We start from the raw sequence: 56,918 nt of genomic DNA, 5'->3' as shown, positions 1-56,918 counted from the left end.
CGGTTCAGCATCGATTGGTGGAGTGGGAATCGGTTTTGCAAAAATCGGAAAAGTAAGTGGAAATTCCCTACTATCCACATATTCGAGCTGTCGCTGAACAGCAAGTGCTCGCGCAGAAAGACGAATTTCTTGGCTATCCCCAATTTGTACAACGGAACTAAAGGAGACAGCGTTTGCTCGCAGAAAGTGGACGACGGAAAGGCGACTCATCGCTTTTCCTCATTTTTTTTATTGCTTTGTTTTTGTGGAAACGGACCGATAATTAACGATTCCGGCGGCGTATCAAATGCGGAAGCTAATTGAATCGTTTCGCTGTCGCCGATTAATACGAGCGATGAACTTGCAACCCCACCAATCGAAATATGACCGACGGAAAGATGATGGTTGACAACCGTCATATTCATTCGTTCATCCCCTCTCGAGGTAAATGTTTTAAAAACGTTTCAATGGAATACTCGATATCTCGCTTTAAATATGCGATAATGTTTTGTTGTCGCTCATCGTTTTCTTGTTCGTTTTCTCCATGTTGGCGTAAATAAAAATGAATGCGGTCATCAATTTGTCGAGCAATATCTTCCAATATAAATTGGCGATACGTTGGATCGAGCGAACGGTTATACGTTTGTTCCATACGGGCGATAATATTTTCGCCTTCTTCTTGTAAATATGAATGAACAGCCGTTTGAATGCTACGAAAAAGTGGTGTTGGTTGCGGAATGATTGTTTGACTTTGGGGAACGGCGAAATTTTCGATCGTATCTTCTCCAAACGTGGCAGGATTTAAACCGATATTTAACGTTCCTTCTAACGTTTCCACTTTTAATTGATCAAAATGATATTCAATTTTTTCGATCGTTGTATGCGGCTTTTTTTTTAATTGTTCATATTGCTGTTGTAAAGCGTTTACTGCTTGTTCAAGCGATTGCATTTTTTGTTGTTGCCATTTTAAATACGTTTCGAGCTGTTTAAAGTAATCATGCCACATGTATGATGCCTCCTTCTTTGCCGACCTTTTTACTTTCTAATGTATGGCCGAGCAAAAAGAAGTATCACAGTTTTATACAGGAGACTGAAGTGGAACGAGCGGTCCTCCTTGAATATTCATTTTTGATTCCGGAGCAGGTTGTGTAAATTGACCGGTATTGCTTAATGTGGCGAGCGGTTGTACTTTTCCAGTTGTTCCGATTTGCAGTACAGATGAGTTAGTAAGCGAACCGATTTTTAATTGATGAATAGAAATCGTTTGTTGAACGTACACATTCATCGTCCCACCTCGCTAGACGTTTCCAACGACATTGCTATCGGCAATATCGCGGTCGTTTGTATTTGTGTTGCTATATTGATTGTAAATATGCAAGCCGTCCCCCGTATTAAATGAACCAGCACCAGCAAACGTTTTAGCAACGCTATACGGAGAGATGGCAAATACATCGCCGATATGAAACACACCGCCACCTCCGATGCTGTTAATTTGGACCGCTCCAACAATGGCTGGCATCGGCTATCCCTTGCTTTTTACGTTGCCATCGACGATGTCGGGGTCGATTGTATTTGTAAAGCTAATGAATGTATTTGTTTGTAAAAAATCTCCTGTATTTCCACCACCAGCACCTGCGAGCGATTTTGATGAACTTTTTGGTGCAATTTGCAACGTATCACCGAAATTCACTGTCCCGTCGCTGCTGACGTTCGTAATTTTTATTGGACCAGCGATATAAGAAGGCATGGCCATCGTCCTTTCTTTCGTTCTTTCCCCTACACAATCATATGAAAACAATGAAAGAAATGTGCTCTACAAAAAGAAAGATATGTTATAATATTTCTGAAAAATAATAATTTTTAGATATAAAAGTGGGGGATGGGAATCATACCCGTCAAGTTAGCGGTATAAAATTTTTTAGGATGATACGCATGTTCGAAAAATCAATGTTTTTGGCGCTGAAAAAAGATCAAATTCTTAACTTGATGGCTATGGGGTGTCCGGAAGCGAAGCATGTGGTCGATTATTTTCATGTGATTCAATTGTTTACAGAAGCGTTGGATCGATGCCGCCAATCCTTCGGAAAAGTGAACAAGAAACACGGGCATGTTCGGTATGTTTGCCGCTGATTGACCCAGTGTCCCGAGAAGCTCACCGAGGAGGAGCGCCAAACGGTGCGAAAGTGGCAGAAAGAGAGCGATTCCTTGCAGGCTGTCTATCAATCCCTTCAACATTTTCGTTATGTATCCAAAAGCCAAAGCGAGCGACAAGCGAAACGTCGTTTGAATGCCTGGGTTCATGACAGGTGCAAGTACAACTTTTGGTGATGAACCTTTCTATAAATATTTATTGAATTTACGAAAAAAAATAATAGAGAATATTGAATTTACAAAAAAAATGATAGAATATTATCTAAATATTATATATAGTCTAAAATTTATTAATACTAACAAAAGGGAGAAGGACACATTGGCAAAGCAAACGTTACTGGAAATTGAGGGGCTGCGAGTCTCTTTCCGCATCGGTGATGACTATTATGCGGCGGTCGACGACGTTTCGCTGGCGATCGGAGAGAACGAAGTCGTCGCTCTCGTCGGGGAGTCGGGTTGCGGCAAAAGCGCACTCGCTTTGTCGATCATGGGTCTCCACCCGCCCGAAAAGACAAAAATTGAGGGGCGCCTGCACTTTAAAGGGACAAATTTGCTGTCGCTCTCCGTTGCCGAACTCAATCGCATCCGCGGCAAAGAAATCGGGATGATCTTTCAGGATCCGTTAACGGCGCTCAATCCGCTCATGACGGTCGGCCGGCAGATCGAAGAAAGCATGGATTACCATCTGCGGCTGTCAGCAGCCGAAAAAAAGAAGCGAACGATCGTCTTGCTTCGCAAAGTCGGCATTCCGGAGCCGGAAAAGGTGTACCACCGTTATCCGCACGAGTTGTCCGGGGGGATGCGGCAGCGGGTCGTCATCGCGATCGCCATCGCCTGCGAGCCCGCCCTGCTCATCGCCGATGAACCGACAACGGCGCTTGATGTGACGATTCAGGCGCAGATCATAGGGCTGCTCAAAGAGTTGCAGCGGCAAATGAAAACGAGCATTATTTTAATCACGCATGATTTGGGGGTGGTGGCGGAAATGGCGGACCGTGTGGCGGTCATGTATGCTGGGGAAATCGTTGAGTTAGCGGACGTCGATACCATTTTTCACCGTCCGCTTCATCCATACACCCGCTCATTGTTGCAGTCGATCCCGTCTGCGCAGACGAAAAAGGAACGACTCCACGTCATCCAAGGGATCGTTCCGCCGCTGCATAAACTGCCGCGGCGCGGCTGCCGCTTCCAGCCGCGCATCAGCTGGATTGGGGCGGATAAGCACGAATCGGATCCGAAGTTGCGGGAAGTGGAGCCGGGGCACTGGGTGCGTTGCACATGTTACCAACATTTTTATTTTCCCGATGATCAAAAGGTAGGTGGAATCGGCCATGGCGCTTCTTAACGTCAACCATTTGAAAGTATACTATCCGGTGCGCGGCGGTTTTTTTCGCCGGGTGGTCGACCATGTCCGCGCGGTGGACGATGTCAGTTTCACGCTGAACAAAGGGGAAACGTACGGGCTCGTCGGCGAGTCCGGCTGCGGCAAGACGACGACAGGGCGCACGATTATCGGTTTGATCCGCGCCACGGCCGGGGAAGTGCTGTTTGAAGGGACGGATTTGACAAAGCTTCGCCGCCGCGAGTTTCATCCGTATCGGAAAGACATCCAGATGATTTTCCAAGATCCGTATTCTTCGCTCAATCCGCGCAAACGTGTGCTCGACATTGTCGCCGAGCCGCTCCGCAATTTTGAACGCCTGTCCCCGCAAGAGGAGCGGCAGAAGGTGCAATACGTTTTAGAGCGGGTCGGCTTGAGCGCGGAGTCGATTTACAAATATCCGCATGAATTTTCCGGCGGACAGCGCCAACGCATCGGCATTGCGCGGGCGCTCACGCTCAATCCGAAGCTCATCATCGCCGATGAGCCGGTGTCGGCGCTTGATGTGTCGGTGCAGGCGCAAGTGTTGAATTTCATGAAAGAAATCCAGCAGGAGTACGGGCTGACGTATTTGTTCATCAGCCATGATTTAGGGATCATTCGGCATATGTGCGACCGCATCGGCATTATGTACCGCGGCCGGCTCGTGGAGGAAGGGACGAGCGAGGAGATTTTTACGAATCCTCAACATATTTATACGAAACGTCTGCTCTCCGCCATTCCGAACGCCGATCCGCGCGAACGCGGCCGGCAGGAGGCGCTTCGCCGCGAAGTGGAAAAAGAGTATGAGCAGTCGTATTCCCGCTATTTTGATGCAAACGGCCGGGCTCACCCGCTCAAGCCGATTTCGCCGACGCACTCGGTGGCCATTCCGTAAAGAGGGGAGGACGGGAAGATGCTGAAATTTATTTTACGGCGAATCCTCATTATGATTCCACAATTGTTTTTGCTGAGCGTCCTCATTTTCTTGCTGGCGAAGGCGATGCCGGGCGATGCGCTGACGGGGCAGCTGGCGGCCAACCCGAAAATGGATCCGCAGACGCTTGAGGAAATGCGGGAAAAACTTGGCTTGAATGATCCGGTGCATATTCAATACATACGTTGGGTGAAAAACATGCTGCAAGGGGATCTCGGCCTTTCCTATACCCACCAGCAGCCGGTCACTGATCTGCTGGCCGGACGGATCGGGAATACGGTGTTGCTGTCGGCGGCGATTTTAATTTTGACGTACCTGATTGCCATTCCGCTTGGCATCGTGTCGGGGCGATGGACAGATACATGGGCTGATAAGCTAGTCGTCGGCTACAGCTATCTCGGGTTTGCCACGCCGCTGTTCATTTTTGCTTTGGTCATGCTGTTTATTTTCGGCTTTCACCTTGGCTGGTTTCCAACCGGCGGCAGCGTGGACGTTCAGGTCGAGGAAGGGACGCTCGCTTACTATTTAAGCAAATTGAACCATCTCATGCTTCCGGCGTTGTCGGGAGCGCTCATCAACACGGTCGTTACGATTCAATATTTGCGCAGCGAAATCGTCGATACGAAAGTGAAAGATTTCGTGAAAACGGCGCGGGCGAAAGGCGTGCCGGAGCGGCACATCTATTGGCGCCATATTTTGCGCAATGCGTTTTTGCCGATCGCGGCGTTTTTAGGGTATGAGATCACCGGGCTTGTCGGCGGTTCCGTGTTTTTGGAGTCGATCTACAGCTATCCGGGGGTTGGCCAGCTGTTTTTGCAGTCGATTATGCAGCGGGATTACAGCGTCGTGACGGCGCTCGTCATGATTTCCGGCCTGGCGACGCTGGTGGGCACGCTGTTGTCGGACATCATTTTGAGTGCGGTCGACCCGCGCATCCGGATTGAGTAGGGAAGGAGGAAGGTAGCTGACATGAAAGCGGAAATCAGCGGCCCAACGCCGGCCGGAGCGAACATCGAGAAAAGCCCTTCCGCCTTTTCGATCATGTGGCGGGAGGTGGCTCGGGATCGGCTCGCGCTTGGTTCGCTCATCGTTTTAGGAATCCTTTTGTCGATCGTCTATGGCGTGTCGCTCTTTTTGGATCAAGAGGAAATCGTGAAAGTGGATTTTCTTTCCATCTATTCTCCGCCGTCAGCGGAACACTGGCTTGGCACAGACTACGGAGGGCGCGACGTGTTTGGCCAGCTCATCATCGGCGCCCGCAATTCGTTTACGATCGGGCTGGCCATTACGCTCATTACTGGGGCGATCGGCCTCATTGTCGGATTGGTGGCCGGCTATTTCGGCGGCTGGATTGACAATGTCATTATGCGCATCATCGATTTTATTCTCGTTCTGCCGTTTTTGATGCTCATTATTGTTTTTGTCGCCATTGTGCCTAAATATAATGTATTGACGTTCATTTTGATCATGAGCGCGTTTTTGTGGATGGGCAAAGCCCGGCTGATCCGCGCCAAAACGCTGGCCGAGCGCGAGCTGGATTATGTCAGCGCGTCAAAAACGCTCGGCACGCCAGATTGGAAAATCATTATTTTTCAAATTTTGCCCAACCTCAGCTCAATCATTATCGTCAATTTGACGTTAAATTTGGCGGGCAACATCGGCATCGAGTCCGGGCTCACGTATCTTGGCTTCGGGCTGCCGGAGAGCACGCCGAGCTTAGGGACGTTGGTCAGCTATGCGACCAACCCGGATGTTTTGCAAAACAAATGGTGGGTTTGGTTGCCTGCGTCATTGCTTATTTTAGTGATGATGCTGTGCATAAATTTCATCGGCCAAGCGCTGAAACGTGCGGCTGATGCAAGACAACGACTAGGATAAGGGGGAAGAAAATGTGAAGAGAAAATGGCTGGCGGCTCTCGCCGCGCTCTTGCTCGTGCTCGCCGGGTGCACGGGCAAATCCGACACAACGAGCGGAAAGGGCAACAATAACGAAAAACCGGCGGCTCAGAAGGAAGACATCAGCAAATTCCCGATGACGGTGAAAAACGACAGGAAAATCATCGATGGCGGCGTGTTGAAATACGGCCTTGTGTCCGATACGCCGTTTGAAGGGACGCTCAGCTATGCATTCTACACCGGAGCGCCCGACGCAGAGATTTTGCAATTTTTTGACGAGTCGCTTTTCCGGACGAACGGTGACTATGAAATTACAAATGATGGGGCTGCCACGTATGAGTTGTCGGATGATAAAAAGACGATGACAATCCGTATTAAAGACAATGTGAATTGGCATGACGGCCAGCCGGTGACCGCTGAAGACTTGGAGTATGCGTATTTGGTCATCGGCCATAAAGATTACACCGGCGTCCGTTATGGCGATCCGCTCATCCAAGGGATCGTCGGGATGGAAGAATATCACAGCGGCAAAGCGGATAAAATTTCCGGCATTAAAGTCATCGACAAAAAGACGTTGACGATCACATGGAAACAGGCCAATCCGTCGGTGTTGACTGGCATTTGGGCGTATCCGCTGCCGAAGCATTACTTGAAAGACATTCCGATCAAAGACTTGGCGAAATCGGATAAAATCCGGAAAAACCCGATCGGGTTCGGTCCGTTTAAAGTGAAGAAAATCGTTCCGGGCGAGTCGGTAGAGTTTGTTCGCAATGATGACTACTGGGCTGGCAAACCGAACTTGGAAGGCGTCATTTTGAAAGTCGTCAGCCCGCAAGTCGTCCTGCAAGCGCTGAAAAAAGGCGAAATTGACGTCGCTGGGTTCCCGACTGACCAATATTTGAACGCGAAAGGGACGAAAAACATTCAGTTTATCGGTAAAGTGGATTTGGCGTACAACTATATCGGCTTTAAACTCGGCCATTGGGATGCGAAAAAGCAGGAAAACGTAATGGACAATCCGAAATTCCAAAACAAAAAACTGCGCCAAGCCATGGCGTACGCCATCAACAACCAAGAGGTGGCCGACCGCCTGTATCATGGTTTGCGCTTCCCGGCGAACACGCTCATTCCGCCGTCGTTCCCGGGCTATCATGACAGTTCCATCAAAGGGTATACGTACAATCCGGAAAAAGCGAAACAATTGCTGGATGAAGCGGGATATAAAGATGTGGATGGCGATGGCCTCCGCGAAGATCCAAACGGCAAAAAATTCAAGGTCAACTTCTTGGCGATGAGCGGTGGGGACATCGCTGAACCGCTGGCCAAATTTTATATGCAATGCTGGAAAGATGTGGGTCTCGATGTTCAGCTTGTAGACGGACGCTTGGCGGAGTTCAACTCCTTCTACGATATGATCGAAAAAGACGATCCGAAAGTGGATGTCTACGCCGCCGCTTGGGGAACTGGAACGAACGTCGACCCGTACGGATTGTACGGCCGCGACGCCATGTTCAACTACTCGCGCTGGGTGAATGAGAAAAACGATGAACTGTTGGAAAAAGGCCATTCCGAACAGGCGTTTGACAAGGAGTATCGCCGGAAAATTTACAGCGAGTGGCAAAAGCTAATGAACGAAGAAGTGCCGGTCATCCCAACGTTGTATCGTTCCGCCATCTATGCGGTCAACAACCGTGTCGCCAACTTTACGGTTGACCCGAGCTCGAAGCTGACGTGGAAAGATGTCGGCGTCACGTCCGAGCAACCGGAAGTCGAACAATGACGATTGTTGCCTTTGATGATGTATGATAAGATAGAAGATAAATTGCATACGTCTTATCAAGAGTGGGCGAGAGAACGGGCTTGATGACCCCACAGCAACCTGCCGCAGGCAAGGTGCTAACACCCGCAAAGCGGTTTCGCTTTGGATGATAAGAACGGCTCATGGCCCCTTTCGCATCATTCCGAGGCGAAAGGGGTTTTTTTGTCGATGGGAGGTGAAGGAGAAACAGTGGAGGAGGCGGTTTCGCTCCGCGCTTGCATGGCCGCTCATCTCCGTGCCGCAGCGTTCGCCGTTTGTGTCATGCGCTGTGTGCAGGCGGAGCTCATCCGGTTTGACTCTAAGGCGGCGGTGCATGTCGACCGTCCGGATTTGCCGACGGAAGGAAAAGTGCACCATGTGGCGAGCGGTTGTACTTTTCCAGTTGTTCCGATTTACAGTACAGATGAGTTAGTAAGCGAGCCGATTTTTAATTGGTGAATAGAAATCGTTTGTTGAACGTACACATTAATCGTCCCACCTCGCTAGACGTTTCCAACGACATTGCTATCGGCAACATCGTGGTCGTTTGTATTTGTGCTGCTATATTGATTGTAAATATTCAGGCCGTCCCCCGTATTAAATGAACCAGCACCAGCAAACGTTTTAGCAACGCTGTACGGAGAGATGGCAAATACATCGCCGATATGAAACACACCGCCACCTCCGATACTGTTAATTTGGACCGCTCCAACAATGGCTGGCATCGGCTATCCCTTGCTTTTTATGTTGCTATCGGCGGTGTCTGGATCGAGTGTATTTGTAAAGCTAATAAACGTATTCGTTTGTAAAAAATCTCCTGTATTTCCACCACCGGCACCTGCAAGCGACCTCGATGAACTTTTTGGCGCGATTTGCAACGTATCGCCGAAATTGACGGTTGCATCGCTACTGACGTTCGTAATTTTAATTGGACCTGCAATATAGGAAGGCATGGCCATCGTCCTTTCCTTCATTCTTTCCCTTACCCAATCATATGAAAACAATGAAAGAAATGTGCTCCATAAAAAGAAAGATGTGTTATAATATTTCTGAAAAATAATAATTTTTAGACATAAAAATAAGGGGGATTGGGGATGGACGTTCCATTAGTATTAACTCATTTTTTAGATCGTGCCGTGTCGCTTTACGGAGACAAAATCGGCGTCATTAGCGAAGGAAGATCGTTTACATATCGTGAGCTCAATGAGCGCGTCAATCAATTGTCTCACGGGTTAAGTGCTTTAGGGGGAAAAAAGGGGACCGTGTCGCTTATTTAGCGCCAAATACGTTAGAAATGCTCGAAGGATTTTACGGCGTATTTCAAACAGGAGCGATCATGGTGCCGCTTAATATTCGCAAAGGTGTTTGCCCATGAAAGTCTTGTGGAATTAGAGTCAGTATCCATGCGAAGGTATGGAAGAAGCTCTATAGTACACAAGAACCCCGTGGCTTTAGCCATCGGGAGGTTCAGGATGAAATGGAAAAGGAGGGAAAAGATGCGTATTTCGACGATTGATGCGGTGCGCGGTTTTGCGTTGTTTGGCATTTTGCTTGTAAACGTTCTTGATTTTTCGCTTCCGATGTTATATGTTGATGCGTCGGTATTTGCGAAAGATGGGGTTGATCGTTTTCTGCTCGCATTTGTAGATATATTTGCGCAAGCGAGCTTTTATCCGCTTTTTTCGTTGTTGTTCGGCTGGGGAGCATGGGTGATGTTTGAAAAAGGGGGCGAACGGTTTCGAGTGACTTTTTTGCGCCGTTTGCTTGCGTTGTTGTTATTTGGCGTCATTCATGCATTTTTCATTTGGCATGGCGATATTTTAATCGGGTATGCGATCGTCGGGTTGTTTCTTTTTCCGTTTTTTCAAGCGAGCGCAAAAACGTTACGTAACTGGGCGCTTTCGCTTTGGAGCAGTTGGGCTTTCGGTTCAACGATACTCATGTGGCTCATGTGGAAAGTAAGTGGCGATGTCGATTTTTCAGAGCCAGAGCTGGCAAGGCAGGCGATCGCAAATTATCAACAAGGCACGTGGGAACAAATTTTTATGCAACGGGTAGCCGATTGGCTATACGTCAATTCGTTTACACAAACATTCATTTTTATTTTAACGATTTTGCCATTTCTTTTATTTGGAGCATATATCGCAAAAGAAAAATGGTTTCATCATGTGGCACAACATCGCGAAACGATTCAAAAATGGTGCATCGGTTCATTCGTCGTCGGCATGGCGTTTAAATTATTGCCATATATCGAAAAAAATATCGTAACCGAGTATGCCCAAGATATGATCGGGGGTCCTGCGCTCGCTTTGTTTTATTTGACCGCGTTTTCGTTTGCGACGGCGAACGTCATTCGTTTTTTTTCCCCTGTTGGTCAAATGGCGTTCACGAACTATCTCATGCAATCCGTCATTTGTACGACCATTTTTTATTCATATGGCTTCGGATTGTATGGAAAAGTAACACCAAAACAAGCGTTAGCTGTTGCGCTCGTTGTATATGTCATGCAAATATGTTGGAGCCATTGGTGGCTAAAAAAATATCGCATCGGACCGATGGAGCGCGTATGGCGATGGATGACGTACGGAAAAAAGAAAACGACATGAATGAATCATGTCGCACACGGCTTGTCCTCTTTTTCTTTATGGAAAAGCACGGCTTCTTTCAAATGTTTATTTAACAATTCATCGAGCTCTTGACTGCATTGGATCGTTTCTTTCGCCGAAAAACCGTACATTTGCGCCAATTCAATTAATTGTCTTCTTTTCTTTTCGATGAGGGAAAGAGACATAAGATTCACCAACATTTCTCACTTTAGTTAACAAGCTGTAAACAACTGTATGTATAAACTATTATACATATTCTGAAGAAAAAGGAAATAGGATAATGTGTTGGAAAATGATTTTTTTCAAAGGAGTTTAGTTATAAAAAAGAGAACATAATGATGTTCGATCATACGAAAAAGGGGATGAGAACATGAAATTTGTTACAGCGCACGTCGGATCAGATGTGTTTGTTGGGGTTGTTCATGAGCAAAAAATCGTTCATTTATCGAAAGCAGATGAAACGATGCCGCATACGATGATCGAATGCATAGAACTTGGTGAATCGTTTATTGAAAAAGTGCAACGTGTGCTAGAACGTGTGCGACCGGAGTGGACGTATGCACTTCACGACGTACAACTGCTTGCGCCGATTCCGCGCCCGACAAAAAATATTTTTTGTATTGGAAAAAATTACGCAGATCATGCGCAAGAAATGGGAGGCGCGGCGGATCGCGAAAATATCATTGTATTTTCGAAAGCGCCAACGACAGTGATCGGGCATGAGGCAGCGATTTTACGCCATGCGGATGTAACCGATCAATTAGATTATGAAGGGGAACTTGCGATTGTTATTGGGAAAAAGGGAAAAGCGATTCCGAAAGAACAGGCGCTCGATTACGTGTTTGGTTATACGATCATAAACGATGTGACGGCGCGCGATTTACAAGAAAGACATAAACAATATTTGCTTGGCAAAAGTTTGGATACGTCATGTCCGATGGGACCGTGGATCGTTCATCGGTCGGCAATTGCCGAGCCGCATGCGTTACATATTCAAACGAAAGTGAATGGTGAAGTCAGACAATCGGCAACGACATCGCAATTGATTTTCGATATTCCAACGATGATTGCGACATTGTCGAAAGGGATGACGTTAGAGTCGGGGGATATCATTGCGACAGGAACGCCAGCAGGAGTTGGGAAAGGGATGAATCCACCGCGTTTTTTACAGTCGGGCGACGTCGTTGAAATTACGATCGACCAGATTGGCACGTTGCGCAACCGAGTACAATAAAAAGCTGGGGATCCCCAGCTTTTTATTGTTCAAATACTTTTTTCACTTTTTCAATTGCCCAATCGAGCTCTTCTTTTGTAATAACGAGCGGCGGGGCAAAACGGATGACTGTGTCATGCGTTTCTTTACATAATAGCCCTTCTTGTTGCAGTTTTTCGCAATACGGACGCGCAGGGACGTGTAATTCGACGCCGATAAACAATCCTCTGCCGCGCACTTCTTTAATGTCTGGATGATTGATTTCGCGCAATTTTTCTTGGAAGTATTGACCGAGCTCAAATGAGCGCTCTGGCAATTTTTCTTCGATGATAACATCAAGCGCAGCGATCGAAACGGCACAAGCAAGCGGGTTGCCACCGAACGTCGATCCGTGCGAGCCTGGATTGAATACACCAAGAATGTCGCGGTTTGCGGCTACGCATGAAATTGGGAATACGCCCCCACCGAGCGCTTTGCCGAGAATGTACATGTCTGGCTCAACTTCTTCCCAATCGCACGCAAACATTTTGCCGGAGCGGCCAAGTCCTGATTGAATTTCGTCCGCAATGTATAAAACGTTATGTTGTTTACATACGTCGTATGCGGCTTTTAAAAATCCTTCTGGCGGAATGTTAATGCCTGCTTCTCCTTGAATTGGCTCAAAAATAAATGCGGCTGTATTTGGAGTGATCGCTTGTTTTAGCGCCTCTACATCGCCGAACGGAATGACTTTGATGCCCGGAAGCATCGGACCGAATCCGCGTTTGTATTCTGGATTGGATGACATCGACACCGCTGTCATCGTCCGACCGTGAAAGTTATCTTCACAAACGATAATTTCGGCTTGATCCGCAGGAACGCCTTTTACGTCATATGCCCAGCGGCGCGCTGCTTTTACGGCTGTTTCGACCGCTTCGGCACCTGTGTTCATCGGCAAAACCATTTCTTTTTTCGTTAGCTTTGCGACTTTTTCATACCATGGACCGAGCTGGTCGTTATGAAATGCGCGCGATGTTAATGTAATTTTATTCGCTTGATCAATAAGCGCCTGCACGATGCGCGGATGGCGATGACCTTGGTTGACCGCAGAGTAAGCGCTCAACATATCCATATAACGATTGCCTTCTGGATCTTCTACCCATACTCCTTCGCCTTTAGATAAGACGACTGGAAGTGGATGATAGTTGTTTGCCCCGTATTTTTCTGTTAGCTCGATGATTTGTGTTGTTTTCAAGTTGATCCCTCCCACTTGGATGCTCACATATATAACATACTTGAAGTGAATATAGAAAGTAAATAGAAAAGGTGAGCGTTTTCCTTTTCAATTGTCCGATCACGATCGACGTGTTATGATAGATTCATATATGAAATGGATAGAGAAAGGAGAATGACGATGACACATGCACATATTACGACGTGGGTTGTTGCGCTTATTTTATTTGTCGTTGCGCTTGTTTTACAGTCGAAAGGACATGAAAAAACAAAAACGTTACACATGTTGTTGCGCCTATTTTACGTGTTCATTATTGCGACAGGAGCGTGGATTTTACATAGCATGTCCTCCTTCCCATTTCTTTATATCATTAAAGTGATCGTTGGGATATGGGTGATCGGAACGATGGAAATGATTCTCGTTCGGACAGCGAAAGGAAAAAATACGAATATTCTTTGGCTTCAGTTTTTTGTAGCGTTCGTGGTCGTACTATATCTTGGATTTAAGTTGCCGTTTGGTTTTTCATTCTTTTCTTAAAGTTGGCACATTTGCCAACTTTTATCTTTTTCTACCATATGGAAATGTGCTATAATGAAAATTAAGTGATAATCCTAAAAATATAAAGAGAAAGAAAGAGTGGGAAAAAGGGGATGAAATTATTTCAAACGGTTTGTAAAACGTTTGCAGATTGGGAACGATGGGTGAGCGACTCTCGTTTATATGAGTATGACCAACTAACGATTTTCGTTTCTTCGCTTTCTCCTTCGTTTCGCATGCAAGTCGAACGGTACGTGCAACATCATTTGCCCCAAGCACAACTGCTTCCGATGATTGGGGATGCATCGGAACATGCCATCATTTGTGCCCTCGTTTTTGACGATTATCGAGCAAATATGGACGAGATGCGTCAAAAAATGAAGCTATCTGAACAATATTACCGCTCTTTATTTGAACATAATCCAGACATTGTATATTCCACCGATTTAGAAGGCAATTTCACAAGCGTCAATCCTGCGTTTGAGCGCGTGTTTGGGTATAAGGCAGACGAAATTTTGCATACAAACTCGCTTGATTACATTAAAAAAGAAGATATTCCGCGCGTGCGCCGCTATTTTTATCGCGCGTTAAAAGGAAAGGTGCAACAATACAATTTAGAAATTCCATCGAAATCAGGAGAAGTGTATTTATTACAAATTAAAAATGTTCCGATTATCGTTGACGGAAAAAAGGTTGGCATTTATGGGATCGGACGCGACATTACCGAACAAAAGCGCGCAGAAGAACATATCAAATATATCGCATATCACGATAGCGACACGGGGCTACCGAATCGGCTGCAATTTACAAATATCGTGAAAAACGCAATTGACAAAGCGAAAGAAACAGGCAGTACACTTGCTGTTTTATTTATTGATATGGATCGTTTTAAAATGGTAAACGGTACGATCGGTCATTACGGTGGGGATGAAATATTAAAGCAAATGGCGGAGCGAATAAAAAACATATTGCCATCTGGCGCGCATTTAGGCCGTTTTGGCGGAGATAAGTTTAGCTTATTGTTGACAAAACAAACGGATGTGCAAACGGTCGTTGAATGGGCGAAAAAACTGCTCCAACATATCGCTTCGCCAATTGTGTACGAAGAAAAAGAGTTTTTCTTAACCGCAAGTGTCGGTGTAAGCTTTTATCCAACGGATGGGGTCGATGCGCAGTCGTTATTAAAAAATGCGGATACAGCGGTCAATCGGGCGAAACAAAAAGGCGGCAACAGCGTGAAGTTATACGCCACAAAAATGAACGAACAAGTGATGTATCGCGTCGAGCTTGAACGATATTTGCGAAAAGCGCTCGAAAAACAAGAATGTTTTCTCGTCTATCAGCCGCTTCTTGATTTAATGACGGGAAAAATTATCGGGAGCGAAGCGCTATTGCGCTGGAAACACCCGAAAATCGGATTTGTGTCTCCGCTTGAATTTATTCCGATTGCAGAGGAAATTGGTTTCATTCATGAGCTCGGTCGTTGGGTATTAACAGAAGCGTGCATGCAAACGAAAAAATGGCATGATCTCGGCTTTGATTCGTTAATGATTTCTGTCAACGTCTCAGCGACGCAATTTCAGCATCCGACGTTTTTTGAAGACGTCCAACAAGCGCTGAAGCAGTCGCAGCTTCCCGCTCATTGTTTACATTTAGAACTTACAGAAAGCTCGATGTTACGAAATATGTATTACAGCATTCACGTGATGAAAAAGCTTCAACAGCTTGGTGTGCAAGTGTCTATTGATGATTTTGGCACAGGTTACTCCTCTTTAAGTTATTTAAAAAATTTGCCGATCAATACGTTAAAAATTGCTAGGTCGTTCATTTACCAACTCCATCAAGATCGTTCGGACATTGCGATTGTGAAATCAATCATTACGATGGGGCACGGCTTGCGCCTAAAAGTTGTCGCCGAAGGGGTAGAAACGGCTGAGCAAATGAAATTGTTAAAGCGATTAAAATGTCATTATGCGCAAGGGTATGCGATTTTTAAACCGCTTTCTGCGGAACAATTTGAACAACAAGTGTTACAAGGGAACGTGGTCATTCAATAATCGAGTTGGACACCGATCACTTTTTTCCCTGTTTGCAACGTCAGTTCAAAGCGATGTTGTTTTTCGTCAAAATAATGTTGGACGTTGCACATGTCAACCGAGTTATCAAATATTAAAAAATTAACCCCTTTTTCAGCAAACAACATATAGTTATAACAATACAAACAGTCATATACGGAAAAATGCCACTCGTTAACTAAGTGAATAAAATGAAAAAACGCGTGATCGGGTAGCTGAGAAAGCCATTGTTCGTATGCGTGCGGCAACGGCTTTACGTAGCGGAGACGGTCACCGTTTTTTAATGCGTACCGTTCGGTCATATACACGTCCCCATCTTCCCCAAGCCATCCTTTTATCCATTGACCGAAACGGAAAAGTTCGACTTCCTTCGGTAAACTTGTTAATTCATGCGCATCGTCATCTTCATCAAAAAATATCCATTCACCGTTCACTTGTTCAACAACGCCGTATATGTAAGCTCGTTTTTGTGCGCGCAATGATGCAAGGCGATCCATTTATTTCACTCCTTTTTTGTCAATTCCCTTCGTACGCCATTATAGACAACTCATCATTTATATAAACGATGCATAAAATAAAAGCATGCTTCATACTTGTTCACAACAGAAGGGAATGATTGACGTGTGCGGAATTACCGGATGGGTTCATTTTGAGCGTCAGTTGCGCCAAGAAAGAGATGTTGTTCTCAACATGGCCAATACGCTTTCATTTAGAGGACCGGATGATACAAATGTTTGGATGGACGATCATGTCGCATTTGGGCATAAGCGGCTTGTCGTTGTCGACCCAGCAGGCGGCGTCCAGCCGATGACGCGAATAAAAAACGGTTATGCCTATACGATTTGTTATAATGGCGAACTGTATAATACAGAAGATATTCGCAAACAGTTATTGCAAAAAGGATATACGTTTCAAGGGCATTCCGATACAGAAGTGTTGCTTACCGCATACATGGAATGGCGTGAACAATGTGTCGATCATTTAAACGGCATTTTTGCATTTGCGGTTTGGGATGGTGAGCGCCGTCATTTGTTTTTAGCGCGCGATCGTTTAGGAGTGAAGCCGCTCTTTTATCGTCATGAACAAGGAGAGTTTTTATTCGCTTCGGAAATTAAAGCGATTTTAGCGCATCCAAACGTTCGAGCGGAAATTGATCGCGAAAGTTTATGCGAAATTTTAGCGCTCGGTCCGTCACGCACTCCGGGACATGGCGTATTTCGAACGATTCACGAACTGCGCCCGGCTCATGCGATGATCGTGAATAAAGAGGGGATACGGCAATGGCGATACTGGAACGTGAAAAGCGCCCCACACGTTCATTCGTTTGACGAAACAGTCGAGCATATTCGCACGTTGCTTATTGATGCCGTTACGCGCCAACTCGTTTCAGACGTCCCTGTGTGTACGTTTTTATCGGGTGGGGTCGATTCAAGCGCCATTACAGCGATTGCGGCGCAGTCGTTTGAACGAGAAGGAAAAGGACCGCTTCATACGTATTCCATTGATTACGAAGAAAATGAACAATATTTTACTGCGAACGCCTTTCAGCCGAATAGCGATGGTCCTTGGATTAAACAAATGTCTGATGCGTTTCAAACCGTTCATCATACGTGTGTCATTTCGCAACAACAGCTAGCCGACTATTTGACGGAAGCGATGATTGCGCGCGACTTACCGGGGATGGCTGATATTGATTCGTCGCTTCTTTGGTTTTGTCGCCAAATTAAGCAACAGTTTGTTGTGAGTCTATCTGGAGAATGTGCCGACGAAATTTTTGGAGGCTATCCATGGTTCCATAGAAAAGAAGACTTTGAGCGAGACGGATTTCCGTGGATGCGTTCATTGCATGAACGATTCGATCTTCTCAATGAAACGTGGCGTGAAAAACTGCCGCTTCATGAGTATGCCGATATGCGCTATAAAGAAACGCTTCGTGAAGTTCCTCACGCGGACGGAGAAAGCGGAGAAGAAAAACGTCGCCGCGAACTATTTTACTTAAATATGATTTGGTTTATGACGACGCTTTTAGATCGGAAAGACCGAATGAGCATGGCGGCGAGTTTAGAAGTGCGCGTCCCGTTTGCGGACCATCGCCTTGTCGAGTACGTATGGAACATTCCGTGGGAGATGAAAATGCATAACAATCGCGAAAAGGGGATTTTGCGTAAGGCGTTAGAAGGCATGTTGCCTGATGACGTATTGTATCGGAAAAAAAGTCCGTATCCGAAAACGCATCATCCGCGCTATACAGACATCGTAGCGGAACGACTAGAGACCATTTTAGCGAATCGCTCGTCCGTTTTATATGAACTGTTTGATGCAAAGAAGTTAAAGGAATTAGTAGAGACGAAAGGACAGTCGTTTCGCATTCCATGGTTCGGGCAATTGATGTCCGGTCCGCAACTTTTGGCGTATTTTATTCAGTTTCATGAATGGTTTGAGCATTATAACATTCATTTAAAAGAAAACTGAGAAAACCCGAACAACGTCGTCGTTGTTCGGGTTTTTAAGCTGTCGCTTCCTTTTTGACGAACGATTTTGTGCGCCATACGTTTGATTTCCAACGCCAATAGACGAGTAAGCCACGTATCCATTCGTCTGCCGCAAAGGCGAGCCAGATGCCGACTAAACCAAGATCGAATGAAATGCCAAGGAGGTAGGCAAGCGGGATGCTTATTCCCCACATCGAAGCGACGCCGATATAGACAGGAAATTTCACATCGCCAGCAGCACGAAGGGAGTTAATAATCACAAGGTTAAACGAACGACCAGGTTCAAGAAGCATCGTCAGCAAAATGAGCGTCCCGCCTGTTTCAATCATCCATTTATTGCTTGTGAAAATGGAAAACAGTTGATCGGAAAAAAGAGAAAACAAGGCGGCTGCTGTAAACGAAATGATGACGGCGAGCCGCAAACTTTTTAAACAGCGAGCATACGCTTCGTCAAAACGTTGTGCCCCGACGAGATGCCCGACGATAATTTGCGTCCCTTGCCCGATGGCGACGCTAAATAAAAAAATGAACATCATGATGTTTTGTGTATATACTCTCGTCGTTAATGCCTCTGTGCCAAGCATTGTAATAAAATACGTGATGACAAGCTGTGACGTATTGTAAGCGACATGTTCGCCGGCAGATGGAATGCCAATTTTTAATAATTGTTTAACGTAAGCAAATGAAAACGCCTCTTTCGATAACAGTGGGAGAGGATATGGGAGACGTTTCATGATGAGCAAAAATCCAATGACAAGCCCGATCATCCGGCTGATCGTTGTTGACCAAGCGACCCCTTCAACACCTAAAACCGGTAAGCCAAACGGTCCGAACAATACGAAATAGTTGCCAATGATGTTTAATATGTTGACTCCAATCGTAATATTCATCATATCGCGTGTAAACCCGTAGCTGCGCAAAATCGCCCCGAGCGTCATAATGAGCGCTTGCACAAATGAAAAACCACCAACAATCCATAAATAAGCACGCGCATCAGCCATTAGCTCGTTTGGAACGTTCATTACTTGAAGGAGATAATCGCTTCCTATCCAAAGCGCAACGCTTAATACGACGCCAAATAATAAATTTGCCCAAATGGAAGTAGCTCCAATATAGGAAGCTGTTTTTTCATCGTTTGCCCCAGCATATTGTGCAATTAAAATCGATGTTCCTGTTGCGATAAAGCCAAACATGACAACGACCATAAACAATAACTGATTGGCCACCCCGACAGCCGCAACCGCTTCATCTGTGTAGTGACTAAGCATAAACGTATCGGCATTGCCCGTCAACATATGAAGCGTCAATTCAATAAAAATGGGCCAAGTGAGCGCAAATAAAGAAAGCTTTTTTGCCAAACAAGACAACCCCTTTACGATTTCCGACGTGTGAGTAAAATATTTGTGGGTGACATTCAGGAATGATTCCCCGACGAGGGTTGCGAACTTTTGTTCGCGACGCTCGTCGGGGCCACCAAGCGAAGCGCGGTAGAAAAAAGCAAATGTCATGCAAAAAGGACTCTCTCCCTGCTATGATGGTGATGACCAACATCCATAAAACAGGAGGGAGAGAGTCCATGAAACATCTTACCACAGAATGGCCTTTATTAAAAGAGCTGGAGGAACAATTAGTCAGAACTCTTCAAAAGGTGTTCGCTGTCTTGTTGGCGGCCCTTTTGGAGGAGATTGATCAACAACTGGCAGAAGCGCGGGACAAGCGCCGGTATCAGCTGAAAGACAAACGGCCGACCACGATCCAAACGCTGTTTGGAGAAGTGACGTTTCGACGGAACTACTACTATGATCGGCAGGCGGGGGCGTATACCTTCTTGCTGGATGCCGAACTGGGCTTTGATGGAGCGCAGTCGATCAGCCCTTGCCTCGAGGAAACGGCGGTCGAGTTGGCCGTAGAGTGCTCTTCCTACCGCAAAGCGGCCCGTACGTTGGAGTCGATCGTGGGGTATGCGGTCATGAGCCACGAGGCGATTCGCCAACTGGTGCTGGAGGCCCCTGTCTCGCTGCACCACCCTGTTTCCAAACGGCACGGCCGAGTGCTATTTGTGGAGGCGGATGGGCTGTTCATTTCCCGCCAGGGGAAAGGGAAACGGGCGAAAGAAGAGAAAATCCTGGCGGTTCACGAGGGATGGAAACGAAACGGTTCGCAGCTCAAGCTCGTGAACCGGCGCCACTACCTCCATGAAGGGGCGGAAGACGTGTGGGAACGGTTTGAAGAGTGGCTGATGAACGAATATGCCTATGACCCGTGCCGGGACCTTTTGATCATCAACGGCGACGCGGCGTCGTGGATCACAGCCTGCCGGGAGTATTTTGGAAAGCGAGTCTGCTTTCAGCTGGATCGATTTCATGTGGCGCGGGAGCTGCGTCAGTGTCTGTCCGGCCATCCGCGTTGGCGGGACGTGCGGAAGAAGCTGGCGAAACAAGACGAAGAAGGACTTTTGGTCGAGCTGAACAGCGCGGTCGGCACGTTGGAGGACGAAGGCAAAGAACAACAGCTGGCCGCCTTGATTCGCCGGATCGAGTCGATGCCGGGATGCATCCGGGACTATCGGGAGTGGCTGTCGGAGCAAGGGGTGGAGACGACCGGCATGCGTCCGATGGGCCACGCCGAGAGCGTGATGAGCCGGTTTGCGCATCGGGTGAAATCCCGCCGCAGCTGGAAAGACCAAGGGCTTCGGGCGTTTCTGAGGGCGATGGCGGCCCGAATCGACGGGATTTGGCGGAGAAATGGGCAGTTGGTGGAGGAAGAAGAGACCCGAACGGCTGTCTCGGCCTCGACGAAGTCCAAGCGGGTTGAACAGGCCAAACGGAAGGCAGGACGGTTATGGGCAGATGTGGTGCGTCAGAATCTACCGTGTCTGCAGCGGTCATCCGGGACGCCGATCCATCAAGCGTTGTCGGCGCTCCGGGATGGTGGTTGGGTGTAAAAAAATGGAATACAATATCATCACCTCAAGATGAGGGATGAGAGTCAGAAAGCGCTTACGATATGAATTCCTTAAAATGGTTCGCTAACTAGTGATTGACAACGCCCGTAGTGAACCGAAAAAATGTTCTCCACAAAGTCTTGACTGACTCCCAGCGAAAGGCAGCCGGGCGCTGTTTCACCCGTTCAACCAACGCCCGTCCTTCGACGGACAGCGTCCTCTGTTCTTCTTCACTCAGCGCCAAGCCGGCAAAAGCCGGATTGTGGTAAATGATCACGCCTTGCAAATTCAAGATGACCACTGCTTCTGTGAAGTGATGGAAAAAGGCCGTATATTTGTCCATGCAATTGCTACCTCGCCGTTTCACCAAAATAAGCGATGTCCACACTTCCATTTTCACAAAAATACCGACAAAAATCAACAAATTTCGCAAACATTTTGTCAAAAATATGGAACTGCCCACCGGCGGCCTCCCGGTCATCCGGTTTGCCGCTGGCGGGCTTTGAGTGGGCACGTTTGGCAGCATGTCCCCCCGTTGGTTTGCACGTATAGGCAGCACGTTGTCCGCTGCATGCCGCTCGCGCCTTTCCAAAAGCGACGGAGCGGATTGTCTTTTTGGCCAAACAGGCGGCCGTCTTCAGGAATTGATATCGTAAGCGCTTTCGGACTCTCATCCCTCATCTTGAAGTGATGATATTGTATTCCATTTTTTTTACACCCAACCAAAATCCCGAAGCGCCGACAACGCTTGATGGATCGGCGTCCCGGATGACCGCTGCAGACACGGTAGATTCTGACGCACCACATCTGCCCACAACCGTCCTGCCTTCCGTTTGGCCTGTTCAACCCGCTTGGACTTCGTCGAGGCCGAGACAGCCGTTCGGGTCTCTTCTTCCTCCACCAACTGCCCATTTCTCCGCCAAATCCCGTCGATTCGGGCCGCCATCGCCCTCAGAAACGCCCGAAGCCCTTGGTCTTTCCAGCTGCGGCGGGATTTCACCCGATGCGCAAACCGGCTCATCACGCTCTCGGCGTGGCCCATCGGACGCATGCCGGTCGTCTCCACCCCTTGCTCCGACAGCCACTCCCGATAGTCCCGGATGCATCCCGGCATCGACTCGATCCGGCGAATCAAGGCGGCCAGCTGTTGTTCTTTGCCTTCGTCCTCCAACGTGCCGACCGCGCTGTTCAGCTCGACCAAAAGTCCTTCTTCGTCTTGTTTCGCCAGCTTCTTCCGCACGTCCCGCCAACGCGGATGGCCGGACAGACACTGACGCAGCTCCCGCGCCACATGAAATCGATCCAGCTGAAAGCAGACTCGCTTTCCAAAATACTCCCGGCAGGCTGTGATCCACGACGCCGCGTCGCCGTTGATGATCAAAAGGTCCCGGCACGGGTCATAGGCATATTCGTTCATCAGCCACTCTTCAAACCGTTCCCACACGTCTTCCGCCCCTTCATGGAGGTAGTGGCGCCGGTTCACGAGCTTGAGCTGCGAACCGTTTCGTTTCCATCCCTCGTGAACCGCCAGGATTTTCTCTTCTTTCGCCCGTTTCCCTTTCCCCTGGCGGGAAATGAACAGCCCATCCGCCTCCACAAATAGCACTCGGCCGTGCCGTTTGGAAACAGGGTGGTGCAGCGAGACAGGGGCCTCCAGCACCAGTTGGCGAATCGCCTCGTGGCTCATGACCGCATACCCCACGATCGACTCCAACGTACGGGCCGCTTTGCGGTAGGAAGAGCACTCTACGGCCAACTCGACCGCCGTTTCCTCGAGGCAAGGGCTGATCGACTGCGCTCCATCAAAGCCCAGTTCGGCATCCAGCAAGAAGGTATACGCCCCCGCCTGCCGATCATAGTAGTAGTTCCGTCGAAACGTCACTTCTCCAAACAGCGTTTGGATCGTGGTCGGCCGTTTGTCTTTCAGCTGATACCGGCGCTTGTCCCGCGCTTCTGCCAGTTGTTGATCAATCTCCTCCAAAAGGGCCGCCAACAAGACAGCGAACACCTTTTGAAGAGTTCTGACTAATTGTTCCTCCAGCTCTTTTAATAAAGGCCATTCTGTGGTAAGATGTTTCATGGACTCTCTCCCTCCTGTTTTATGGATGTTGGTCATCACCATCATAGCAGGGAGAGAGTCCTTTTTGCATGACATTTGCTTTTTTCTACCGCGCTTCGCTTGGTGGCCCCGACGAGCGTCGCGAACAAAAGTTCGCAACCCTCGTCGGGGAATCATTCCTGAATGTCACCCACAAATATTTTACTCACACTTTCGGATGAAGAGATTCAACTGATTGCCGAAGCGGTTGGGTATCGTGATTCGTCTCGAACCTTTACGTTGCGCGAGTTGATTCACTTCTTCCTGCTGGCCGCCATGCATCAATGGAAAAGCTTTCGCCACGGAGCCGATGTGGGGCCTCTGTATGGATTGCCGCGATTCCATTATTCCACAGTATCCAAGAAAGCGAAAGAAGTTCCCTATGACATCATGAAACGCTTGTTGGCGTTGATCATTTCCAAGTGCAACCGCCAAACCCGCCGTTCGCTTCGGTTTCCCAAACCGCTTCGGGTGGTGGATTCGACGACCGTCACGGTCGGGAAAAACCGCCTCCCATGGGCTCCGTATCACGGCGAACGCGCCGGAGTGAAGCTGCACGTCGCGTATTCGCCGGAATCCTCGCTGCCGGCAGACGTGGTGGAAACGACCGGACTGCGTCACGATGGCCCAGTGGGAGAACAGTTGACGAACGCTCAACAAGTGCTGGTGGAAGACCGGGCGTATTTCAAAATCGAACGCCTCGATCGATTTGTGGAGCAGCATCAGCTCTTTGTCATTCGAATGAAGGACAACATCGAACTTCATCAGAAAAAAAGCTTGAAACGCCTTTCCAGCACATCTTCATCGGTTCAAGCCGACTTCACGTGCCAGTTGGGGACGAAACAATGCCGATCGACCAAGCGTCACCGGGTAGTGATCTTTCGAGATGCAAATGGCCGCGACATTCGGGTCGTGACGAATCTCTTCCATGCGTCTGCGGAAACCATTGCCGACATGTACCAACAACGTTGGACCGTTGAAGTCTTTTTCCGCTGGGTAAAGCAATATCTGAATGTCCCAACCTTGTTTGGCACGACGGAAAATGCGGTATACAATCAGCTGTTTGGGGCGTTCATTGCGTATGTGTTGCTGCGATGGCTGTATGATCAAACCAAAAAAACGGACGAACGTCTCTCTTTCCTTCATTTCGTTTGTTCGCCGTTTTTTCTCTGGGCAGCTTCCTCTCGATTGGAAATCCGGGATGGCCGCTGCTTTGTTTGAGTATGCCCAAATTTATGGAAGGCGTATGTATAATTTTGGATAATCAACACTCGTGTAAGAAAATGCGAAAAAAACATTGACGATGAGAGTCATTATCAAATATACTTGACGATAGAGATATAGAGAATGAAGCAAGGGAGATCTCAGAGATGCTGGTGACAAACTGTCAAAAAATGGTTGGCCTTATCGGTTTGCTGATTGTGCTGCTTGCCGCCATGTGGATGAGCATCGTTTGCGGATATACCGATACGAGTTGGCGGCAGGCGGTGGCGGCTCTCATCGACAATAACGGATCGAATGCCCATTTAGTCGCGGCGACGGTTCGGCTGCCGCGAGCGTTGATTGCGGCTGCCGTTGGCGCAAGCCTAGCGATGGCCGGAGCGCTCATGCAAGCGCTGACGCGAAACCCGCTCGCTTCGCCAGGCATTTTCGGCATTAACGCCGGGGCCGGTTTTTTGATTGTTGTGACGGTCACCTTTTTTTCCATTTCTTCATTGCAAATGTTGTCTTGGGTCGCATTTATGGGGGCGGCGATGGCGGCGTTGATCGTGTTTGTGATCAGCGCCGCGGGGAAGGACGGGCTGACCCCGCTCAAAATGACGCTCGCCGGCACGGCGGTCGCGGCTTTATTTGCCTCGCTGACGCAAGGGATGCTGGCGATGAATGAAAAAGCGCTTGAAGAAGTGCTCTTTTGGCTGGCCGGGTCGGTCGCCGGCCGGAAGCTCGAGCTGTTGGCAGCCGTCTTTCCGTATTTGGCTGCCGCTTGGCTTGGGGCCATGTTGCTGGCGCGACATGTCAACATCTTAATGATGGGAGACGATGTAGCGAAAGGGCTCGGGCAGCGGACAACCTTCATTAAAGCGGCCGCCGCTCTCTTAGTTGTCCTGCTCGCCGGCGGTTCGGTCGCTGTTGCCGGTCCGATCGGCTTTATCGGCATCATGGTGCCGCATATGGCGCGGGCGCTGGCCGGCGTCGACCACCGCTGGCTGCTTCCATACTGCGCCTTGCTTGGCGGGATTTTGCTTCTTATGGCCGATATTGGGGCGCGCTACGTTCTGATGCCGCGCGAAGTGCCGGTCGGCATCGTCACCGCCTTGCTCGGCGTTCCATTTTTCATCTACATTGCCCGCAGGGGGATCGCCGCAAAATGAAAAAATACATCACGGTCCGAATGGGAAAACACATCTCGTTTTTCTATGACAAAAAAGCTGTTGCGGTGCTCGCCGCGCTCATAGCAGCGGCCGTCTTACTTTTCCTGATCAGCATTGGCAGCGGCGAAATGCGCATGTCCCCGCTTGAGGCCGCTGCCGCGCTGTTCGGATACGGAGAGGAAATTCATCAGACGGTGATTGTGACGTTCCGCCTGCCGCGTGTGCTTGTCGCTTGGTTGGCCGGAATGGCGCTGGCTGCCGCGGGTGCCATTTTGCAAGGAATGGTGCGCAATCCGCTCGCTTCGCCGGATGTGCTCGGCATCACCGGCGGAGCGGCGGCCGCGGTCGTTGGCTTTTTGGCGCTATTTAGCGATGAAAACAACTCTTTGACCGTCAGCATCCACTGGCTGCCGCTTGCCGCCTTTCTCGGCGCAGCGACCGCTGCTTGGCTCGTATATATGCTGGCGTGGAAAAACGGCCTCGCCCCGCTTCGGCTCGTGCTTGTCGGCATCGGCGTTTCTGCGCTCATGCAGGCGTTGACGACACTGTTGATGATCACAGGACCCATCTATCGGGCGAGCCAGGCAAACGTGTGGATTACGGGCAGTGTGTATGGAGCTTCTTGGCAGCACGTTTCGCTCATGGCGCCATGGGTCATCGGACTGCTCCTTGTGGCGATATTGGCCGCGCGGCATGTCAATGTGCAGGAGCTGGGCGATGAGCTGGCGATTGGGCTTGGCGGCGCGGTCGAACGGCAACGGCTAGGACTTGTTTTGCTTAGCACCGCGCTCACCGGCGGCGCGGTCGCTTTCGCCGGTGGCATCGGCTTTGTCGGGCTGATGGCGCCGCATATGGCACGCCGGCTTGTTGGTTCGGCGTTTGGTGCGCTGCTTCCGACGGCAGCGCTGTTAGGCGGCGTGCTCGTCATGGGGGCGGATCTCGCCGGGCGGATGCTTTTGGCGCCGACGGAAATCCCGGCCGGCGTATTTACGGCCGCACTTGGTGCGCCATATTTTATTTATTTGTTGTACCGAACCCGGAAACCATAAATGAAGGAGGGGGCAAACATGCACGCGCTGCAGGCGAAAGAATTGACATTGTCGTACGGGGATGCGCTCATTATCGATCGGTTGAACTTGACGATTCCAAAAGGGAAAATCACGGTGTTCATCGGCGCGAACGGCTGCGGCAAGTCGACGTTGCTGCGCGCCTTGGCTCGTCTGTTGAAGCCGGCAGGCGGCGCTGTCTTGCTTGATGGAAAAGAGATTGCCAAGCAGCCGACCAAGGAAATCGCCCGCCGTTTGGCCATTTTGCCGCAGTCGCCTGTGGCTCCGGAAGGATTGACGGTCCTTCAGCTCGTCAAGCAAGGGCGTTACCCATATCAAACGTGGCTCAAGCAATGGAGCGACGAAGATGAGCGCGCCGTTGCGCGCGCTTTGTCAGCAACAGGACTGACAGAGCTTGCCGAGCGGCCGGTTGATTCGCTGTCCGGCGGCCAGCGCCAGCGCGCATGGATTGCCATGACATTAGCGCAAGAAACAGACATCATCTTGCTTGACGAGCCGACCACTTACTTAGATTTGGCGCATCAAATTGATATTTTGGATTTATTGTTCGAACTCAATGCAACAGAACAGCGGACGATCGTCATGGTGCTTCACGATTTGAATTTAGCGTGCCGTTACGCCCATCATCTCGTCGCCATTCGCGATAAAACGGTGTATGCCGAAGGAAAGCCGGAGGATGTTATTTCCCGCCAGCTCGTGAAAGATGTGTTCCAAATGGATTGCCAAATCACGTACGATCCGATCTTTGGCACCCCGCTTTGCATTCCGTATGGGAAAGGACGGAGAATTTTACAGAAAGAAGGCGTATCGTGATGAGATTGCGTGAAGACGAAATGAAAACGTTGGAAACGTACCGTTTTTCAAGCGAAGCTGCTGATGTCTCGTCATCGATGTTGTTGGCCCGGCTGCTGAATGATGACGGGCAGCTCGCGAAGTATGTGGCGCACGTCCGCGCCGAGATGGGGGCGGCAAATGACGCGGTTGCCGTTTCGATGCTCGTCAAGCGCCTAAGCTTTTTGGCGCCGATGGCCTTATACGCCATGTCGGTGTGGAACAAGCGGCTTGTGCTCGATCCTGAGCGAATTTGGCTTGATACGGACGGCGAAGGGGAAATGTGGATGCCGCGCTTTCGCCTTGCGCCGCCGGAAGCGGAGATGTGTGGCATTGAGCGCAGCGGTTGGCGCGAGCAGGCCGTTCGCGACGTGTTCGCCGGCTTGTTCGCTCCGCTCATCGTCCGGTTGCGGCGCCTGACGCGTGTATCGCCGCTCATCTTATGGGAAAATGTCTCGATTTATGTGTACTGGGTATATGAACGTTGGCTTGAGGATGAGTCGCTTGCTCCGGTCGCCGACCGGCTGCGCGATGATTTTTATTTCCTTGTTTATGACGCAAATGGTTCTATAACTAGTGATTGACAACACCCGTAGTGAACCGAAAAAATGTTCTCCACAAAGTCTTGACTGACTCTTTTCTTATGATATAGTTGACAACGATTCTCAATTTTATTTATTATAATCAACGTAAATGAAATTCATTATCAAACTTCAAGGGGGATTGGCTAGTGAAATCACGACATCTCACCCTTTTTTCCGCCTTCATTCTTTCTCTCCTGCTTCTCGCGGGCTGCGGCGGAAAACAGGAAGAAACAGCCAAACCAGCGGAAAACAATGGGGCGAAAGCGGAAGTGAGCTACACGGTCGAACACGCCATGGGCTCGACCGAAATCAAAGGAACACCCAAACGGGTCGTCATTTTGACGAACGAAGGAACAGAAGCGTTGCTGGCGCTAGGCATAAAGCCGGTCGGCGCCGTCAAATCGTGGACGGGCGATCCGTGGTACGACCATATTAAAGATAAAATGGAAGGCGTCAAAGAGCTCGGTTTGGAGTCAGAGCCGAACGTGGAAGCGATCGCCGCCTTGAAACCGGATTTGATCATCGGCAACAAAATGCGCCATGAAAAAATTTACGAACAACTGAAACAAATCGCCCCGACCGTGTTCTCAGAAACGCTGCGCGGCAAATGGAAAGACAACTTTATGCTGTATGCGAAAGCTGTGAACCAAGAGGAAAAAGGGAAACAAATCATTGCTGAATATGACAAGCGCATTGAAGACTTAAAAGCGAAACTCGGCGACAAGTTAAACATGAAAGTCTCGATCGTCCGCTTTGAGGCCGGCGACGTGCGCATTTACCATAAAGACTCGTTCTCCGGCGTCATTTTGGATCAACTTGGCTTCGCCCGCCCGGAATCGCAAAACGTAAACGACTTTGCGGAAACCGGCGTGACGAAAGAACGCATTCCAGCAATGGATGGCGACATCCTGTTCTACTTTACATATGAGACGGGGGACGGCAAAGCGAGCGAACTTGAAAAAGAATGGATCAACGACCCGCTATTTCAAAACTTAAACGTCGCGAAACAAGGCAAGGTGTACAAAGTGAGCAACACGATTTGGAACACGGCTGGCGGAGTACTTGCGGCCCACTTGATGTTGGATGATATTGAAAAATATTTTCTGCAAGGCCAGTAATGCAGTGAAAGGCGATGCAAAGCCTCTTCTTCCTTTGCATCGTCTTCTTTTTTCTTATGAAAACGCACTGCCTTGATCAGCCATTTTTATGCTGGAATGGTGAGCGCAACGCGCCTAGCTACGTGTGAGTAAAATATTTGTGGGTGACATTCAGGAATGATTCCCCGACGAGGGTTGCGAACTTTTGTTCGCGACGCTCGTCGGGGCCACCAAGCGAAGCGCGGTAGAAAAAAGCAAATGTCATGCAAAAAGGACTCTCTCCCTGCTATGATGGTGATGACCAACATCCATAAAACAGGAGGGAGAGAGTCCATGAAACATCTTACCACAGAATGGCCTTTATTAAAAGAGCTGGAGGAACAATTAGTCAGAACTCTTCAAAAGGTGTTCGCTGTCTTGTTGGCGGCCCTTTTGGAGGAGATTGATCAACAACTGGCAGAAGCGCGGGACAAGCGCCGGTATCAGCTGAAAGACAAACGGCCGACCACGATCCAAACGCTGTTTGGAGAAGTGACGTTTCGACGGAACTACTACTATGATCGGCAGGCGGGGGCGTATACCTTCTTGCTGGATGCCGAACTGGGCTTTGATGGAGCGCAGTCGATCAGCCCTTGCCTCGAGGAAACGGCGGTCGAGTTGGCCGTAGAGTGCTCTTCCTACCGCAAAGCGGCCCGTACGTTGGAGTCGATCGTGGGGTATGCGGTCATGAGCCACGAGGCGATTCGCCAACTGGTGCTGGAGGCCCCTGTCTCGCTGCACCACCCTGTTTCCAAACGGCACGGCCGAGTGCTATTTGTGGAGGCGGATGGGCTGTTCATTTCCCGCCAGGGGAAAGGGAAACGGGCGAAAGAAGAGAAAATCCTGGCGGTTCACGAGGGATGGAAACGAAACGGTTCGCAGCTCAAGCTCGTGAACCGGCGCCACTACCTCCATGAAGGGGCGGAAGACGTGTGGGAACGGTTTGAAGAGTGGCTGATGAACGAATATGCCTATGACCCGTGCCGGGACCTTTTGATCATCAACGGCGACGCGGCGTCGTGGATCACAGCCTGCCGGGAGTATTTTGGAAAGCGAGTCTGCTTTCAGCTGGATCGATTTCATGTGGCGCGGGAGCTGCGTCAGTGTCTGTCCGGCCATCCGCGTTGGCGGGACGTGCGGAAGAAGCTGGCGAAACAAGACGAAGAAGGACTTTTGGTCGAGCTGAACAGCGCGGTCGGCACGTTGGAGGACGAAGGCAAAGAACAACAGCTGGCCGCCTTGATTCGCCGGATCGAGTCGATGCCGGGATGCATCCGGGACTATCGGGAGTGGCTGTCGGAGCAAGGGGTGGAGACGACCGGCATGCGTCCGATGGGCCACGCCGAGAGCGTGATGAGCCGGTTTGCGCATCGGGTGAAATCCCGCCGCAGCTGGAAAGACCAAGGGCTTCGGGCGTTTCTGAGGGCGATGGCGGCCCGAATCGACGGGATTTGGCGGAGAAATGGGCAGTTGGTGGAGGAAGAAGAGACCCGAACGGCTGTCTCGGCCTCGACGAAGTCCAAGCGGGTTGAACAGGCCAAACGGAAGGCAGGACGGTTGTGGGCAGATGTGGTGCGTCAGAATCTACCGTGTCTGCAGCGGTCATCCGGGACGCCGATCCATCAAGCGTTGTCGGCGCTTCGGGATTTTGGTTGGGTGTAAAAAAAATGGAATACAATATCATCACTTCAAGATGAGGGATGAGAGTCCGAAAGCGCTTACGATATCAATTCCTGAAGACGGCCGCCTGTTTGGCCAAAAAGACAATCCGCTCCGTCGCTTTTGGAAAGGCGCGAGCGGCATGCAGCGGACAACGTGCTGCCTATACGTGCAAACCAACGGGGGGACATGCTGCCAAACGTGCCCACTCAAAGCCCGCCAGCGGCAAACCGGATGACCGGGAGGCCGCCGGTGGGCAGTTCCATATTTTTGACAAAATGTTTGCGAAATTTGTTGATTTTTGTCGGTATTTTTGTGAAAATGGAAGTGTGGACATCGCTTATTTTGGTGAAACGGCGAGGTAGCAATTGCATGGACAAATATACGGCCTTTTTCCATCACTTCACAGAAGCAGTGGTCATCTTGAATTTGCAAGGCGTGATCATTTACCACAATCCGGCTTTTGCCGGCTTGGCGCTGAGTGAAGAAGAACAGAGGACGCTGTCCGTCGAAGGACGGGCGTTGGTTGAACGGGTGAAACAGCGCCCGGCTGCCTTTCGCTGGGAGTCAGTCAAGACTTTGTGGAGAACATTTTTTCGGTTCACTACGGGCGTTGTCAATCACTAGTTAGCGAACCATTTTAAGGAATTCATATCGTAAGCGCTTTCTGACTCTCATCCCTCATCTTGAGGTGATGATATTGTATTCCATTTTTTTACACCCAACCACCATCCCGGAGCGCCGACAACGCTTGATGGATCGGCGTCCCGGATGACCGCTGCAGACACGGTAGATTCTGACGCACCACATCTGCCCATAACCGTCCTGCCTTCCGTTTGGCCTGTTCAACCCGCTTGGACTTCGTCGAGGCCGAGACAGCCGTTCGGGTCTCTTCTTCCTCCACCAACTGCCCATTTCTCCGCCAAATCCCGTCGATTCGGGCCGCCATCGCCCTCAGAAACGCCCGAAGCCCTTGGTCTTTCCAGCTGCGGCGGGATTTCACCCGATGCGCAAACCGGCTCATCACGCTCTCGGCGTGGCCCATCGGACGCATGCCGGTCGTCTCCACCCCTTGCTCCGACAGCCACTCCCGATAGTCCCGGATGCATCCCGGCATCGACTCGATCCGGCGAATCAAGGCGGCCAGCTGTTGTTCTTTGCCTTCGTCCTCCAACGTGCCGACCGCGCTGTTCAGCTCGACCAAAAGTCCTTCTTCGTCTTGTTTCGCCAGCTTCTTCCGCACGTCCCGCCAACGCGGATGGCCGGACAGACACTGACGCAGCTCCCGCGCCACATGAAATCGATCCAGCTGAAAGCAGACTCGCTTTCCAAAATACTCCCGGCAGGCTGTGATCCACGACGCCGCGTCGCCGTTGATGATCAAAAGGTCCCGGCACGGGTCATAGGCATATTCGTTCATCAGCCACTCTTCAAACCGTTCCCACACGTCTTCCGCCCCTTCATGGAGGTAGTGGCGCCGGTTCACGAGCTTGAGCTGCGAACCGTTTCGTTTCCATCCCTCGTGAACCGCCAGGATTTTCTCTTCTTTCGCCCGTTTCCCTTTCCCCTGGCGGGAAATGAACAGCCCATCCGCCTCCACAAATAGCACTCGGCCGTGCCGTTTGGAAACAGGGTGGTGCAGCGAGACAGGGGCCTCCAGCACCAGTTGGCGAATCGCCTCGTGGCTCATGACCGCATACCCCACGATCGACTCCAACGTACGGGCCGCTTTGCGGTAGGAAGAGCACTCTACGGCCAACTCGACCGCCGTTTCCTCGAGGCAAGGGCTGATCGACTGCGCTCCATCAAAGCCCAGTTCGGCATCCAGCAAGAAGGTATACGCCCCCGCCTGCCGATCATAGTAGTAGTTCCGTCGAAACGTCACTTCTCCAAACAGCGTTTGGATCGTGGTCGGCCGTTTGTCTTTCAGCTGATACCGGCGCTTGTCCCGCGCTTCTGCCAGTTGTTGATCAATCTCCTCCAAAAGGGCCGCCAACAAGACAGCGAACACCTTTTGAAGAGTTCTGACTAATTGTTCCTCCAGCTCTTTTAATAAAGGCCATTCTGTGGTAAGATGTTTCATGGACTCTCTCCCTCCTGTTTTATGGATGTTGGTCATCACCATCATAGCAGGGAGAGAGTCCTTTTTGCATGACATTTGCTTTTTTCTACCGCGCTTCGCTTGGTGGCCCCGACGAGCGTCGCGAACAAAAGTTCGCAACCCTCGTCGGGGAATCATTCCTGAATGTCACCCACAAATATTTTACTCACACTTTCGGATGAAGAGATTCAACTGATTGCCGAAGCGGTTGGGTATCGTGATTCGTCTCGAACCTTTACGTTGCGCGAGTTGATTCACTTCTTCCTGCTGGCCGCCATGCATCAATGGAAAAGCTTTCGCCACGGAGCCGATGTGGGGCCTCTGTATGGATTGCCGCGATTCCATTATTCCACAGTATCCAAGAAAGCGAAAGAAGTTCCCTATGACATCATGAAACGCTTGTTGGCGTTGATCATTTCCAAGTGCAACCGCCAAACCCGCCGTTCGCTTCGGTTTCCCAAACCGCTTCGGGTGGTGGATTCGACGACCGTCACGGTCGGGAAAAACCGCCTCCCATGGGCTCCGTATCACGGCGAACGCGCCGGAGTGAAGCTGCACGTCGCGTATTCGCCGGAATCCTCGCTGCCGGCAGACGTGGTGGAAACGACCGGACTGCGTCACGATGGCCCAGTGGGAGAACAGTTGACGAACGCTCAACAAGTGCTGGTGGAAGACCGGGCGTATTTCAAAATCGAACGCCTCGATCGATTTGTGGAGCAGCATCAGCTCTTTGTCATTCGAATGAAGGACAACATCGAACTTCATCAGAAAAAAAGCTTGAAACGCCTTTCCAGCACATCTTCATCGGTTCAAGCCGACTTCACGTGCCAGTTGGGGACGAAACAATGCCGATCGACCAAGCGTCACCGGGTAGTGATCTTTCGAGATGCAAATGGCCGCGACATTCGGGTCGTGACGAATCTCTTCCATGCGTCTGCGGAAACCATTGCCGACATGTACCAACAACGTTGGACCGTTGAAGTCTTTTTCCGCTGGGTAAAGCAATATCTGAATGTCCCAACCTTGTTTGGCACGACGGAAAATGCGGTATACAATCAGCTGTTTGGGGCGTTCATTGCGTATGTGTTGCTGCGATGGCTGTATGATCAAACCAAAAAAACGGACGAACGTCTCTCTTTCCTTCATTTCGTTTGTTCGCCGTTTTTTCTCTGGGCAGCTTCCTCTCGATTGGAAATCCGGGATGGCCGCTGCTTTGTTTGAGTATGCCCAAATTTATGGAAGGCGTATGTATAATTTTGGATAATCAACACTCGTGTAAGAAAATGCGAAAAAAACATTGACGATGAGAGTCATTATCAAATATACTTGACGATAGAGATATAGAGAATGAAGCAAGGGAGATCTCAGAGATGCTGGTGACAAACTGTCAAAAAATGGTTGGCCTTATCGGTTTGCTGATTGTGCTGCTTGCCGCCATGTGGATGAGCATCGTTTGCGGATATACCGATACGAGTTGGCGGCAGGCGGTGGCGGCTCTCATCGACAATAACGGATCGAATGCCCATTTAGTCGCGGCGACGGTTCGGCTGCCGCGAGCGTTGATTGCGGCTGCCGTTGGCGCAAGCCTAGCGATGGCCGGAGCGCTCATGCAAGCGCTGACGCGAAACCCGCTCGCTTCGCCAGGCATTTTCGGCATTAACGCCGGGGCCGGTTTTTTGATTGTTGTGACGGTCACCTTTTTTTCCATTTCTTCATTGCAAATGTTGTCTTGGGTCGCATTTATGGGGGCGGCGATGGCGGCGTTGATCGTGTTTGTGATCAGCGCCGCGGGGAAGGACGGGCTGACCCCGCTCAAAATGACGCTCGCCGGCACGGCGGTCGCGGCTTTATTTGCCTCGCTGACGCAAGGGATGCTGGCGATGAATGAAAAAGCGCTTGAAGAAGTGCTCTTTTGGCTGGCCGGGTCGGTCGCCGGCCGGAAGCTCGAGCTGTTGGCAGCCGTCTTTCCGTATTTGGCTGCCGCTTGGCTTGGGGCCATGTTGCTGGCGCGACATGTCAACATCTTAATGATGGGAGACGATGTAGCGAAAGGGCTCGGGCAGCGGACAACCTTCATTAAAGCGGCCGCCGCTCTCTTAGTTGTCCTGCTCGCCGGCGGTTCGGTCGCTGTTGCCGGTCCGATCGGCTTTATCGGCATCATGGTGCCGCATATGGCGCGGGCGCTGGCCGGCGTCGACCACCGCTGGCTGCTTCCATACTGCGCCTTGCTTGGCGGGATTTTGCTTCTTATGGCCGATATTGGGGCGCGCTACGTTCTGATGCCGCGCGAAGTGCCGGTCGGCATCGTCACCGCCTTGCTCGGCGTTCCATTTTTCATCTACATTGCCCGCAGGGGGATCGCCGCAAAATGAAAAAATACATCACGGTCCGAATGGGAAAACACATCTCGTTTTTCTATGACAAAAAAGCTGTTGCGGTGCTCGCCGCGCTCATAGCAGCGGCCGTCTTACTTTTCCTGATCAGCATTGGCAGCGGCGAAATGCGCATGTCCCCGCTTGAGGCCGCTGCCGCGCTGTTCGGATACGGAGAGGAAATTCATCAGACGGTGATTGTGACGTTCCGCCTGCCGCGTGTGCTTGTCGCTTGGTTGGCCGGAATGGCGCTGGCTGCCGCGGGTGCCATTTTGCAAGGAATGGTGCGCAATCCGCTCGCTTCGCCGGATGTGCTCGGCATCACCGGCGGAGCGGCGGCCGCGGTCGTTGGCTTTTTGGCGCTATTTAGCGATGAAAACAACTCTTTGACCGTCAGCATCCACTGGCTGCCGCTTGCCGCCTTTCTCGGCGCAGCGACCGCTGCTTGGCTCGTATATATGCTGGCGTGGAAAAACGGCCTCGCCCCGCTTCGGCTCGTGCTTGTCGGCATCGGCGTTTCTGCGCTCATGCAGGCGTTGACGACACTGTTGATGATCACAGGACCCATCTATCGGGCGAGCCAGGCAAACGTGTGGATTACGGGCAGTGTGTATGGAGCTTCTTGGCAGCACGTTTCGCTCATGGCGCCATGGGTCATCGGACTGCTCCTTGTGGCGATATTGGCCGCGCGGCATGTCAATGTGCAGGAGCTGGGCGATGAGCTGGCGATTGGGCTTGGCGGCGCGGTCGAACGGCAACGGCTAGGACTTGTTTTGCTTAGCACCGCGCTCACCGGCGGCGCGGTCGCTTTCGCCGGTGGCATCGGCTTTGTCGGGCTGATGGCGCCGCATATGGCACGCCGGCTTGTTGGTTCGGCGTTTGGTGCGCTGCTTCCGACGGCAGCGCTGTTAGGCGGCGTGCTCGTCATGGGGGCGGATCTCGCCGGGCGGATGCTTTTGGCGCCGACGGAAATCCCGGCCGGCGTATTTACGGCCGCACTTGGTGCGCCATATTTTATTTATTTGTTGTACCGAACCCGGAAACCATAAATGAAGGAGGGGGCAAACATGCACGCGCTGCAGGCGAAAGAATTGACATTGTCGTACGGGGATGCGCTCATTATCGATCGGTTGAACTTGACGATTCCAAAAGGGAAAATCACGGTGTTCATCGGCGCGAACGGCTGCGGCAAGTCGACGTTGCTGCGCGCCTTGGCTCGTCTGTTGAAGCCGGCAGGCGGCGCTGTCTTGCTTGATGGAAAAGAGATTGCCAAGCAGCCGACCAAGGAAATCGCCCGCCGTTTGGCCATTTTGCCGCAGTCGCCTGTGGCTCCGGAAGGATTGACGGTCCTTCAGCTCGTCAAGCAAGGGCGTTACCCATATCAAACGTGGCTCAAGCAATGGAGCGACGAAGATGAGCGCGCCGTTGCGCGCGCTTTGTCAGCAACAGGACTGACAGAGCTTGCCGAGCGGCCGGTTGATTCGCTGTCCGGCGGCCAGCGCCAGCGCGCATGGATTGCCATGACATTAGCGCAAGAAACAGACATCATCTTGCTTGACGAGCCGACCACTTACTTAGATTTGGCGCATCAAATTGATATTTTGGATTTATTGTTCGAACTCAATGCAACAGAACAGCGGACGATCGTCATGGTGCTTCACGATTTGAATTTAGCGTGCCGTTACGCCCATCATCTCGTCGCCATTCGCGATAAAACGGTGTATGCCGAAGGAAAGCCGGAGGATGTTATTTCCCGCCAGCTCGTGAAAGATGTGTTCCAAATGGATTGCCAAATCACGTACGATCCGATCTTTGGCACCCCGCTTTGCATTCCGTATGGGAAAGGACGGAGAATTTTACAGAAAGAAGGCGTATCGTGATGAGATTGCGTGAAGACGAAATGAAAACGTTGGAAACGTACCGTTTTTCAAGCGAAGCTGCTGATGTCTCGTCATCGATGTTGTTGGCCCGGCTGCTGAATGATGACGGGCAGCTCGCGAAGTATGTGGCGCACGTCCGCGCCGAGATGGGGGCGGCAAATGACGCGGTTGCCGTTTCGATGCTCGTCAAGCGCCTAAGCTTTTTGGCGCCGATGGCCTTATACGCCATGTCGGTGTGGAACAAGCGGCTTGTGCTCGATCCTGAGCGAATTTGGCTTGATACGGACGGCGAAGGGGAAATGTGGATGCCGCGCTTTCGCCTTGCGCCGCCGGAAGCGGAGATGTGTGGCATTGAGCGCAGCGGTTGGCGCGAGCAGGCCGTTCGCGACGTGTTCGCCGGCTTGTTCGCTCCGCTCATCGTCCGGTTGCGGCGCCTGACGCGTGTATCGCCGCTCATCTTATGGGAAAATGTCTCGATTTATGTGTACTGGGTATATGAACGTTGGCTTGAGGATGAGTCGCTTGCTCCGGTCGCCGACCGGCTGCGCGATGATTTTTATTTCCTTGTTTATGACGCAAATGGTTCTATAACTAGTGATTGACAACACCCGTAGTGAACCGAAAAAATGTTCTCCACAAAGTCTTGACTGACTCTTTTTTATAAACAGGCTAGGCGAGAAGAAAAAAATGGTGTATTATATTCTTAACATTCACGCTCTTTGAAAAAATATATACGATGAGCAAGTACGGTGCATACGTCCGTATGCTTAAAAGGGAAGAACGGTGCAAAGCCGTCGCGGTACCCGCCACTGTGATGGGGAGTTTCGTTGCAATATGCCACTGATTTTTGGGAAGGCGCAACGAAATGATGAACCTAAGCCAGGAGACCTGCCTGCTTGCGATACGTCGGCTGCCTACGGGAATATAGGTGGACGTGCGGAGACGATGGAAAGCAACGGTTGTGAATATATGATTGTTTGAATCTTTCGTTTTTTCTGCACCTCTACCTAGAGGTGCTTTTTTATTTTGAAAAAAGGGGCGACATATATGGCAACATGGAATTTACAAGGAACGACACATCACGTGCTTATTTGCAACGGAGGAAGCTGCATGAGAAAAGGAGGGGAAGAGGTGACGCAAGCGATTCGCGATGAAATTGATCGGTTGCAGTTACATGGGCGCGTTCATACGACGCGTACACGATGCAACGGTCGCTGCGAAGATGCATGTGTCGTCATCGTTTATCCAGAAGGTGTTTGGTATCGTACGATTGATGAACAAATAGGGAGAGACATTGTACGCAATCATGTACGTGACGGGAACATATTGCGCGATTACGTCACGTATACGTATGAACATACAGGATTTGTTATGCCCGAACATAGCGTTGCGACAAGGGGGAAAGAAAAATGAAGCGAAACGCATGGTGGATCGTTTGTACATGCTTGACTGTCTACGTTTTATTTGCGCTTTCACCTTCAGTATATGCGATGCACATTATGGAAGGATTTTTACCTTGGCATTGGGCGCTCGTTTGGTGGTTGTTATTTTTGCCATTTTTCTTCGTCGGTTTACGGACGATGACGCGCATCGTAAAACAACAGCCGGAAATGAAAATGTTGCTTGCGCTAGCGACCGCATTTACATTCGTTCTTTCCGCTTTAAAAATTCCATCTGTCACAGGAAGCAGCTCGCATCCGACAGGGACAGGCCTCGGTGCGCTGTTATTTGGGCCGTTCGTCATGACGGTCATCGGTACGGCTGTGTTAATGTTTCAAGCATTATTGCTTGCGCATGGTGGATTGACAACGCTCGGTGCAAATGCGTTTTCGATGGCGGTTATCGGTCCGTTTGTAGCGTACGTGTCGTTTGTTGCATGCCAAAAGCTTCGCATTTCGATGCGCCTTTCTGTTTTTGTGGCGGCGATGTTTGCCAATTTAGCTACGTATGTGATGACATCGATACAACTTGCGCTGGCATTTCCAGACGCAACAGGCGGGGTATGGGGGGCGTTCTTAAAGTTTGCTTCCATTTTTGCTGTCACTCAAATACCGCTTGCAATTACCGAAGGGCTTCTGACTGTTGTTGTATGGAATTTTTTACATACGTACACGAAACAAGAATTAAGTATATTGCAACAGAAAGGGGCGTCTGCTAAATGAACAATCGACTATTGCTTTTCCTTGCCGCACTTTTGATCGTTTTGCCGCTCGTCGTTGTAAAACATACGGAGTTTGCTGGGGCGGATGCGCTTGCGGAGGAGATGATTCAACAACTTGCGCCCAATTATGAACCGTGGTTCGATGTGTTTTTTGAACCGCCCGGCGGGGAAGTAGAAACGTTGCTATTTTCATTGCAGGCGGCAATTGGAGCGGGAGTGATTGGCTACATTATCGGTTTATATAGAGGGCGAAAACGAAATGGTTAGCTGGCTTGACGAATGGGCGTATCGCAATCAGCTTTCGAAACTTCGGGCGACATTTAAACTGACATTTTCATTTATTTTGCTTATATGGGCGATGATTGGAACGAATGCTGGTCGTTTTTTCATTGTTGGATGGATGCTTACTTGGCTTATTGTTTATGCACGCTTACCATGGCATGTTTGTTTGCGTGTTTGTTTGCTTATGGCGCTCGTTATTCTTTGGAGTAGCGCACCGCTCCTTTTTTCACTTGATGGTGCTGTTGTGGACGTTTCATATGTAGGTACGATTTGGTTACGAGCGTTTACATGCTCGCTCGTTCTCTTTTTTCTTGCCGCAACAACGCCATTTTTTCGCTTGGCATGCGCACTACAAACATTGCGCATCCCGCGTGTACTAATAGAGCTTCTATTGTTAACGTATCGTTTCATTTTCATGTTGGAAAAGGCAGCAAGGGAGCTGTTTGTTACGGTGCGCGTGAGACAAGGAGAACGAAATTGGCGGATCGCTTCACTTGCCGTTGCACAATTGTTACGCCACACATTGCATCAATATGAGGCGATGGTCATTGCGCAACGAGCGCGCCACGTCTCTTTTACAGTTCCGCGGTGCACGGACGAGCAATTGCCAAAAAGGTATGTCATTGAAGCATCGCTTGGCATCGTTGTTTTACTCATCGTGGAGGGATTATATGTTGCAGTTTCATGATGTTCACTATACGTATCGAAACGGTGCGCACGTCTTAAAAGGAGTATCACTTACGATCGAACGCGGAAAAAAATATGCGTTGATCGGAAAAAACGGTTGTGGAAAAACAACATGGTTGCTTCATACAAACGGCATTTATCGCCCAACAAAAGGGGAGGTGTATTGGGAAGGAAAACGTGTAAAGGAACATTTACGTCAACATGTCGGCGTCGTTTTTCAAAATCCAGAACATCAATTTTTAGCACCAACGATTGAGGAAGAGCTTGCGCTTAGTTTGCAAGGGAATAGCGAACGGATCGAACGAGCGATAAAAACATTTTCGCTTGCTGAATGGCGAGACGTGCCCATTCATCATCTCAGTCTCGGACAAAAAAAGTGGTTGTCGCTCGCTGTAGCGATGGCCTCTCAACCGGAGTTGCTTATTGTCGATGAGCCAGCTGCTTATTTAGATGCTGCACAGAGCGAGCGCCTTATCATGAAACTAAATGAGTGGCACGAAGCAGGTACGACGCTCGTTGTCATCACTCATGATTTTGATTTCGTATGGCAATGGGCAGACGAAGTGTTTGTTATGGATGACGGTCGCATCGTTTTGCACGGTACACCTGCGTTTATATTTTCACAAGCGGATATTTTTCACCAGCTTCGTTTGCCGCTTCCTCTTCTTTTACGCATATGGATGAAGGAAAATAAGACGTGTACAGAACAACAACTGTTTGAATGGATCGAACGATGGAAAAAGGGGTGAAAACATAATGGGAAAATTGTTTGTTGTCGGTTTTGGCCCAGGAAGTGTTGATCATATGACGAAACGGGCGCGTGAAGCGATTGAAGAAAGCGATGTTATCGTTGGTTATAAAACGTATGTCGATTTAATTAAAGACATCATTCGTGGAAAAGAAGTGATTAGCACAGGGATGACGGAAGAGGTGAGTCGAGCACAAGAAGCTGTAAAGCAGGCAGAACGTGGAAAAAACGTCGCTGTCATCTCAAGCGGAGATGCCGGGTTGTACGGAATGGCTGGGCTTGTTTACGAGGTGTTAATTGAGAAAGGATGGAGAAAAGAAACGGGAGTGGAAGTAGAAATCATTCCGGGCGTTTCTGCAATTCATTCTTGTGCCGCTTTGCTAGGGGCACCGATTATGCACGATGCATGCACGATTAGTTTAAGCGACCATTTAACACCATGGCACATCATCGCCAAACGAATTGAGGCAGCCGCAGCAGCTGACTTTGTTATTGCGCTATACAATCCAAAAAGCGGTCGCCGTACCCAGCAGATTGTCGAAGCGCAACGTATTTTATTAACATATCGTTCACCACATACACCTGTTGGTCTCGTCAAAAGCGCGTACCGCGAACGACAACATATTGTATTAACAAGTTTAGGAGACATGTTAGAGCACGACATCGGTATGTTAACGACCGTTATTATCGGGAACTCTTCCACATTTGTTTACGATGGACTGATGATTACACCTCGTGGTTATGAACGGAAATATAAGCTAGCGAGCGCTGTTCAACCGTTAAAGCCACATGAACGGCTGCGACCAGAGGCGGAACCGTGGTCACTCGCAAACGTGCGCGCGATTGCCGAAGAAGCGTACGAAAAAGTGAGTGCTCCAAAACAGATAGAAAGATTAGAAATAGCCATTAGTCCAGGGGTGACAAATAAAACGTTAACAACGAAACAAATGATAGACATTGCACGCATCGTTGGTGAAAAAGGAACAATTACGTACACACCAGATCATTATCTTAAAGTGACGATGGAAACGGAGCGACCAGACGAAGTTGTTCGTGAGCTTTTAGAAGCTGGTTTAACCGTCGCCCCAACAGGAAATGTATTTGTTATGAAAGCATGTGATTTTTGTGACGGAGAGAAAAAAGACGCCATTCCTTATGCTGAACAATTATACAAACAATTTGGCGGGATGGAATTGCCAAAAGAATTGCGGCTTGGATTTAACGGGTGTGGCATGGCTTGTTATGGCGCTGTCCATGAAGATATTGGCATCGTCTATCGGAAAGGAGCATTTGATTTATTTTTAGGTGGAAAAACGGTAGGGAGAAATGCTCATCCGGGACAGCTTGTTGCTGAAGGTATTCATCCTGATCAGTTGATTGAAACGATCACTCGTATCATTAGGCAATATAAAGAGGAAGGATATGCGAATGAACGTTTCCATAAATTTTTTGAACGAAAAAAAGAAGTCGGCGGTTTTGTTTACGGTGAAACGTTAAAAACAGAGCCAGCGGCATGTGGGGAGTGAGGCAAATGAGAGCAATTTTATTTGTTGGGCATGGAAGTAGGGATGAAGAAGGAAACGAGCAAGTTCGCCAGTTTGTTCAAATGCTTCGTCCGCAAATTGATCAGACGTTTTATGTGTACACGTGTTTTTTAGAGTTCGGTGTCCCATCTGTTATAGACGGTATTGTCCATTGTGTAGAAAAAGGGGCAACGGACGTTATTGTTATTCCAATCATTTTACTGCCAGCTGGTCATTCGAAGTTGCATATTCCGGCAGCGATTGATGAGGCAAAAGAACGTTACCCGTACGTCTCATTTACGTACGGACGACCGCTCGGTATTCATGACGCCACGTTTACGATTTTAAACGACCGTCTGCAAGAAGCAGGGATTGTTATGGATGGGCAGACAGCGATCATTTTGCTTGGGCGCGGTGGAAGCGATCCAGATGCAAATAGCGATTTGTATAAAATTGCTCGCTTATTTTGGGAGCGAAATAAACAGACGATTGTAGAACCGGCGTTTATGGGGGTGACGAATCCGTCATTAGATGAGGCCATCGACAGATGTATCAAACTCGGTGCGAAAAGAATTGTGATTTTGCCGTACTTTTTATTTACGGGCGTATTAATCAAACGGTTAGAAAAGCGAGTTTCCGAGTTTCAAAGCACATACTCGGACATTTCGTTTGTGCTTGCGCATTATTTTGGTTTTCACCCGGCACTACAAACGATTGTGCTTGATCGGTTGCAAGAAGCAATAAGCAATTCGGTTCGTATGAATTGTGATACGTGTCAATATCGGCTTCATGTCGCTGAACATCATCACCATCATCACCATCACGATCATTGAGGTGAAGCACATGATTATGATGTTATCAGGAACAAGCGATGCGAGACAGTTAGCGCTAGCTATTCGCGATGCGGGATATGACATATTTGCGACCGTCGTTACCGAACATGCGGCAGAGCAGATGGCTCATGTCGGCATTCATGCGCACGTCGGACGATTAACAGCGTCACAAATGATTGCGCTCATGAACGAACATAAAGTTAAGGCGATCGTTGACGCGAGCCATCCGTTTGCGGAAGAGGCGTCGCGTCAAGCAATGCAAGCTGCGGAAAGAGCATGCGTTCCGTACATTCGCTATGAGCGAAAAGAAAGCGTGATTGCGTATGAGCGCGTTACATTTGTCGATAGCTATGAAGCGGCGGCACAGTATGCAGCAAAAAAAAGAGGAGTCATTATGCTTACGACGGGAAGCAAAACGTTACACATTTTTGCAGAGCAGTTGCTTCCGCTTCCCGATGTTCGCCTCATTGCCCGTATGTTACCGCGGAAGGACAATATGGAAAAGTGCGAACAATTGGGCTTTCCACAAGAAAATATTATTGCGATGCAAGGTCCGTTTACGAAACAGTTAGATGTTGCACTTATGAAACACTTCGGAGTGACGCTTCTTGTGACGAAAGAAAGCGGACGGGTTGGATTCGTTGATGAAAAAATTGCTGCGGCGCAAGAGCTTGGTATTGAAACGGTTGTTATTCGTCGCCCAAAACTTGCTTATCCAAACGTGTACAATGAGTTTTCCGACATCATTCGCGCACTTGAGCGAGAGATAAAAAAGGAGGAAAAGTAAATGTTTCGTCCAATAACTGTGCAACCAGAACAAATTGAGCAAAAAAGCTTTCAAATCATTGATGAAGAAATAGGGGAGCATGCATTCACTGCTGAGCAGTATGCCGTTGTTCAACGCGTCATTCATGCGAGCGCCGATTTTGAATTAGGGAAAAGTTTGTTGTTTCATCCGCGAGCGATTGAAGCGGGAATGGCTGCGATTCGTGCCGGGAAAAAGATCGTGGCTGATGTACAAATGGTGCAAGTTGGAATTAATAAAGCGCGTATTGAAAAATATGGTGGGAGCGTTCATGTATACATTTCTGATGAAGATGTGATAAAAGAAGCGAAACGATTAAACACAACGAGAGCGATTGTTGCGATGCGCAAAGCGGTGCAAGAAGCGGAGGGGGGCATTTTTGCCATTGGTAACGCTCCGACAGCTCTACTAGAACTCATTCGACTAGTGAAAGAAGGGGAGGCGCGCCCAAGTCTCATTATCGGATTACCCGTCGGATTTGTCTCAGCAGCAGAATCGAAAGAAGAATTGGCGAAATTGGATGTTCCGTTTATCACAAATATCGGGAGAAAGGGAGGGAGTACGGTAACTGTCGCCGCATTAAATGCGTTGTCCATTTTAGCGGAGCGGGAATAAGTATGGAAAAAGAAAAGTTGCGTGAAGGATATACGACAGGGGCGTGTGCAACGGCTGCTACTAAAGCGGCGTTATGTGCGCTCATTACTGGCGTGAAACAAACAGAAGCGACCATTATGTTGCCGATCGGACGAGAAGTTACCTTTGCGATCGTTTCTTGTGAAATGGAAGAAGAACGAGCGAGCGCAACGGTAATTAAAGATGGGGGAGATGATCCAGATGTGACACACGGTGCCTCTATTGTCGCAACTGTAAGCTGGACGGAAGAGGGCATCCATATTGACGGAGGAGAAGGGGTAGGAAGAGTAACAAAACCGGGTTTACCTATTCCTGTTGGCGAAGCAGCGATTAATCCCGTGCCGCGGCAAATGATGATGGACGTTGCCAATGAGTTGATGACAAAATACGGTATAAAACGTGGTGTGCGCATTATTATCTCTGTTCCAAATGGAGAAGAAATTGCGAAAAAAACATTAAACGGCCGTCTTGGTATCGTTGGAGGCATTTCGATTTTAGGGACGCGCGGCATCGTTGTTCCATTTTCGACATCAGCGTATCGAGCAAGTATTGTGCGTGCACTTGAAGTTGCGGTCGCTTGTGGCTGCGATCATGTTGTTGTCACCACGGGTGGAAGAAGTGAAACATATGCAATGAAACAATATCCTCATTTGAAAGAAGAAGCATTTATTGAAATGGGGGATTTTGTTGGATTTACATTAAAACAATGTAAGCGGCTCGGGATAAAAAAAGTGTCGCTCGTTGGGATGATGGGAAAATTTTCGAAAGTCGCCCAAGGCGTTATGATGGTTCATTCCAAAAGTGCACCTGTTGATTTTCAATTTTTAGCAGACGTTGCGAAACAATCAGGTGCTCCAACACATATGATTGAAGCTGTTAAACAGGCGAATACCGCATCGCAAGTTGGCGATATGATGTATGAAGCTGGACATTTGTCATTCTTTCATTTGTTATGTGACTATTGTTGCCAACATGCGTTTCGGGAAGTGAATGGCGGACTGACTGTCGAGACGACGTTATATACGCTGAAAGGGCAATGTTTAGGAAAGGCGGTGCGAAGCGATGGAGCGAATGAAGTTAATCGGGATTGGTGCTGACGGAGCAGCATCCCTCCCTACGCTATATAAACAATGGATTGATGAAAGTGAACGGCTTGTTGGTGGGGAACGGCAACTATCTTTTTTTCTCATTACAAAGGAGAAAAAATCGTTATTCGGAACAATTTATCATCGCTCGTTTCCACGTTAATGAATGAGCCGAAAAAAACAGTTATTTTAGCTTCAGGGGATCCAATGTTTTATGGAATCGGTAGTTATTTAGCAAAAAAAGTGCCGATTGAAGTATATCCTTCTGTAAGCTCGTTGCAATGGGCGTTTGCGAAAATGGGAGAAAGTTGGCATGATGCATACATCGTTAGTTTGCACGGGCGTACGATGAAAGGATTGGCACAGCGAATCGATGGAAAAGAAAAGGTAGCTATTTTAACAGATGAAACGAACGATCCGCCTGCCATTGCGTCGTATTTGTTGGCTTATGGGATGACTGAATATGAGGCGTTTGTCGGGGAACATCTTGGGGGCGAAAACGAGCGCTGTCGTTTTTTTACGTTGGAAGAGATGAAGGAGGCTTCGTTCGCTCCATTAAATATTGTCGTTTTGCGCAGAAAAACAGATGGGACGAAGTGGATGTTTGGGATCGACGATGCTGAATTTTTTCAGCGCAAGCCAGAAAAAGGGCTCATTACGAAAAAAGAAGTGAGGGTATTAAGTTTGCAGGCGCTCCATCTTCATGAAAAAAGCGTTGTATGGGACATTGGCACATGTACAGGGTCGGTAGCTATTGAAGCGGCAAAAATGGCTCGTGAAGGAGCAGTATTTGCAATTGAGAAAAACGCCTATGATATTGAGATATGTCAGAAAAATATGAAAAAATTTCGCGTAGATTTTACACTCATTCACGGCCGCGCGCCAGAACATTTGGAGCAGTTTCCTGATCCAGATGCGATTTTTATTGGCGGTACATCAGGGAGTTTGCGTGACATTATTGCTGTTTGTTGTACGCGATTAAAAAAAGGTGGGCGCATCGTCATCAATGCAGTCACGGTCGAAACGTTATATGAAGCGATCGATGCATTACGAAGCTATGGATATACTGTTGATATTTTGCTCGCCCAATTTTCACGTAGCAAACCGATTTTACAATTGACGCGTTTTGATGCATTAAATCCAATATATATCATTTCAGCATGGAAGAGGGATACAGAATGATTGGTACGTTATACGGCATAGGAGTTGGTCCGGGGGACCCAGAACTACTAACAGTCAAAGCGTTTCGTAGATTGAAAGAGGCGCACGTCATTGCTTATCCAAAAAAGGCGAATGGCAGTAAAAGTTATGCGCAGCAAATTGTCGATGCGTACTTTTCGCCAAAAGAAAAACAGGTGCTTGGTCTCGTTTTTCCGATGACGAAAGACGAAAATGTGTTGCGGGAAAAATGGAATGAAACAGTCGAAACGGTATGGACTTATTTGCGTGAGGGGAAGCATGTTGCGTTTGTGACGGAAGGCGATCCGCTTTTATATAGCACATGGATTCATTTTATGCGCACGATGCAAATGAAATATCCGAACGTTTCGATTGAAATTGTACCTGGCATTTCATCTATAAATGGAGCAGCCGCACGTTTGCAGTTGCCGCTAGCGGATGGGGATGAGACAGTTGCCATCGTCCCAGCACGAGATGATTATGATGCGATGAAAAAAGTGATTGAAACGCACGATTGCGTCATTTTTTTAAAAGTCGCAAAAGTGATGTCGCTGCTTCTTGCCATTTTAAGGGAGATGAATATAACAAACAAAGCAGCAGTTGTGACAAAAGTGACATCTCACGAAGAGGTCATATGGAATATTGAACAGTTGGAGCAAGTGTCATTACCTTATTTAACATTAATGGTGGTGAGAAAGTGAAAATATATATTGTCGGCGCTGGTCCGGGAGCGAGCGATTTAATTACAGTCAGAGGAATGAAGCTGTTGCAGCAAGCGGACGCCATCTTTTACACCGATTCGCTTGTCAATGATGAACTGCTTACATATGCAAAAGAAAGCGCGCGCATTTTTTGTACATCGGGTATGCATTTAAAGCAAATGGTTGCCATGATGTGCGAAGAAGTGAAAAACGGACGTATCGTCGTTCGTCTTCACACTGGTGATCCGTCGATTTACGGGGCGACGATGGAACAAATCGTGCTTTTGAAAAAAGAAGGCATTGACGTTGACATCGTTCCGGGAGTTAGTTCGGTGTTCGCTGCCGCCGCTGCGGCACAAGTAGAATTGACCGTACCGAATTTAACGCAAACGGTCATTTTAACGCGAGCAGAAGGAAGAACCCCAGTTCCTGAAAAAGAACAGCTCGCTTCGTTGGCGCAACATCATTGTACAATCGCTCTTTTTTTAAGTGCGACGTTAACGAAAAAAGTGACAGCTGCATTTCTTGAAGCAGGATGGAGCGAGCATACGCCTGTTGTCGTTGTGTATAAAGCGACATGGCCGGATGAAAAAGTCGTTCGTTCTACTGTTGGTACGCTACATGAAGATATGCAGCGCCACGGCATTCGGAAACATGCCCTTATTTTAGCAGGCTGGGCGCTTTCTAATGAACTCGATGAATCATGTCGTTCCAAATTGTATGATGAAACGTTTACACACGGCTATCGAAAAGGTGGGGAATAACATGTATGCCGTTGTAGCCATTACGAAGCACGGAGTAGAAATTGCACGAAAACTACATGAAACACTCCCAGATACACACGTGTATTACACAGATAAATTTGCAAAAGGTGATGAAAAGCAAAAAGGTATTTATTTATTTTCTGGAAATGTTCGCTCTCATTTAGGAAAATGGTTCGGCACGTACCGCGGTCTTATTTTAATTATTTCTCTTGGGGCAGTTGTGCGCATGATTGCCCCGTTACTAAAAGATAAAAAAACAGATCCTGCTGTTGTTGTTATTGATGATAAGGCGGAGCATGTCATTAGTGTGTTGTCTGGCCATTTAGGTGGGGCAAACGAATTAACGCGCCAAGTAGCGGCATTGCTGCATGCCCGTCCAGTTATTACAACAGCATCTGATGTGCAACAAACAATTGCTGTTGATTTATTTGGCCGCTCGTTCGGATGGGTGTGGGAGAACGAAGAAAACTTAACACCTGTGAGCGCTGCCGTTGTGAACGAGCAACACGTCGCGATTGTACAAGAATCAGGGGAGCGGCATTGGTGGACATATGATGCACCGCTTCCAGCGAACATTCGTACATATGGGTCGATTGCGGAAGCGCTGAAAGCAAGGCCTGATGCAGCATTAGTTGTGACGCATCGGCTGCTCGAGAAAGAGGAACAAGCCATTTTACAACATGGAGTGTTGTATCGTCCGAAAGTGATCGTCATTGGCATCGGTTGCAATCGTGGGACAAGCGCACAAGAAATTGAACAAGTGATTTGTGATACGTTACAACAGCTACGTTTCTCTATAAAAAGTGTGAAAGCATTATGCACAATTGATTTAAAAAAAGATGAAGAAGGTTTATTAGCCGTCGCAAACAAATATGGGTGGCCGCTTATTTTTTATACGCCCGAACAATTAAACGACGTTCCGATTGATGAACCGTCTGAAACAGTATTTCGCTATACTGGGGCATATGGTGTAAGCGAACCTGCAGCAAAGCGATATAGCGGACAACAAAAGCTTATTTTAACGAAAAAAAAGAGTGGGAATGTGACGATTTCCGTTGCGCTATGGGAGGGAGAGCGGTGAAAAGAATTGTCGTGGCTGGGACTGGGAGCGGTGTTGGAAAAACGACGATAACGCTCGGCTTAATGAGTGCGTTTAAACAAAAAGGCTATGTTGTTCAAGGGTTTAAATGTGGACCTGATTACATTGATCCGACGTATCATACGGCGGTGACGGGAAGGCGTTCGCGCAATTTAGATAGTTGGATGGGAAATGAAGACATTGTGCGCTACGTATGCAAGAAAGGAAGCGAAGGAGCGCATCTTTCCATTATTGAAGGGGTAATGGGGCTATTTGATGGGAAACGAGCGACGACAGATGAAGGTTCCACTGCAGAAATTAGCATCATCACGGAAAGCCCGGTGTTGTTAGTCGTTGATTGTTCAGGAATGGCGCGAAGTGCGGCGGCTGTCGTGCGCGGGTTTCAATCGTTTCATGAGCGCGTTCGCATCGTTGGGGTGATCGCGAATCGCGTTGGGAGCGAAGGACATTTTCGGCTTGTGAAAGAAGCGATTGAGCAACAATGCCGTATTCCTGTTGTCGGTTATTTACAAAAAGAGGTTGACTTGACGATTCCAGAGCGTCATTTAGGGCTCGTTCCATCTGTGGAGCGTGGAGAGCTTCAACCGTTTTTTAATGAGCTTGGCAAGCGAATAGAGAAAACGGTTGATTTGGATGCGATATGGGACTTAGCCGAGGCGAATGAGCTGACGAGCGCTCCACTTTTTCAGCCGAAGCAAACGTACGATGTGCGCATTGCTGTGGCGAAGGACGCTGCATTTCATTTTTACTACGAAGAAAATTTAGAAATGCTTCAGGCGTATGGGGCAACACTCGTTTATTTTTCTCCACTCGTCGGTGAATGTGTTCCACATGATGTACATGGGCTATATATTGGTGGAGGATTTCCAGAAGAATTTGCAGCGGAACTTGCACAACATGAACAAGTGAAACAGTCGGTTGCGGAAGCGATTCAACGCGGTTTACCGACGCTTGCAGAGTGCGGCGGATTTATGTATTTAACGGAAGGAATTATGACGACAACTGACGAACGATATTACGAGATGGTCGGCGTCATCCCAGGATACGTACGTATGCAGCAAAAGCTCGCTGCTCTCGGATATCGCGAAGTGACGGGACGAAAGGGGAACTTTTTGCTTGAATATGACAGAGCAAAAGGTCACGAATTTCATTACTCGACGTTTGTCCCACGCAAAGAAGAAAAGTTTGCATATGAAGTGAAAGGGTTGCGAGGATGTAAATTAGATGGCTATATGGATAAACGTCTTGTCGCCGGTTACGTTCATTTTTATTTTCCATCAAATCCTTTGCTTGTTGAGCGATGGCTCAAGGCGTGTAGCGAGGTGAAAAAAGATGCGTAGGGCGCTTCCGATTATGTTTCAAGGAACGCATTCGGATGCCGGAAAGAGCGTCATCGCGACCGCTTTTTGCCGCATCTTTGCGCGCAACGGTTGGAAGACGGCCCCGTTCAAATCACAAAATATGTCGCTCAATTCATATGTGACGGTTGACGGAAAGGAGATTGGACGCGCGCAAGGGGTGCAGGCGGAAGCAGCAGGCGTGTTGGCGACGACGCATATGAACCCGATTTTAATTAAACCGAGCCGCGATCAAGAAGCGCAAATTGTTGTACATGGGAAACCGTACGGAAATATGAAGGCGAGCGACTACCGAAGCGAGTTTTTTCATACTGGACTTCAGCTTATTCAACAATCGCTTGATATGTTGATGAAGCAATACGATCGGCTTGTCATTGAAGGAGCGGGAAGCCCTGCAGAAGTAAATTTAAATGATCGCGAACTTGTGAATATGCGTGTAGCACGCATGGCAAATGCTCCGGTCGTTCTCGTTGGCGACATCGAGCGAGGAGGGGTGTTTGCGAGTTTAGTTGGCACGTTGCAATTATTAGAGGAACAAGATCGCAAGCGTGTGATTGGCGTCATCATTAATAAATTTCGTGGCGACCTTTCGCTTCTTCAGCCGGGATTGCGCTGGTTCGAACAATATACAGGTGTGAAGGTGCTTGGCGTTGTTCCGTATACGCACGTGCGCATCGATGCGGAAGATTCGGTTGCACTTTCTCGTTATGCGACGAAAAAAGACGATGGGAAAGCGATCGATGTAGCCGTCATTCAATATCCTCGCATTTCCAACTTTACTGATATCGATCCGTTTTTTGCGGAGCCGGACTGTTCGGTACGGTTTGTGTCGGACGCGTCGTTGTTAGGTGAGCCCGATATACTCATTTTGCCGGGCAGTAAAAATACGATCGAAGACGTTTGTTTTTTAAAAGAAACGGGCTTATTTTCTGCTCTCCGACGCTTATATGAACGAACGGATGTGACAATCGTCGGCATTTGTGGCGGCTATCAAATGCTTGGCGAGCGCATTCAAGACCCTTTTCATGTCGAAACACCGCTTGATGAGATCGACGGATTAAGTTTATTGCCGATGGAGACGACGCTCGCTCGCGAAAAAACGACGGTGTTATGCGAAGGAATATTGATGTTCAAAGGCGAAACGTTCCACGTAGAAGGCTATGAAATTCATATGGGACGTTCAAGCGTAAAACGAGGCGAACCGCTCATTTTTATGGAAGGGAAAACAGATGGATGCAAAACGAAAGATGAACGTGTCATCGGAACGTATATGCACGATTTATTTCATAACGATGCGTTTCGTCATTATTTGTTAAATGATGTACGGCGAAAAAAGCACGTTTTATTCCCTATAGAGCGACCATTTTATCGGCGATTGCGCAACGAAGCGTTTGACGAGCTAGCAGATTGCGTCGAAAAACATGTCGATGTGAGAACGATTGAACGAAAAATGATTGAATTTCAAAAGGGGAGATATGGTGATGCATAAAGGAAAAGTGTACATTGTCGGGGCAGGTCCGGGGGATGAGAAGCTTATTACCGTATATGGGCGCGAATGTATAGAACGGGCGGATGTCATTATTTACGATCGGCTCGTGAGCAAACAGCTGCTTGCATATGCGAAAGAAGAAGCCGAGCTACTATACTGCGGTAAAGAGCCGAAAAAACATGGAAATATTCAACAACAAATTCACGAATGGCTTGTACAATATGCGTTGCAAGGAAAAACGGTTGTTCGATTAAAAGGCGGTGATCCATTTATGTTCGGTCGCGGTGGAGAGGAGGCAGAACATTTGCGGGCACACGGCATTCCGTATGAAATTGTCCCCGGGGTGACAGCTGGTGTGGCTGCGCCAGCGTACGCTGGCATTCCTGTGACGCATCGCAACTATGCGGGCGGGGTGACGTTCATCGCTGGACATCAAAGCGGAGAGCGCGATCGCATTCGTTGGGATGCATTAAGTCAAGCGACAGATACGATCGTATTTTATATGGGGATGGCAAATATCGCTTACATTTGCGAACAGCTGAAACGTCATGGAAAAGATGAGCATACGCCGGTGGCGGTCATTGAATGGGCAACGACAAATAAGCAGCGGACGGTCGTCGGTACGTTGCAAACGATCGTTGACATCGTCAATGAAAAACAACTTTCTTCCCCCGCGATTATTGTTGTCGGAGACGTTGTACGTTTACACGATCAATTAAAGTGGGTGGAAGAAACATGGTGATTGTTTATACAGGGGACGGAAAAGGAAAAACGACTGCAGCGGTCGGTCTTGCTGTTCGGGCCACGGGGCATGGGAAAAAAGTGATTGTCATTCAATTTATTAAATCGCCGCATCGTCCATATGGTGAGGCGAAAATATTACAGCAGCTCGGCATCGCCGTACACCAAACAGGTGTTGGTTTCACATGGACGAAAACACCGTCTGAGCATCGCGAAGCATTGCAAAAAGGGTGGGCGCTAGCGAAAGAGTGCGTGCAATCAGGTATGTATGATGTCGTTATTTTAGACGAATTAAATGTAGCGTTAGCGATTACGTCGTTTCCGATTGATGATGTGTTGCCGCTTTATGACGTTGTACATACGTTAACGAACAAGCCAGCGCATACGCACGTTGTCGTCACAGGAAGAGGGGCAAAAGAGGAAATCATTGAACTTGCCGATTTAGTGACGGAAATGAAAGAAGTAAAACATTATTACCGTGAAGGCGTTCATGCGATCAAAGGGATTGATTTGTGAAAAAGCTGACTTTAGTCAGCTTTTTCACAACACGTTAAAATATCTTGCTTCTGGATGAGCGAAGACGATGGCGGAGACAGACGCTTCCGGTTCCATCATATAGCCTTCTGTTAAATGAATGCCAATTTCTTCTGGACGCAATAGGCGAAAAAGTTTTTCTTGGTCTTCTAGATTTGGACAAGCAGGGTAGCCGAAAGAAAAACGTTGTCCTTGGTATTTTGCCGCAAACCGTTGCTCCATCGTAAAGTCAGGCGAATCTGGAAAGCCCCAGCGGTCGCGCATAATTTGATGCACGCGTTCCGCCAATCCTTCCGCTAGTTCAAGCGCTAACGCTTGAATCGCGTGGCTTTTCAAAAATTGCCCTTCTTCTTTGAACCGTTGTGCTAAATCGCGCACGCCTGCCCCGGCGGTAACGGCAAATAGCCCGACGTAGTCGATTTGTTCGCTAGAAAGATAGTCTGCTAAACATAAATACGGTGCTTTCGTTTGTCTTGGAAACGTAAACGTCTCAATGACCGTTTGTTGATCGCGCGGATCGTAAATGATCACCGTATCGCCGTCGCTTGTTGCTGGGAAAAATTGATATACTGCTTTTGGTGCAAGCGAACTTGTTTGTTTTGCCTCGGCAAGTAATTCATCGATGAGCTCTTTTAACATGATCGCTTTTTCATTTCCTTCCGCCAACAGCTGTTTGACGTTTCCTTTTAAGCCGAGATGGTGTCCGAGCAACATTTGCCAATTGACGTACGGTTCAATGTGTGAAAGCGGAATGTGTTGTAATATATGCCTTTCTGTATCGGTCGGAACGTAAATAGGTGCTTGCTTCACATTGGACTTTGTCATGACAGTGACAGCGTTTTGCTGTTTTGTTACATGTTCCACTTTTTCTTTTTTCTCATAGACGATATCTTGTTGAACGATGCGATTGGCTAGCGTCAGTCCTTCCATCGCATCTTTGGCGTACAAAACGATACCGTCATATTCAGGGGCAATTTTCGTATCGGTAAATTTGCGTGACAGAGCCGCTCCGCCAACTAAAATCGGTAACGAAATGCCGGCTTGTTTTAAGTCTTGGGCGGTAAGCACCATTTGTTGTGCGGATTTAACAAGCAGTCCTGATAAGCCAATCATATCGGGCTGTTCGTGTCGCACCGCTTCGATGAGTTGTTGTGGTGTCACTTTAATGCCTAAGTCAACGACATGAAACCCGTTATTGCTTAAAATAATGTCGACTAAATTTTTACCGATGTCATGTACATCTCCTTTGACGGTTGCAAGCAGCACTTTTCCTTTCACGCTCGTTTCGTTTTTCTCCATATACGGCTCTAAAAAGGCGACCGCGGCTTTCATCACTTCCGCACTTTGCAACACTTCGGCGACGATGAGTTGGTTGTCGTTAAATAAACGACCGACTTCGTCCATTCCGTTCATAAGCGGACCGTTAATAATGTCAAGTGGGCTGTACGTTTGTAATGCGAGCGTTAAATCTTCAATGAGCCCGTCTTTCGTTCCTTCAACGACATATGCGGCGAGCCGTTCTTCTAACGTCATATGGACGTTTGCTTGTTTCGGCTGTTTCGTTTTATCGCGATAAAATTGAATAAACGCGTTTAACGTTTCATCGTTTGTGTCAAATAACAACGCCTCGGCTAAACGTACTTCTTCTTCAGGAATGGAAGCGAATCGCTCTAATTTTTCGGTATTGACGATCGCATAGTCGAGACCAGCTTGTGTGCAATGGTATAAAAAGACGGAGTTTAACACTTCGCGCCCGACAGGTGGCAAACCGAATGAGACGTTGCTAATGCCGAGCATCGTTAAACAGTTCGGCAAATGTTGTTTAATGAGGCGAATGCCTTCAATGGTTTCTTTCGCTGCACCAATGTATTGTTCATCTCCTGTGCCGATCGGAAAAACGAGCGGATCGAAAATGATGTCGTGCGGTGAGACACCGTATTTGTTGACGAGTAAATCGTATGAACGAAGGGCGATATCAAGTTTTCGTTTCGCTTCGATCGCCATGCCTTGTTCGTCAATCGTGCCGACGACGACCGCTGCTCCGTATTGATGAAGAAGCGGAACAATTTTTTCAAATCGTTCTTCGCCGTCTTCTAAGTTAATCGAGTTAATAATTGCTTTTCCTTGTGAATACGATAAAGCGCAGGCAATGACGTCTTCGTCTGTCGAGTCGATGACGAGCGGCACTTTCACTTTTTTCACGACTTGTTGAATAAATTGTTCCATATCTTCTTTTTCATCGCGGTCAGGGTCGGCTAAACAAATGTCGATGACGTGCGCCCCGTTTTTCACTTGAGCGCGAGCAATTTCTGCCGCTTCTTCATATTTTCCTTCCGCAATGAGCCGCTTAAATTTGCGCGAACCGATGACGTTCGTTCGTTCTCCAACGAAAAGCGGGCGCATCGTCTCATCGTAAACGAGCGCATCAATGCCAGAGACGGCATGCATCGGAAACTGTTTCGGAATGACGCGCGGTGGCACGTCGCGAACGGCTTCAGCGATGGCGCGAATATGTTCAGGCGTCGTACCGCAACAGCCGCCGACGATATTTAGCCATCCTTTCTCGGCAAATTGGCGAATTTTTTTCGCGAGCATGTCTGGCGTTTCGTGATAATGTCCTTCTTCGTCCGGAAGACCGGCGTTTGGATAACAGCTGACGGCTGTATTGGCGAGGGAGGCGAGCGTGCGCAAATGATCGGTCATAAATTCTGGACCGGTTGCACAGTTTAAGCCGACGGCAAATGGTTTCATATGTTGAATCGAAATAAAAAACGATTCGATCGTCTGTCCGGCAAGCGTCGTTCCCATCGGTTCAATCGTTCCAGAAATCATAAGCGGCACTTGTTTTCCGACCGTTTTAAACGCTTCGGTTATGCCTAGAAAAGCGGCTTTGACGTTTAACGTATCTTGGCACGTTTCTAATAAAAGAAGATCGACGCCGCCAAGTAATAGTCCACGCGCTTGTTGTTCGTATGCGGCGACAAGTTCAGAAAAC

The 56,918-nt window shown here is 48.7% G+C and carries 53 protein-coding genes, 10 pseudogenes and 2 riboswitches (2 of these 65 running past the window's edge); of the genes and pseudogenes, 45 read left to right on the top strand and 18 right to left on the bottom strand.

Features of this window, described 5'->3' with window-relative positions:
- The 6 genes from NSS60_RS11815 to NSS60_RS11790 all read right to left on the bottom strand — a co-directional run.
- On the bottom strand, positions 1–210 hold the 5' portion of the coding sequence (locus NSS60_RS11815; RefSeq protein ID WP_004892035.1) for a spore germination protein GerPE. It extends 147 nt beyond the left edge of the window; the window shows 210 of its 357 coding nt (coding positions 1–210); its start codon is at positions 208–210; the stop codon falls past the left edge of the window.
- Positions 207–404 carry a hypothetical protein gene (locus NSS60_RS11810; RefSeq protein ID WP_004892032.1) on the bottom strand — a complete coding sequence of 66 codons (198 nt, stop codon included), beginning with the start codon at positions 402–404 and terminating at the stop codon, positions 207–209. Before NSS60_RS11810 ends, NSS60_RS11815 begins: the two co-directional genes overlap by 4 nt.
- Complete coding sequence (locus NSS60_RS11805) at positions 401–985, bottom strand: spore germination protein GerPC (RefSeq protein WP_004892029.1); 585 nt, start codon at positions 983–985, stop codon at positions 401–403. The genes NSS60_RS11810 and NSS60_RS11805 overlap by 4 nt, the downstream gene beginning before the upstream one ends.
- Positions 986–1,057: 72 nt before the next feature.
- Positions 1,058–1,264 (bottom strand): spore germination protein GerPB, encoded by a 207-nt coding sequence (locus NSS60_RS11800; protein ID WP_004892026.1) that lies wholly within the window; start codon positions 1,262–1,264, stop codon positions 1,058–1,060.
- Positions 1,265–1,276: 12 nt separating this feature from the next.
- Complete coding sequence (locus NSS60_RS11795) at positions 1,277–1,498, bottom strand: spore germination protein (RefSeq protein WP_004892022.1); 222 nt, start codon at positions 1,496–1,498, stop codon at positions 1,277–1,279.
- Between the two features lie 3 nt (positions 1,499–1,501).
- Entirely contained in the window at positions 1,502–1,726 is a 225-nt protein-coding gene (locus NSS60_RS11790; protein WP_004892020.1) for a spore germination protein, read from the bottom strand.
- Between the two features lie 176 nt (positions 1,727–1,902).
- Here NSS60_RS11790 and NSS60_RS11785 point away from each other — a divergent pair.
- The 6 genes and pseudogenes from NSS60_RS11785 to opp4A all read left to right on the top strand — a co-directional run.
- Positions 1,903–2,280, top strand: a pseudogene (locus NSS60_RS11785) (transposase); the annotation flags it as partial.
- A gap of 169 nt (positions 2,281–2,449) precedes the next feature.
- Complete coding sequence (locus NSS60_RS11780) at positions 2,450–3,475, top strand: ABC transporter ATP-binding protein (RefSeq protein ID WP_004892018.1); 1,026 nt, start codon at positions 2,450–2,452, stop codon at positions 3,473–3,475.
- Positions 3,462–4,388 (top strand): ABC transporter ATP-binding protein, encoded by a 927-nt coding sequence (locus NSS60_RS11775; protein WP_004892015.1) that lies wholly within the window; start codon positions 3,462–3,464, stop codon positions 4,386–4,388. Before NSS60_RS11780 ends, NSS60_RS11775 begins: the two co-directional genes overlap by 14 nt.
- Before the next feature lie 18 nt (positions 4,389–4,406).
- Entirely contained in the window at positions 4,407–5,375 is a 969-nt protein-coding gene (opp4B, locus tag NSS60_RS11770; protein ID WP_035018851.1) for an oligopeptide ABC transporter permease, read from the top strand.
- A gap of 21 nt (positions 5,376–5,396) precedes the next feature.
- Positions 5,397–6,305: an ABC transporter permease gene (locus NSS60_RS11765; protein WP_004892010.1), complete on the top strand. Its 909-nt coding sequence runs from the start codon at positions 5,397–5,399 to the stop codon at positions 6,303–6,305.
- 13 nt (positions 6,306–6,318) lie between these two features.
- Positions 6,319–8,103 (top strand): oligopeptide ABC transporter substrate-binding protein, encoded by a 1,785-nt coding sequence (opp4A, locus tag NSS60_RS11760; RefSeq protein ID WP_340720876.1) that lies wholly within the window; start codon positions 6,319–6,321, stop codon positions 8,101–8,103.
- Positions 8,104–8,153: 50 nt separating this feature from the next.
- A riboswitch (SAM riboswitch) is annotated at positions 8,154–8,258 on the top strand.
- A 279-nt stretch (positions 8,259–8,537) separates the two neighbouring features.
- Here opp4A and NSS60_RS11755 read toward each other — a convergent pair.
- The 3 genes and pseudogenes from NSS60_RS11755 to NSS60_RS11745 all read right to left on the bottom strand — a co-directional run.
- A pseudogene (locus NSS60_RS11755) lies at positions 8,538–8,612 on the bottom strand (spore germination protein GerPB); the annotation flags it as partial.
- Positions 8,613–8,624: 12 nt separating this feature from the next.
- Positions 8,625–8,846 (bottom strand): spore germination protein, encoded by a 222-nt coding sequence (locus NSS60_RS11750; protein WP_004892003.1) that lies wholly within the window; start codon positions 8,844–8,846, stop codon positions 8,625–8,627.
- 3 nt (positions 8,847–8,849) lie between these two features.
- The gene (locus tag NSS60_RS11745; RefSeq protein ID WP_004891999.1) at positions 8,850–9,074 is read right to left on the bottom strand and encodes a spore germination protein; all 225 of its coding nucleotides are present in this window, start codon (positions 9,072–9,074) and stop codon (positions 8,850–8,852) included.
- Positions 9,075–9,215: 141 nt separating this feature from the next.
- Here NSS60_RS11745 and NSS60_RS11740 point away from each other — a divergent pair.
- Both NSS60_RS11740 and NSS60_RS11735 read left to right on the top strand, forming a co-directional pair.
- Positions 9,216–9,496: pseudogene (locus NSS60_RS11740) on the top strand (AMP-binding protein).
- A 121-nt stretch (positions 9,497–9,617) separates the two neighbouring features.
- Positions 9,618–10,727 (top strand): DUF418 domain-containing protein, encoded by a 1,110-nt coding sequence (locus NSS60_RS11735; protein WP_035018848.1) that lies wholly within the window; start codon positions 9,618–9,620, stop codon positions 10,725–10,727.
- A gap of 5 nt (positions 10,728–10,732) precedes the next feature.
- Here NSS60_RS11735 and NSS60_RS11730 read toward each other — a convergent pair whose 3' ends face one another.
- The gene (locus NSS60_RS11730) at positions 10,733–10,912 is read right to left on the bottom strand and encodes an aspartyl-phosphate phosphatase Spo0E family protein (RefSeq protein WP_004891991.1); all 180 of its coding nucleotides are present in this window, start codon (positions 10,910–10,912) and stop codon (positions 10,733–10,735) included.
- Positions 10,913–11,097: 185 nt separating this feature from the next.
- On the opposite strand from NSS60_RS11730, the gene NSS60_RS11725 reads away from it, so the two are divergent.
- The gene (locus NSS60_RS11725) at positions 11,098–11,961 is read left to right on the top strand and encodes a fumarylacetoacetate hydrolase family protein (protein WP_004891988.1); all 864 of its coding nucleotides are present in this window, start codon (positions 11,098–11,100) and stop codon (positions 11,959–11,961) included.
- 22 nt (positions 11,962–11,983) lie between these two features.
- Here the strand turns inward: NSS60_RS11725 and NSS60_RS11720 are convergent, their stop codons facing one another.
- Entirely contained in the window at positions 11,984–13,174 is a 1,191-nt protein-coding gene (locus NSS60_RS11720; RefSeq protein WP_004891986.1) for an ornithine--oxo-acid transaminase, read from the bottom strand.
- Between the two features lie 159 nt (positions 13,175–13,333).
- Between NSS60_RS11720 and NSS60_RS11715 the strand changes: the two genes are divergently transcribed.
- A complete protein-coding gene (locus NSS60_RS11715; protein WP_035018846.1) occupies positions 13,334–13,690 on the top strand; it encodes a YisL family protein in 357 nt (118 codons plus the stop codon).
- Positions 13,691–13,803: 113 nt separating this feature from the next.
- Positions 13,804–15,747, top strand: coding sequence for a putative bifunctional diguanylate cyclase/phosphodiesterase (locus NSS60_RS11710; RefSeq protein WP_340720875.1), 1,944 nt, complete (start codon positions 13,804–13,806; stop codon positions 15,745–15,747).
- Here NSS60_RS11710 and NSS60_RS11705 read toward each other — a convergent pair.
- Positions 15,741–16,262: a DUF2777 family protein gene (locus NSS60_RS11705; protein WP_004891979.1), complete on the bottom strand. Its 522-nt coding sequence runs from the start codon at positions 16,260–16,262 to the stop codon at positions 15,741–15,743. The two genes, NSS60_RS11710 and NSS60_RS11705, sit on opposite strands and share 7 nt — an antisense overlap.
- 124 nt (positions 16,263–16,386) lie before the next feature.
- On the opposite strand from NSS60_RS11705, the gene asnB reads away from it, so the two are divergent.
- The gene (gene asnB, locus NSS60_RS11700; RefSeq protein ID WP_004891976.1) at positions 16,387–18,237 is read left to right on the top strand and encodes an asparagine synthase (glutamine-hydrolyzing); all 1,851 of its coding nucleotides are present in this window, start codon (positions 16,387–16,389) and stop codon (positions 18,235–18,237) included.
- Between the two features lie 34 nt (positions 18,238–18,271).
- Here asnB and NSS60_RS11695 read toward each other — a convergent pair whose 3' ends face one another.
- Entirely contained in the window at positions 18,272–19,615 is a 1,344-nt protein-coding gene (locus NSS60_RS11695; RefSeq protein ID WP_080601165.1) for an MATE family efflux transporter, read from the bottom strand.
- A gap of 218 nt (positions 19,616–19,833) precedes the next feature.
- Here NSS60_RS11695 and NSS60_RS11690 point away from each other — a divergent pair, with 218 nt between their 5' ends.
- Positions 19,834–21,201, top strand: coding sequence for an ISLre2 family transposase (locus NSS60_RS11690; protein ID WP_340720873.1), 1,368 nt, complete (start codon positions 19,834–19,836; stop codon positions 21,199–21,201).
- Between the two features lie 148 nt (positions 21,202–21,349).
- Here the strand turns inward: NSS60_RS11690 and NSS60_RS11685 are convergent.
- The 3 genes and pseudogenes from NSS60_RS11685 to NSS60_RS11675 form a co-directional block, all read right to left on the bottom strand.
- A pseudogene (locus NSS60_RS11685) lies at positions 21,350–21,682 on the bottom strand (GGDEF domain-containing protein); the annotation flags it as partial.
- Positions 21,679–21,837, bottom strand: a pseudogene (locus NSS60_RS11680) (iron reductase); the annotation flags it as partial. The pseudogenes NSS60_RS11685 and NSS60_RS11680, both read right to left, overlap by 4 nt.
- Before the next feature lie 76 nt (positions 21,838–21,913).
- Complete coding sequence (locus NSS60_RS11675) at positions 21,914–23,281, bottom strand: ISLre2 family transposase (protein ID WP_340720874.1); 1,368 nt, start codon at positions 23,279–23,281, stop codon at positions 21,914–21,916.
- A 162-nt stretch (positions 23,282–23,443) separates the two neighbouring features.
- Between NSS60_RS11675 and NSS60_RS11670 the strand changes: the two are divergent.
- The 9 genes and pseudogenes from NSS60_RS11670 to NSS60_RS11630 form a co-directional block, all read left to right on the top strand.
- A pseudogene (locus tag NSS60_RS11670) lies at positions 23,444–24,563 on the top strand (IS4 family transposase).
- A 106-nt stretch (positions 24,564–24,669) separates the two neighbouring features.
- A complete protein-coding gene (locus NSS60_RS11665; protein WP_340720872.1) occupies positions 24,670–25,671 on the top strand; it encodes a FecCD family ABC transporter permease in 1,002 nt (333 codons plus the stop codon).
- Positions 25,668–26,720 (top strand): FecCD family ABC transporter permease, encoded by a 1,053-nt coding sequence (locus NSS60_RS11660; protein ID WP_049625288.1) that lies wholly within the window; start codon positions 25,668–25,670, stop codon positions 26,718–26,720. Before NSS60_RS11665 ends, NSS60_RS11660 begins: the two co-directional genes overlap by 4 nt.
- Before the next feature lie 18 nt (positions 26,721–26,738).
- Positions 26,739–27,551, top strand: a complete 813-nt coding sequence (locus NSS60_RS11655; RefSeq protein ID WP_049625289.1) for an ABC transporter ATP-binding protein — start codon at positions 26,739–26,741, stop codon at positions 27,549–27,551.
- Positions 27,551–28,153 carry an IucA/IucC family C-terminal-domain containing protein gene (locus NSS60_RS11650; protein ID WP_088223767.1) on the top strand — a complete coding sequence of 201 codons (603 nt, stop codon included), beginning with the start codon at positions 27,551–27,553 and terminating at the stop codon, positions 28,151–28,153. Before NSS60_RS11655 ends, NSS60_RS11650 begins: the two co-directional genes overlap by 1 nt.
- 146 nt (positions 28,154–28,299) lie before the next feature.
- Entirely contained in the window at positions 28,300–29,271 is a 972-nt protein-coding gene (locus tag NSS60_RS11645; RefSeq protein ID WP_049625478.1) for an ABC transporter substrate-binding protein, read from the top strand.
- 312 nt (positions 29,272–29,583) lie between these two features.
- A complete protein-coding gene (locus tag NSS60_RS11640) occupies positions 29,584–30,951 on the top strand; it encodes an ISLre2 family transposase (RefSeq protein WP_340720874.1) in 1,368 nt (455 codons plus the stop codon).
- Between the two features lie 76 nt (positions 30,952–31,027).
- A pseudogene (locus NSS60_RS11635) lies at positions 31,028–31,186 on the top strand (iron reductase); the annotation flags it as partial.
- Positions 31,183–31,515 (top strand): annotated as a pseudogene (locus tag NSS60_RS11630) (GGDEF domain-containing protein); the annotation flags it as partial. The pseudogenes NSS60_RS11635 and NSS60_RS11630, both read left to right, overlap by 4 nt.
- A gap of 148 nt (positions 31,516–31,663) precedes the next feature.
- Here the strand turns inward: NSS60_RS11630 and NSS60_RS11625 are convergent.
- Positions 31,664–33,031 (bottom strand): ISLre2 family transposase, encoded by a 1,368-nt coding sequence (locus NSS60_RS11625; RefSeq protein WP_340720873.1) that lies wholly within the window; start codon positions 33,029–33,031, stop codon positions 31,664–31,666.
- 162 nt (positions 33,032–33,193) lie between these two features.
- Between NSS60_RS11625 and NSS60_RS11620 the strand changes: the two are divergent.
- From NSS60_RS11620 to cobO, 23 genes and pseudogenes are all read left to right on the top strand, one after another.
- Positions 33,194–34,313, top strand: a pseudogene (locus NSS60_RS11620) (IS4 family transposase).
- Positions 34,314–34,419: 106 nt separating this feature from the next.
- The gene (locus NSS60_RS11615; protein WP_340720872.1) at positions 34,420–35,421 is read left to right on the top strand and encodes a FecCD family ABC transporter permease; all 1,002 of its coding nucleotides are present in this window, start codon (positions 34,420–34,422) and stop codon (positions 35,419–35,421) included.
- Positions 35,418–36,470, top strand: coding sequence for a FecCD family ABC transporter permease (locus NSS60_RS11610; protein ID WP_049625288.1), 1,053 nt, complete (start codon positions 35,418–35,420; stop codon positions 36,468–36,470). The genes NSS60_RS11615 and NSS60_RS11610 overlap by 4 nt, the downstream gene beginning before the upstream one ends.
- 18 nt (positions 36,471–36,488) lie before the next feature.
- The gene (locus NSS60_RS11605; protein ID WP_049625289.1) at positions 36,489–37,301 is read left to right on the top strand and encodes an ABC transporter ATP-binding protein; all 813 of its coding nucleotides are present in this window, start codon (positions 36,489–36,491) and stop codon (positions 37,299–37,301) included.
- Positions 37,301–37,903, top strand: a complete 603-nt coding sequence (locus tag NSS60_RS11600) for an IucA/IucC family C-terminal-domain containing protein (RefSeq protein ID WP_088223767.1) — start codon at positions 37,301–37,303, stop codon at positions 37,901–37,903. The genes NSS60_RS11605 and NSS60_RS11600 overlap by 1 nt, the downstream gene beginning before the upstream one ends.
- Positions 37,904–38,030: 127 nt before the next feature.
- A riboswitch (cobalamin riboswitch) is annotated at positions 38,031–38,211 on the top strand.
- Positions 38,212–38,348: 137 nt separating this feature from the next.
- Positions 38,349–38,714, top strand: coding sequence for a (2Fe-2S) ferredoxin domain-containing protein (locus NSS60_RS11595; RefSeq protein ID WP_003395475.1), 366 nt, complete (start codon positions 38,349–38,351; stop codon positions 38,712–38,714).
- The gene (locus tag NSS60_RS11590; protein WP_004891951.1) at positions 38,711–39,463 is read left to right on the top strand and encodes an energy-coupling factor ABC transporter permease; all 753 of its coding nucleotides are present in this window, start codon (positions 38,711–38,713) and stop codon (positions 39,461–39,463) included. The genes NSS60_RS11595 and NSS60_RS11590 overlap by 4 nt, the downstream gene beginning before the upstream one ends.
- A complete protein-coding gene (locus NSS60_RS11585; protein WP_004891947.1) occupies positions 39,460–39,729 on the top strand; it encodes an energy-coupling factor ABC transporter substrate-binding protein in 270 nt (89 codons plus the stop codon). The genes NSS60_RS11590 and NSS60_RS11585 overlap by 4 nt, the downstream gene beginning before the upstream one ends.
- Positions 39,722–40,432: a CbiQ family ECF transporter T component gene (locus tag NSS60_RS11580; RefSeq protein WP_004891944.1), complete on the top strand. Its 711-nt coding sequence runs from the start codon at positions 39,722–39,724 to the stop codon at positions 40,430–40,432. Before NSS60_RS11585 ends, NSS60_RS11580 begins: the two co-directional genes overlap by 8 nt.
- Complete coding sequence (locus NSS60_RS11575) at positions 40,416–41,180, top strand: energy-coupling factor ABC transporter ATP-binding protein (RefSeq protein WP_004891941.1); 765 nt, start codon at positions 40,416–40,418, stop codon at positions 41,178–41,180. The genes NSS60_RS11580 and NSS60_RS11575 overlap by 17 nt, the downstream gene beginning before the upstream one ends.
- A gap of 4 nt (positions 41,181–41,184) precedes the next feature.
- On the top strand, positions 41,185–42,705 hold the full coding sequence (gene cobJ, locus NSS60_RS11570) for a precorrin-3B C(17)-methyltransferase (RefSeq protein WP_035019264.1): 1,521 nt from the start codon (positions 41,185–41,187) through the stop codon (positions 42,703–42,705).
- A 5-nt stretch (positions 42,706–42,710) separates the two neighbouring features.
- Positions 42,711–43,535 (top strand): sirohydrochlorin chelatase, encoded by an 825-nt coding sequence (locus tag NSS60_RS11565; RefSeq protein ID WP_340720871.1) that lies wholly within the window; start codon positions 42,711–42,713, stop codon positions 43,533–43,535.
- Between the two features lie 10 nt (positions 43,536–43,545).
- The gene (cobK, locus tag NSS60_RS11560) at positions 43,546–44,322 is read left to right on the top strand and encodes a precorrin-6A reductase (protein WP_004891936.1); all 777 of its coding nucleotides are present in this window, start codon (positions 43,546–43,548) and stop codon (positions 44,320–44,322) included.
- Positions 44,323–44,955 (top strand): precorrin-8X methylmutase, encoded by a 633-nt coding sequence (locus NSS60_RS11555; RefSeq protein WP_004891934.1) that lies wholly within the window; start codon positions 44,323–44,325, stop codon positions 44,953–44,955.
- 2 nt (positions 44,956–44,957) lie between these two features.
- The gene (locus NSS60_RS11550; RefSeq protein WP_088223467.1) at positions 44,958–46,070 is read left to right on the top strand and encodes a cobalt-precorrin-5B (C(1))-methyltransferase; all 1,113 of its coding nucleotides are present in this window, start codon (positions 44,958–44,960) and stop codon (positions 46,068–46,070) included.
- A pseudogene (gene cbiE, locus NSS60_RS11545) lies at positions 46,036–47,240 on the top strand (precorrin-6y C5,15-methyltransferase (decarboxylating) subunit CbiE). The gene NSS60_RS11550 and the pseudogene cbiE overlap by 35 nt, the downstream one beginning before the upstream one ends.
- Positions 47,237–47,938: a precorrin-2 C(20)-methyltransferase gene (cobI, locus tag NSS60_RS11540; RefSeq protein WP_004891927.1), complete on the top strand. Its 702-nt coding sequence runs from the start codon at positions 47,237–47,239 to the stop codon at positions 47,936–47,938. Before cbiE ends, cobI begins: the two are co-directional and overlap by 4 nt.
- Positions 47,935–48,702: a precorrin-4 C(11)-methyltransferase gene (cobM, locus tag NSS60_RS11535; RefSeq protein ID WP_004891924.1), complete on the top strand. Its 768-nt coding sequence runs from the start codon at positions 47,935–47,937 to the stop codon at positions 48,700–48,702. The genes cobI and cobM overlap by 4 nt, the downstream gene beginning before the upstream one ends.
- A 1-nt stretch (position 48,703) precedes the next feature.
- Entirely contained in the window at positions 48,704–49,783 is a 1,080-nt protein-coding gene (locus tag NSS60_RS11530; protein WP_004891921.1) for a cobalt-precorrin 5A hydrolase, read from the top strand.
- On the top strand, positions 49,780–51,141 hold the full coding sequence (locus NSS60_RS11525) for a cobyrinate a,c-diamide synthase (RefSeq protein ID WP_004891918.1): 1,362 nt from the start codon (positions 49,780–49,782) through the stop codon (positions 51,139–51,141). The genes NSS60_RS11530 and NSS60_RS11525 overlap by 4 nt, the downstream gene beginning before the upstream one ends.
- A complete protein-coding gene (locus NSS60_RS11520; RefSeq protein WP_004891915.1) occupies positions 51,134–52,648 on the top strand; it encodes a cobyric acid synthase in 1,515 nt (504 codons plus the stop codon). The genes NSS60_RS11525 and NSS60_RS11520 overlap by 8 nt, the downstream gene beginning before the upstream one ends.
- Positions 52,641–53,390 carry a uroporphyrinogen-III C-methyltransferase gene (gene cobA, locus NSS60_RS11515; RefSeq protein ID WP_004891912.1) on the top strand — a complete coding sequence of 250 codons (750 nt, stop codon included), beginning with the start codon at positions 52,641–52,643 and terminating at the stop codon, positions 53,388–53,390. Before NSS60_RS11520 ends, cobA begins: the two co-directional genes overlap by 8 nt.
- Entirely contained in the window at positions 53,384–53,905 is a 522-nt protein-coding gene (gene cobO, locus NSS60_RS11510) for a cob(I)yrinic acid a,c-diamide adenosyltransferase (protein WP_004891909.1), read from the top strand. The genes cobA and cobO overlap by 7 nt, the downstream gene beginning before the upstream one ends.
- 24 nt (positions 53,906–53,929) lie before the next feature.
- On the opposite strand, the gene metH is transcribed toward cobO, so the two are convergent.
- Positions 53,930–56,918: the 3' portion of a methionine synthase gene (metH, locus tag NSS60_RS11505; RefSeq protein ID WP_004891906.1), read on the bottom strand. It continues 401 nt past the right edge of the window; the window shows 2,989 of its 3,390 coding nt (coding positions 402–3,390); its start codon lies beyond the right edge, outside the window — the gene reads right to left on this strand; it ends in the stop codon at positions 53,930–53,932.

Origin of the sequence: Anoxybacillus sp. FSL W8-0382, from assembly GCF_038003845.1 — a bacterium.
GTDB lineage: Bacteria > Bacillota > Bacilli > Bacillales > Anoxybacillaceae > Anoxybacillus > Anoxybacillus flavithermus_G.
Note: the sequence above shows the minus strand (reverse complement) of the source record. Positions and strands in the feature narration are given on the sequence as shown.

Excerpts from the sequence above, each read along its gene's own strand:
- NSS60_RS11810 (WP_004892032.1), bottom strand. The coding sequence starts at position 404 with ATGAATATGACGGTTGTCAACCATCATCTTTCCGTCGGTCATATTTCG.
- NSS60_RS11805 (WP_004892029.1), bottom strand. The coding sequence starts at position 985 with ATGTGGCATGATTACTTTAAACAGCTCGAAACGTATTTAAAATGGCAA.
- NSS60_RS11800 (WP_004892026.1), bottom strand. The coding sequence starts at position 1,264 with ATGAATGTGTACGTTCAACAAACGATTTCTATTCATCAATTAAAAATC.
- NSS60_RS11795 (WP_004892022.1), bottom strand. The coding sequence starts at position 1,498 with ATGCCAGCCATTGTTGGAGCGGTCCAAATTAACAGCATCGGAGGTGGC.
- NSS60_RS11790 (WP_004892020.1), bottom strand. The coding sequence starts at position 1,726 with ATGCCTTCTTATATCGCTGGTCCAATAAAAATTACGAACGTCAGCAGC.
- NSS60_RS11775 (WP_004892015.1), top strand. The coding sequence starts at position 3,462 with ATGGCGCTTCTTAACGTCAACCATTTGAAAGTATACTATCCGGTGCGC.
- opp4B (WP_035018851.1), top strand. The coding sequence starts at position 4,407 with ATGCTGAAATTTATTTTACGGCGAATCCTCATTATGATTCCACAATTG.
- NSS60_RS11765 (WP_004892010.1), top strand. The coding sequence starts at position 5,397 with ATGAAAGCGGAAATCAGCGGCCCAACGCCGGCCGGAGCGAACATCGAG.
- NSS60_RS11750 (WP_004892003.1), bottom strand. The coding sequence starts at position 8,846 with ATGCCAGCCATTGTTGGAGCGGTCCAAATTAACAGTATCGGAGGTGGC.
- NSS60_RS11745 (WP_004891999.1), bottom strand. The coding sequence starts at position 9,074 with ATGCCTTCCTATATTGCAGGTCCAATTAAAATTACGAACGTCAGTAGC.
- NSS60_RS11735 (WP_035018848.1), top strand. The coding sequence starts at position 9,618 with ATGCGTATTTCGACGATTGATGCGGTGCGCGGTTTTGCGTTGTTTGGC.
- NSS60_RS11730 (WP_004891991.1), bottom strand. The coding sequence starts at position 10,912 with ATGTCTCTTTCCCTCATCGAAAAGAAAAGAAGACAATTAATTGAATTG.
- NSS60_RS11725 (WP_004891988.1), top strand. The coding sequence starts at position 11,098 with ATGAAATTTGTTACAGCGCACGTCGGATCAGATGTGTTTGTTGGGGTT.
- NSS60_RS11715 (WP_035018846.1), top strand. The coding sequence starts at position 13,334 with ATGACACATGCACATATTACGACGTGGGTTGTTGCGCTTATTTTATTT.
- NSS60_RS11710 (WP_340720875.1), top strand. The coding sequence starts at position 13,804 with ATGAAATTATTTCAAACGGTTTGTAAAACGTTTGCAGATTGGGAACGA.
- NSS60_RS11705 (WP_004891979.1), bottom strand. The coding sequence starts at position 16,262 with ATGGATCGCCTTGCATCATTGCGCGCACAAAAACGAGCTTACATATAC.
- NSS60_RS11690 (WP_340720873.1), top strand. The coding sequence starts at position 19,834 with ATGAAACATCTTACCACAGAATGGCCTTTATTAAAAGAGCTGGAGGAA.
- NSS60_RS11675 (WP_340720874.1), bottom strand. The coding sequence starts at position 23,281 with ATGAAACATCTTACCACAGAATGGCCTTTATTAAAAGAGCTGGAGGAA.
- NSS60_RS11665 (WP_340720872.1), top strand. The coding sequence starts at position 24,670 with ATGCTGGTGACAAACTGTCAAAAAATGGTTGGCCTTATCGGTTTGCTG.
- NSS60_RS11660 (WP_049625288.1), top strand. The coding sequence starts at position 25,668 with ATGAAAAAATACATCACGGTCCGAATGGGAAAACACATCTCGTTTTTC.
- NSS60_RS11655 (WP_049625289.1), top strand. The coding sequence starts at position 26,739 with ATGCACGCGCTGCAGGCGAAAGAATTGACATTGTCGTACGGGGATGCG.
- NSS60_RS11650 (WP_088223767.1), top strand. The coding sequence starts at position 27,551 with ATGAGATTGCGTGAAGACGAAATGAAAACGTTGGAAACGTACCGTTTT.
- NSS60_RS11640 (WP_340720874.1), top strand. The coding sequence starts at position 29,584 with ATGAAACATCTTACCACAGAATGGCCTTTATTAAAAGAGCTGGAGGAA.
- NSS60_RS11625 (WP_340720873.1), bottom strand. The coding sequence starts at position 33,031 with ATGAAACATCTTACCACAGAATGGCCTTTATTAAAAGAGCTGGAGGAA.
- NSS60_RS11615 (WP_340720872.1), top strand. The coding sequence starts at position 34,420 with ATGCTGGTGACAAACTGTCAAAAAATGGTTGGCCTTATCGGTTTGCTG.
- NSS60_RS11610 (WP_049625288.1), top strand. The coding sequence starts at position 35,418 with ATGAAAAAATACATCACGGTCCGAATGGGAAAACACATCTCGTTTTTC.
- NSS60_RS11605 (WP_049625289.1), top strand. The coding sequence starts at position 36,489 with ATGCACGCGCTGCAGGCGAAAGAATTGACATTGTCGTACGGGGATGCG.
- NSS60_RS11600 (WP_088223767.1), top strand. The coding sequence starts at position 37,301 with ATGAGATTGCGTGAAGACGAAATGAAAACGTTGGAAACGTACCGTTTT.
- NSS60_RS11595 (WP_003395475.1), top strand. The coding sequence starts at position 38,349 with ATGGCAACATGGAATTTACAAGGAACGACACATCACGTGCTTATTTGC.
- NSS60_RS11590 (WP_004891951.1), top strand. The coding sequence starts at position 38,711 with ATGAAGCGAAACGCATGGTGGATCGTTTGTACATGCTTGACTGTCTAC.
- NSS60_RS11585 (WP_004891947.1), top strand. The coding sequence starts at position 39,460 with ATGAACAATCGACTATTGCTTTTCCTTGCCGCACTTTTGATCGTTTTG.
- NSS60_RS11580 (WP_004891944.1), top strand. The coding sequence starts at position 39,722 with ATGGTTAGCTGGCTTGACGAATGGGCGTATCGCAATCAGCTTTCGAAA.
- NSS60_RS11575 (WP_004891941.1), top strand. The coding sequence starts at position 40,416 with ATGTTGCAGTTTCATGATGTTCACTATACGTATCGAAACGGTGCGCAC.
- NSS60_RS11565 (WP_340720871.1), top strand. The coding sequence starts at position 42,711 with ATGAGAGCAATTTTATTTGTTGGGCATGGAAGTAGGGATGAAGAAGGA.
- cobK (WP_004891936.1), top strand. The coding sequence starts at position 43,546 with ATGATTATGATGTTATCAGGAACAAGCGATGCGAGACAGTTAGCGCTA.
- NSS60_RS11555 (WP_004891934.1), top strand. The coding sequence starts at position 44,323 with ATGTTTCGTCCAATAACTGTGCAACCAGAACAAATTGAGCAAAAAAGC.
- NSS60_RS11550 (WP_088223467.1), top strand. The coding sequence starts at position 44,958 with ATGGAAAAAGAAAAGTTGCGTGAAGGATATACGACAGGGGCGTGTGCA.
- cobI (WP_004891927.1), top strand. The coding sequence starts at position 47,237 with ATGATTGGTACGTTATACGGCATAGGAGTTGGTCCGGGGGACCCAGAA.
- NSS60_RS11530 (WP_004891921.1), top strand. The coding sequence starts at position 48,704 with ATGTATGCCGTTGTAGCCATTACGAAGCACGGAGTAGAAATTGCACGA.
- NSS60_RS11520 (WP_004891915.1), top strand. The coding sequence starts at position 51,134 with ATGCGTAGGGCGCTTCCGATTATGTTTCAAGGAACGCATTCGGATGCC.
- cobA (WP_004891912.1), top strand. The coding sequence starts at position 52,641 with ATGCATAAAGGAAAAGTGTACATTGTCGGGGCAGGTCCGGGGGATGAG.
- cobO (WP_004891909.1), top strand. The coding sequence starts at position 53,384 with ATGGTGATTGTTTATACAGGGGACGGAAAAGGAAAAACGACTGCAGCG.